A 55004-nucleotide genomic window follows, 5' to 3' on the forward strand; every position below is an offset into this window, starting at 1 on the left:
GGAACAGCGGATCGCCCTCCTTGACCTCGCGACCTTCGTCGAACAGCCGTTCGATCACGATTCCATTGACCTGCGGGCGCACCTCGGCCTCGGCGGCGGCCGTCACACGCCCCGGCAAGGTGGCGGTCAGCGTGACATCCTGGCTTTTCAGCGTGACGACCGTCACCGCGGGCGGCGGCGCCTCGCCGCCGGGCTGTCCCTGCGCATGGACCTGACCCGCGAGCGCCAAGAAGGCGGTGGCGAGTAGCGGTGCGGCCAAGAACCTGACTGCTGATTGCACGGGAACCCCTCCTTGGCGGTGGTGACAGAAAAGTGATGGTCCGCGATCACGCTCGGAGCGTCTTGCACGGGAACATGTGCCGGGTCGCCCCGCCACATGTTCAATTGGTCATGATTTTTGCTTGGAGATCAACCGCCCGCAAGCGGAAAACGGCTAATAGAGCCGCTCGGCATGCCAAAGGACATGTTCACCCATAAAGCTTTGCACGAAAAAATAACTGTGATCATAGCCCGGCTGCATGCGGAACATGCCCGGCTGGCGCCGCGCGACCATCGCCTGAGCAAGCGCCTCGGGCTTCAACAGCTCCAGGAACTGATCGTCGGTGCCCTGATCAATTAGGATCTCGCCCTTGTAACCTTTCTCTCGCATCAAAAGCGTCGAATCATGCGCGGCCCAGGCGCTTTCATCGCCGCCCAGATAGGCGGTAAGCTGTTTGCGGCCCCAATCCGACTGGCTGGGATTCGCAATCGGCGCGAAGGCGGAAACCGAGCGGTAGCGGTCGGGGAAGGTCATGGCGATGGTCAGCGCACCGTGGCCGCCCATCGAATGGCCGGTGATGCCCTGCGCCTCGCGATCAAGCTGGAAATTGTCGAACACCAGTTCCGGAAGTTCGTGGGTGACGTAATGCCACATCTGAAAGTTTTTCTTCCACGGGTCCTGTGTCGCGTCGACATAGAATCCCGCGCCCTGACCCAGATCATAAGCGTCATCGTCGGGCACGCCCTCGCCGCGGGGGCTGGTGTCGGGGAAGATCAGCCCGATACCCGATTCCGCCGCCCATTGCTGGGCGCCGGCCTTGGTCATGGCGTTTTCATGGGTGCAGGTCAGGCCGGACAGATACCACAGCACCGGCACCAGCCCGTCCTCGGCCGCGGGCGGCAGATAGACGGCAAAGGTCATGTCGGTCCCGGTCGCCTGCGACTTGTGCCGATAGACGCCTTGTGTGCCGCCGAAGCTGCGGTTTTCGCTGACGGTTTCCAGACTCATCACGGGTTCCCTTCGTTCAACTGGCAATACATGACCAGCGCATCCACATAGCCGAGCCGGGGGTGGTGAAATGCGCCCGGCAGCCGCCCCACCACGGAGAATCCGGCCTTCTGCCACAGATGCACGGCATCCTCATTCGTGGAAACCACGAAATTGAACTGCATCGCAAGGGCGCCGTTTTCCCGGGCCCATGTTTTTGCGTGATCCGCCAGAGCCCGCCCCACGCCGCGACCGCGGGCGGCGGGTGCGGTGGCGAAGCTGGCGTTGAAGACATGGGCGCCGCCGCCGCGCCGGTTGTGGCCGACGTGGCTGGTCCCCAGCACGCGGCCATCCTTTTCAGCCACGAAGGTGCTGTAGCCCGGATAAAACCAGTCCTGAAGCGCCGCGTCGCGCGAGATATCGGTCGGGATCGCATAGGTTTCGCCCGCGCGATAAACCGGCTCGAGGATTGCCCAGATCGCGTCATCGTCGGCACGGGTGGCGGGGCGGATCGTCACCGCGCCGCCCCCGGCCGCGTCCGCAGCCGTCATTTCAGCTCATCAATACTTTTGATGACCTTGCCCAGAAGACCGTAGTCGATCGCCTCCTGCGTATTCAGCCAAAAGTCGCGCTGGGTGTCCTTGTCGATGCGTTCGACCGGCTGCCCGGTCGCATCGGCGAAGATCTGGTTCAGCCGCTCGCGCATCAGGCGCACCTGCTCGGCCTGGATCATCATGTCCGAGGAGGTGCCGCCGATCCCGCCCGAGGGCTGGTGCAGCAGAAAACGCGTATTGGGCAGGCAAAAGCGGTTCTCCTTGGCCGCGCCGACAAAGATCAGCGCCCCGGCCGAGGCGACCCAGCCCGACCCGATGGTGCGGACGGTCGGACGGATGAACTTGATCACATCATGGATCATGTCGCCCGATTCGACATGGCCGCCGGGCGACGAGATCAGCATGTTGATCGGCTTGTCGCTTTCCTCGCCCAGTGCCAGCAGATGGGCAACGGTGCGTTGCGCCAGCTTGTCATTGATCGGCCCGGCAACGATTACCGTACGGGATTTGAAATACAGTTTGCCGATGTTGTCGCCCTCGGGCAGACCCAGACCTTCGTCCTTCTGGCCTTCGTTCTTGTCGTCATCATCGTCGTCTTCGTCATCAAGAACGAATTTGCGCATGATCGGTCCTTTCATAGCCGCGCGGCAGGTGCAGTCACCTCCGCGCTGCTCAAGCTAGTTACGCCAACCCGATCAGTAAACCACCACCGAGCGGATGGATTCGCCGGAATGCATCAGGTCGAAGCCCTTGTTGATGTCTTCCAGCTTCAGTGTGTGGGTGATCATCGGGTCGATCTCGACCTTGCCCTCCATGTACCAGTCGACCAGCGTCGGCACATCGGTCCGCCCGCGCGCGCCGCCAAACGCGGTGCCCTTCCAGACCCGCCCGGTGACCAGCTGGAACGGACGCGTGCTGATCTCGGCCCCCGCCGGCGCCACCCCGATCACCACCGAGACGCCCCAGCCGCGATGGGTGCATTCCAGCGCATCGCGCATCACCTTGACGTTGCCGGTGCAGTCGAAGCTGTAATCCGCACCGCCGATCTGGTCGAACGGGGTTTTGGTCAGATCGACGATCGCCTGCACGACCGAGCCCTCGATTTCCTTGGGGTTGATGAAATGGGTCATGCCGAAACGCTCGCCCCATTCCTTCTTGTCGTTGTTCAGGTCGACCCCGATGATCATGTCGGCCCCGGCCATCTTCAGCCCCTGAATCACGTTCAGACCGATCCCGCCCAGACCGAAGACCACGGCTTTCGCGCCGATCTCGACCTTGGCGGTGTTGATCACCGCGCCAATGCCGGTGGTGACCCCGCAGCCGATATAGAAGATCTTGTCGAAGGGCGCGTCGTCCCGCACCTTGGCCAGTGCGATTTCCGGCATCACCGTGTGGTTCGCGAAGGTCGAGCAGCCCATGTAGTGATAGATCGGCGTGCCATCCAGCATCGAGAACCGCGTCGTGCCGTCGGGCATCAGCCCCTGCCCCTGCGTCGACCGGATCGCGGTGCAGAGGTTGGTCTTGCGCGACAGGCAGGACGGGCATTGCCGGCATTCGGGGGTATAAAGCGGGATCACGTGATCGCCCGGTTTCAGCGAGGTCACACCCTCGCCGACCTCAATCACCACGCCCGCGCCCTCATGGCCGAGGATCGAGGGGAAGATGCCCTCGGGGTCGGCGCCGGACAGGGTGAATTCATCGGTGTGGCAGATGCCGGTGGCCTTGATCTCGACCAGAACCTCGCCCTTCTTCGGGCCCTCGAGGTTCACTTCCATAACCTGCAAAGGCTTGCCAGCCTCCACGGCAACCGCAGCGCGCGTTCGCATATCGTTTCCTCCTTCGGTGTTCGTGGCCCGGGGCCCGGCACGGCGTGCCCACGGTATCTTTGCATGTCTTTCCAGCAGGCGCCACGCTGCGCCATTCCGTAACCGACCGGACCGGACCCGGCAACGACCCGCCGAGGCCGGACCAACATGCCGGCCTTTTCAGCGGGCGTCCGGCGTTCAGGAGGCGGGGGTGGAGGAAACCCCGACCTTGGCCGGCCGCAGCAGGCGGTCGTGCAGCATGAAGCCCTGACCCATCACCTGAATGATGTCGCCGGCGCGGGTGCCGGGAAGGGCGGCCTCGAACATCGCTTCGTGGGTTTTCGGATCGAACCGGTCGCCGACCTTGGGATCAATCACGGTGATGCCGTGACGGCCAAAGACATTCGACAGTTCGCGCAAGGTCAGCTCGACCCCTTCGATCAGGCCCGGCGCCAAGGCGCGCTGATCCTCGGTCGCGGTTTCAAGCGCGCGGGTCAGCGCCTCATGCACCGGCAAAAGGTCCCGCGCCAGACGGCTGCCACCATATTGTTCGGCCTCGCGCCGGTCGCGTTCGCTGCGCTTGCGGGCATTTTCGGCGTCGGCCAGTGCACGCATGAAACGGTCGCGAAATTCGTCGCGCTCGGCGGTCAGGGCCGCAATCTCGACCTCGGAAGAGGCCGCGGCGGCCTCATCGGCCGCATCCTGGGCTTCGATTTCTTCGGGAAGGGGTTCGATCTTCGGTTCGCTCATTTATCTGCCTTGTCCGGTTGACTGACCGGAAAGGATCCGGCCGACAAGCTGGGCTGTGTAATCGACGATCGGGACGATACGGCCGTAATTTAACCGGGTCGGCCCGATCACGCCCACAGCGCCCACGATTCTATGGTCAGCGTTCATATAGGGTGAAACCACCAGAGAGGAACCCGAAAGTGAAAAAAGCTTGTTTTCAGAGCCGATGAAAATCCGCACGCCCTGTCCCTGTTCGGTCAGTTCGAGAAATTCGGCGATGTCACGCTTGCGTTCCAGATCGTCGAAAAGCGTGCGCACGCGATCCAGGTCGGCGGCTTCGGGTCCGATAAGATTGGCGCGGCCCCGCACGATCAGGCGCGCATCGCTGCTGTCGGGCTGATCCCAAAGCGCAAGCCCCGCCGCCACGAGGTCCGAGGCGAGCGAGTCAAGCTGCTGGCGATCATTGTCGATGTCGGCGGTGATCGCGTCACGCAGTTCGGACAGGGTGCGGCCGGATGCATGAGCATTCAGGTAATTCCCCGCCTCGCGCATCGAACTGGGGGTTTGACCAAGGGGCGGCGAGAACAGCCGGTTCTCGACATGGCCATCGGCATAGACCAGAACCACCAGCGCACGATCGGGGGACAGGCTGACGAATTCGATATGCCGGACCGGTGCCTCGCGCTTGGGCGTCAGGACCAGCGAGGCACCATGCGTGATCAGCGACAGGGCCGCGCCCACCCGGTCCATGAGCCCCTCGACATCGGTCGCACCCTCTCCGACCGTTTCACGAATCCGGGCGCGGTCGGTCGGCGCCACAGGGTCGACCTCCATCAGGCTGTCGACGAACAGGCGCAGGCCGAGCTGGGTCGGGATGCGGCCGGCCGATATATGCGGGCTGTCGAGAATGCCCAGTTTCTCCAGATCCTGCATGGTGTTGCGGATCGTCGCCGCCGATACTTTTTCGTTCAACGTGCGGCTGAGCGTGCGCGAACCGACCGGCTCACCCGTTTCCAGATAGCCCTCGACCACGCGGCGAAACACCTCGCGCGAGCGGTCGTTCAGTTCGGCAAGCAGGTCGGGCGTGGTCAGCATGGGTTCCTTCGGGGTTGCAGTGGGTGCGTATCAGGCGGTAATGGGCAGAAACAGCCCAAAATGTCAGGACAACCGATGCGCCCATCTGGCCGAAACTTAAGCGATATGCGCCCGATTTCAATTGAGACGGGTGTGATGCGCCACGCCGAGGGTTCTTGCCTGATCCGCTGCGGCGGCACCGAGGTCCTGTGCTCGGCCAGCATCGAGGACAAGGCGCCGTCGTTTCTGAAGGGCTCCGGGCTTGGCTGGGTGACGGCGGAATACGGCATGCTGCCGCGCGCCACGAACACCCGCAACCGCCGCGAGGCCGCCGTCGGCAAACAAAGCGGCCGGACCCAGGAAATTCAGCGTCTGATCGGGCGTTCGCTGCGCGCGGGCGTCGACCGTAGGGCGCTGGGCGAGCGCCAGATCGTCGTCGACTGCGACGTCCTTCAGGCCGACGGCGGGACCCGCTGCGCGTCGATCACCGGCGGATGGGTGGCGCTGCGGCTGGCGGTGAACAAGCTGATGGCGGCCGGCATCGTCACCTCGGATCCCATCGTGGAACATGTCGCGGCGGTGAGCTGTGGCATCTATGCCGGCCAGCCGCTTCTGGATCTGGATTATGCCGAGGACAGCGAGGCCGGGACGGACGGAAACTTCGTCATGACCGGCTCGGCCCGGCTGATCGAGGTGCAGATGTCGGCCGAGGGCGCGACCTTTTCGCGCGCCGAGATGGGATCGCTGATGGATCTGGCCGATCGCGGCATCGCCGAACTGGTCGCGGCCCAAAAGGCGGCGCTGGGATGACGGATAAGGTATTGGAAACGCTGGTTATCGCTACGCATAATCGCGGAAAGCTGGAAGAATTCGCGGCACTTCTGGCGCCGCTTGGGATCCGCTGCACCAGTGCGGGTGAACTGGGGTTGGCCGAGCCCGAGGAAACCGAGTCGAGCTTTGTCGGCAATGCCCGGATCAAAGCCGTTGCGGCATCCGCGGCGACCGGCTTGCCGGTTCTGGCGGATGACAGCGGCATTACCGTCGACGGGCTGGACGGGGCGCCGGGCGTCTATACCGCCGACTGGGCGACGACACCGAACGGCCGCGATTTCATGCAGGCGATGACCCGCACTTGGCGCGAGCTGGAAGAGGCCGGTGCGCCCGAGCCGCGTCTGGCGCAGTTCCACTGCACCCTGATCCTGCGGCGGCCCGACGGGCAGGAGCAGATATTCGAGGGTGTCGCCCCGGGGCGCCTTGTGTGGCCTCCGCGTGGGGAACTGGGGCATGGTTATGACCCCATGTTCATTCCCGACGGGCATGATCGCACCTATGCCGAAATGGCCCCGGAGGAGAAGAACGCCATCAGCCACCGCGCCCGCGCATTCGAAAAGCTGGCGGCGGCCCTTGCGTAGGATTTCCAGCGGTTCACCCTTTGAGGCGGCGATGGGCTATAGCCGCGCGGTCGTGAAGGGGCCGTGGTGCTTTGTGTCGGGCACGACCGGCTATGATTATGCGACGATGGAGATGCCCAAAGACGTCGCCGAGCAGGCGGAAAACTGCTTTCAGACCATCGCGGCGGTGCTTGACGAGGCCGGGTTCGAACTGGCCGATGTGGTGCGCGTCCAGTATACGCTGGTCGAACGGAGTGATGTGGCGCGGGTGACGCCGGTTCTGGGAAAGTGGCTGGGCGCGGTAAGGCCAGCTGCAACCATGGTCATCGCGGACCTGATCCGTCCGGAAATGCGGATCGAAATCGAGGTAACCGCGTTTAAAGCGTAACCATGCCTTATGACACCGCAACCGACGACTGGCGAAATGGCGGATTTGGTCTTTACGTCCATTGGCCGTTCTGCGCCTCGAAATGCCCGTATTGCGATTTCAACAGCCATGTCGCGGCGGATGTTGATCATGATCGGTGGCTGAAGGCTTACCGGACCGAGATCGCACGTCTGGGCGCGCAGACCGGCCCCCGGGTGCTGGACAGCATTTTCTTTGGCGGCGGCACGCCCAGCCTGATGCGGCCCGATGTGGTGGCGGCGGTGATTGATGCGGCGCGCGCGGTCTGGCCGTTTTCCAATAGCATCGAGATCACGCTTGAGGCCAATCCGGGCAGCGTTGAAGCCGGGAAGTTTCACGATTTCGGGCAGGCCGGGGTCAACCGGCTGTCGATGGGGGTTCAGGCGCTGAATGACGACGATCTGCGGCGGCTGGGCCGGTTGCACTCGGTCGCCGAGGCGCGGGCGGCTTTCGACATTGCACGCAAGCAGTTCGCCCGGGTCAGCTTTGATCTGATCTATGCCCGCCAAGGACAGGATCGGGCGGCGTGGCGCGCCGAGTTGACCGAAGCACTGGACATGACCGTCGATCACCTGTCGCTGTATCAACTGACCATCGAGGACGGAACAGCCTTTGGCGCCCGGCACGCGGCCGGAAAGTTGCGGGATTTGCCAAGCGACGATCTGGCGGCCGACATGTATCTGGAAACGCAGGATATTTGCGCGGCGGCGGGGATGGGCGGATATGAGACGTCGAACCACGCGCGGCCCGGTGCGGAAAGCCGGCACAATCTGATCTATTGGCGGCAAGGGGACTATGCGGGCGTCGGGCCCGGCGCGCATGGCCGGCTGACGCTGGGGGGGCAACGCCACGCCACCGAGACGATTCGAGCGCCCGAGACGTGGCTCGATGCGGTGGAAACGCAAGGAACTGCCGAGAATCTTCGCGATACCCTGACGCCCGAGGACAGGGCGACAGAGTATCTTTTGATGTCGATGCGGCTGGCCGAAGGTATGCGGGTGTCGCGCTATGCGGCGATGGGCGGGGCGTTCGACCCCGCGAAACTGGCTGATCTCGTCGGGATGGGGCTGGTCGAGGAGGGCGAGGATCTTATCCGGACGACCGTCTCGGGCCGACCGGTCCTGAACGCGATCCTGCGAGAACTGGCACTGTGATGCGCTGGGTTTATCTTGGGCTTGGCTGGATCGCGACCGCGCTTGGGTTTGTCGGCGCTTTTCTTCCGGTCGTGCCGACAGTGCCGTTTCTGATCGTCGCCGTCTGGTGCTTTGACAGGTCGTCGCCGCGTCTGCGTGCGATGATTCTGAAAAGCGAAATACTGGGGCCGCCGTTGCGGAAATGGCTGGCGCGCGGCGCGATCTCGCGCCGGATCAAGATTATCACCACGCTCGCCATGGCCGTCGGGATCGTCGTGGCGACCGTGCTGGCCTTACCGCCGGTCGTCATATTACTACAGGTTGCGGTCTGCAGCGCCGTTCTAGCCTATATATGGACGAGACCGGAGGCCTAAGCCTCACTCGCCAGAAGCTGGCAAAGGCGATCGAGCTGTTCGAGGTCGCGATAGGTCACGACCACCTGGCCGCCGTCCATTCCGCTGTGATTGATGCTGACGCGCATTTTCAGTTGGGCCGACAGATCGGCCTCTAGCGCACGGGTATCGGCATCCTTCTCGTCCGGAATCGGGCGAACTTTCGGGGCTGGATCGGCGTTGCCCCGGGCGAGGTTTTCGGTTTCGCGAACCGACAGGTTCCGGTCGATCACTTTCCGGGCCAGATCCGTCGGGTCCTTCGCGGTGATCACGGCGCGGGCGTGACCGGCGGTCAGTTTGCCATCGCGGACCCAGCCCTGAACCTGCTCGGGCAGGGTCAGAAGCCGCATCAGGTTGGCGATGTGGCTTCGGCTTTTGTTCAGGGCTTCACCCAGCCGTTCCTGCGTGTGCCCGAAACGCTCCATGAGTTGACGATAGGCCATGGCCTCTTCGATGGCATTCAAATCGGCGCGCTGAATGTTTTCGATGATCGCGACCTCCAGAACCTCGGTATCGTTGAGGTCGCGCACGATCACCGGAACCTCGTGCAATTGCGCCATCTGGGCGGCACGCCAGCGCCGCTCTCCAGCGACGATCTGATAAAGGCCCGGATCCTTGGGATGGGGCCGGACGATCAAAGGCTGGAGAACTCCGCGACTGCGCAGCGAATCGGCCAGTTCTTGCAGCAATTCGGGTGCAAAACTGCGTCGCGGCTGTTCGCTGTTTGCGGTGATCTTTTCGATCGGCAGGGTCTGGCGCTGCGCCGGTTTGTCGTTGGGGATGAGATCCGCGTCAGCCATTAGGGCCGACAATCCGCGCCCTAGACCCCGGTTCGGTTTTGCTTCAGGCATCGGCCATCCTTTCGGCTTGGGCGCGGCGCGCCAGATATTCGTCGCAGAGCGCACGATACGCGGTGCTTCCACGGGAGTTCGGATCATAGATCAGCACGGGCAGACCATGCGACGGCGATTCCGAGACCCGGATATTGCGCGGAATGACCGTATCGAAAACAAGCTCACCCAGTGTCGCGCGCGCATCGGCCTCGACCTGCTCCGACAGGTTGAGGCGGCTGTCGGACATGGTCAGCAAGATGCCCTCGATCCGCAGGCTGGGGTTCGCGGTTTGACGAACCTGCCGGACCGTCTGTAGCAGTTGCGACAACCCCTCCAGCGCCAGAAACTCGGCTTGCAGCGGGACGAGTACGCCGTCGGCCGCGACCATCGCATTCAGGGTCAGCAGCCCAAGTGCCGGCGGGCAGTCGAGCAGAACCGTATCAAAATCGGCACTGTCGCGCAGCGCGTTGCGAAGGAGGCTCAGCCGGCCATCGCTTGACGACAGCTCCATATCGGCCGACGTCAGATCCTCGGTCGCTGGGACGAGCGAAACACCGGGAACGGAGGTCGGGACAGTCGATCGCGAAAGGTCGGCGCTGCCGGCGAGCAGATCGTAACTGGTGTACTCGCGCTGTTGTTTGTCGATCCCGAGCCCCGTCGACGCATTTCCTTGCGGGTCGAGGTCGATCAACAGCACCTTTTGGCCCCGTTGCCCCAATGCGGCCGCGAGGTTGATCGCCGTGGTCGTCTTGCCAACGCCGCCTTTTTGGTTGGTGATCGCGACGATATGGGGTGATTCAGGCACGTTGAAGTCCATCCACTTGCAAAATTGTGGTGCCATTGGCGCCGGCATGGGCGATGTGATTGAAATTCCACATCTTTCTTGCTTCGTCGACCTCAGCCTCCCAACGCCGTCCTTTGATCAACCAGGCGGTGCCATTCGGAGAAAGATGACGGTCAACATATGCCAGCAATCGTGGAAGCGGTGCAAGGGCGCGCGCGCTGATGTTACCGGCCATAAGCGGCGAAACGGCCTCGATCCGGTCGTTGACGACCCGGGTTGCGCCCAACCCCAGCTCGCGTATCGCGGTACGCAGGAAGGCGGATTTGCGTCCATCGCTTTCGACCAGCGACAGCGGCCTACCAGGTTGAAATATGGATATTATTATCCCGGGAAATCCGCCTCCACTGCCAAGATCCGCCCAGTTTCCCGGTTGGTCACAGGCAAGTTCGGAAAGCAAGATGCCGTCTGCCAGATGGCGTTGGCGGAAGTCGACAAGCGAATCGGGTGCGACCAGATTGATCTGCGAGTTCCATTTTTGCACGAGCGCTTCGAAATGCGACAGCCGTTCCGCTGTTTCACGTGAAACATCCATCATGCCGTCTGTCGCCGACCACCGATATGGGCGATGATGAGCGTCAGTGCCGCAGGGGTCATACCCTCGATGCGGTTCGCAGCCGCCAGAGTCGCTGGTTTGTGGCGATTAAGCTTTGACCGCAACTCGCCCGAAAGTCCCGGCAGCCGATCATAATCGAGATCGGCAGGAATCGCCGACGCCTCCTCCGCCACCAGCTGTGCGGCATCGCGGCGCTGACGGTCTTCGAATTGCGTATAGAGGGCATTGGCCCTTACCACGTCGCGGATCCCCGGTTCGATCGCGGCTGCGTCCGGCACGAGCGGCAGGACGTCGGTCCAATCATTCTCGCTGACTGCGAGCAGATCCAGAGCGGACCGCATGTTTCCATCCTGCCGAACGTTGAAGCCGCGTTGAGCAAGCACGGTCGGTGAAAAACGCGCTTCGCGCAACAAGGCGTCCGCCTGCGAAATCTTTTCCAGCTTCGCTGCGAACGCATCCCTCCGGCGCTGGCTGACACAGCCCGCCGCAATCCCCAGCGGGGTCAGCCGTAGGTCGGCATTATCCGCCCGCAGCGACAACCTGAACTCCGCCCGAGAGGTGAACATCCGATAGGGCTCGGTAACGCCGCGGGTGACTAGATCGTCGATCATGACGCCGATATAGCTGTTGGTGCGACTGAAAATGACCGGTTCGCGGTCCAGAACCTCAGCCGCCGCGTTCAAACCCGCGACCAGGCCCTGGGCCGCCGCCTCTTCATAGCCCGTCGTCCCGTTGATCTGCCCGGCGAGATAGAGCCCCGGCACGGATTTTACCGAAAGCCGATGGTCCAGCGCCACAGGGTCAACATAATCATACTCGACTGCGTAGCCGGGCTGAATGATCCTGGCGTGCTCCAAGCCATTGATTGTATGGATGTATTGCTCCTGCACTTCGGCGGGAAGCGAGGTCGAAACGCCGTTGGGATATACCGTGTCCGTGGTCAGGCCTTCGGGTTCCAGAAAGATCTGATGCGATTGCTTATCGGCGAACCTGACCACTTTGTCCTCAATCGAAGGACAGTAGCGCGGACCGACGCCGGATATTCCGCCGCCGTACATAGCGGATTTGTCCAGATTTTTCCGGATAATATCGTGGGTACGGCTGTTGGTGCTTGTAATGCCGCAGGACACCTGCCGCGCCGTGACCGAGGTCGACAGGTAAGAAAACAAGCTGGGCTGGTCATCGCCGGGCTGCTCGTCGAGTCCGGCCCAGTCGATCGTTCGCCCATCCAGCCGCGGCGGGGTTCCGGTTTTCAACCGACCGACAGGTAGTCCCAGTCCGTAAATGAATTCCGCCAGCTTGTTGGACGCGGCATCGCCCATCCGGCCGGCCGGTCGCTGCTCGGTCCCGATATGGATAACGCCGCGCAGGAACGTACCGGTCGTTAGAACCACGGCGCTGGCGCCCAGGCTTTGTCCTTGGCAAACGACCCCGGCGACACGGCCAGACCTAACGATCAGTTCGTCGACTTCGGTGAACAGGAGATTTAGGCCCGGAATCGAACTTGCCGCCGAAAACGCCGCCGCGCGATAAAGATCTCGGTCGGCCTGCGCGCGCGGACCCTGCACAGCCGGCCCTTTCCGCCGGTTCAACAGCCGAAACTGGATTCCGGCGACATCGGCCAAACAGCCCATCAACCCGTCCATCGCGTCGATCTCTCGGACAAGGTGCCCCTTTCCAAGACCGCCGATAGCCGGGTTGCAGGACATGGTTCCGATATCCTGCTTGCGCATCGTGATCAGGGCAACCGAAACGCCCAGTCGTGCGGCGGCGGCCGCTGCTTCCAGCCCCGCATGGCCCCCGCCAATGACAATTACATCATAATGTTTCACGTGAAACACCCGCTATTTCCCAATACAGAACGACGAAAACACCACGTCCAGATAATCTTCCGCGCCAACACGCCCGATCAGCTCATCCAGGCTGGCGATTGCGCGGCGGATATGCTCGGCCACGATTTCGCCGTCCTGTTCGCGTCTGATCCGGCTCAGCTCCGCAACCGCTGCTCGCACCGCGGCGGCTTGCCGCTCTCTCGCGATCAGTCCGGCGCCGGCAGTGCGGAAACGCAGCTTCTCATACACCAAATCCAGCAGGTCTTCTATACCGTCACCGGTAAGCGACGAAATCGAGATGCCTTCGCGTGCGTCCAGATCGCTCTTGGTCCGAACCACGATATCCTGACCGTCGAGGATGCTTTGGTCGACCGCGCCGTCTTCCGTCAGATAAATCTTGAGATCTGCCGCCGCCGCCCGCGTTCTAGCGCGTGTCACACCGATCGACTCAACCGGGTCACTGGTCTCCCGCAGCCCGGCGCTGTCTAAAAACGTGACGGAGAGCCCGCGCAAATCCGTACGAAGCTCGATGATATCCCGCGTTGTCCCGGCAATCTCAGAGACAATGGCAATGTCACGCCGCGCGATGCGGTTCAGAAGCGACGATTTTCCGACGTTCGGCGGTCCGATGATCGCCACCTCGAACCCCTGCCGCAAAGCCTCGGCCGCTGGGTAACTGGTGATCTGGTCGCGCAGCGATGTCGTAACTTTGTCTATCAGATCAAAACATTCGTCGGGAATCTCTACCGGCACTTCTTCGTCGGCAAAATCAATGGTCACTTCAACCAGCGCTCCGGCCTGAACCAGATCGCGCCGCCAGTCGCCCACCAGACGACCCAGCGCGCCATCCGCCACGCGCATCGCCTGCTTGCGCTGTGCCTCGGTATCGGCATCCAGCAGATCGGCGAGCGCCTCCGCCTCGACCAGATCAAGCCGTCCGTTCAGAAACGCCCGACGCGTAAACTCGCCGGCACTGGCCGGTCTCAACCCCAGTTCCGTCAATACGGCCCGCGCGCGCGCCACAACGACGGGGGCCCCATGCAGTTGAAGCTCGGCGGATTGTTCGCCGGTAAAGCTGCGCCCCTCATCGAAACACAAAACAAGCGCGCGGTCGATCAGATCGCCCTGCCACGCCAGATCACGCAGCGCAGCAGAACGCGGCGATGGCACCGAACCCGTCAGCACTTCGACACAGCGCCATGCGTCGGGCCCGGATATCCGAATGACCGCTACACCCCCCCGGCCCGGAGGCGTCGCTTCGGCGAAGATCGTGTCCACGGCATCACCCGTCAGGCGTTCATGGAATCGAAGAACTCGGCGTTGTTCTTGGTCTGCTTAAGCTTCGAGATCAGGAATTCGATCGCATCGGTTGTTCCCATCGGGTTCAGAATGCGGCGCAGCAGATAGGTTTTCTGAAGATCCTTTGGATCAACAAGCAATTCTTCCTTCCGCGTCCCAGATTTCAGAATATCCATCGCCGGGAACACGCGCTTGTCGGCGACTTTACGATCAAGAACGATCTCGCTGTTGCCCGTTCCCTTGAATTCCTCGAAGATGACCTCATCCATACGCGAACCGGTGTCTATCAGCGCCGTCGCGATGATGGTCAGCGAGCCGCCTTCTTCAATGTTCCGCGCAGCACCAAAGAACCGCTTCGGCCGCTGCAACGCGTTGGCGTCAACGCCACCGGTCAGAACCTTGCCCGAACTCGGCACCACCGTGTTAAAGGCGCGCCCAAGTCTTGTGATTGAATCCAGAAGGATCACAACATCTCGTTTATGCTCGACCAATCTCTTGGCTTTCTCGATCACCATTTCGCTGACCGCAACGTGGCGGCTGGCCGGCTCGTCAAAGGTCGAGGAAACGACTTCCCCCTTGACCGAACGCTGCATGTCGGTGACTTCTTCGGGCCGCTCATCAATAAGCAGAACGATCAGATAGCACTCCGGATGGTTCTTTTCGATCGAGTGGGCGATATTCTGCAACAGCACCGTCTTACCCGTACGCGGCGGCGCGACGATCAGCGAACGCTGTCCCTTACCGATGGGTGCGACAAGGTCGATGATCCGTGCCGACCTGTCCTTGTTGGTCGGATCCTCGGTCTCCATCTTCAACCGCTCATTCGGATAAAGCGGCGTAAGGTTGTCGAACGCAACCTTGTGCCGGGCCTTTTCGGGGTCTTCAAAGTTGATCTGCTCGACGCGGGTCAGCGCGAAATATTTCTCGCTCTCGCCGGGTTCGCGGATCACACCCGAAACCGTGTCCCCGGTCCGCAGCGAATGCTGCCGGATCATCTCGGGGCTGACATAGATATCATCGGGACCGGGAAGATAGTTCGCCTCGGGCGAGCGCAGGAAACCAAAGCCATCCTGCAAGACCTCCAGCACGCCATCGCCACCGATCTCCCAGCCATCATCCGCATGCTCTTTCAAAAGCGAGAACATCATCTCGCCCTTGCGCATGGTCGAGGCGTTCTCGATCTCCCACTCCTCGGCCATGGACAAAAGATCGGCCGGGCTCTTCGCCTTGAGATCGGATAGGTTAAGGCGTTCTTCGCTCATGTCGTGTCACCGAAAGTCGTGCATTCGGCCGCCGTACGGTGACGGAATGCGAAAATGTCATGGAAAACCCTGTGCCGGACGGCCGGGATCAGCGCCAAATAGGAAACTCTGTCGTCAGAGTCAATGCCGGCGGACCCGAATCAGAACTTCAGGATCACCGACAGCACGATCACCACCATCAACGCCGTCGGCACCTCGTTCATCATGCGATAGGTGCGGGCGCTGACCGTGTTCGTCCCACGCAGAAGATCCTTGCGTCGCAGCCCCAGCCAGTGATGAAACCAGGTCATGCCCAGCACCGCACCGGCCTTCGTCCATGGCCATAGCGAGCCCCAGTCGACAATGCCCGGGGTCAGGACCAACATAAGGCCGGCGATCCAGGTAAGGATCATCGCCGGGTTCATGATCAGCCGTAGCAGCTTCACTTCCATGATCTCGAAGCTCTCGCCGGGCTCTCCGCCATGCTGACCCCGCTCGACATGATAGACGAACAGTCTGGGCAGATAGAACAGACCGGCCATCCAGCTTATCACAGCCATGATGTGAACGGATTTGGTCCAAGGGTAGAGCGTTGAAAGCAGGTCGAACATAAAGAACCTCCGGTCCCCTCCTAATATAATAATAAGAAGAAAAGAATGATGATGATGTTGGGCCTGTGGATAACGGAAAAGCCTGTCTCATCCGCAGAGTTATCTACAGATCAGGCCCTGTGGATAACGTTGTAGATAAACCCGGCCGCTGCTTGCCAGAAGCCATAATATTCATTTATAATCATCATGTTGACAGGAAAAGCTTTAGTGGACAGAATCCGTGTCGGATCCGGATTTCGGCCAAGTCACCAACGGAATCCACATGGGCTAAATTCGATTGCGCACCTGTGGGCGACTGCTTTGACGAGGCGCGATCCGGTCCGGGTGCGCTGAACTGCCGCAGATCGTTTGCGCCTTGACGCCAACAGCATCCAGAAAGGCTTCGCGATTCCTCCGCATACTTATCCACAGATCGTTCTGGCTTCGGGCTCACAGGCGCGCCAGCGGCTTTTATCCGACGCCGGTATCCGCTTCACCGTTGATCCGGCCGACATTGACGAGAGTGCGGCCGCCGCCCCGTTTCAGGACGATCCCGACCGAATGGCCGCCGCGCTGGCCAAGGCCAAGGCTACGCATGTGTGGCGGCGAAACCCGCGCGCGGCGGTTCTGGGCGCCGATCAGGTGCTGGCGGTCGATAGTCGAATTTTATCGAAGCCGCGCTCACCCGCTGAGGCCCGCGAGCACCTTCGTCTGCTTTCCGGCCGCAGCCACCGGCTGATTTCCGCGGCAACCGTCGTGCAGGACGGCAGAACCGCCTGGCACGGCGCCGACAGTGCGGTGCTGACCATGCATGACCTCGATGCGGCCGAGATCGACCGTTATGTCGACGCCTATTGGGACAAGATCCGTCATTGCGTCGGCTGCTACCGGATCGAGGCCGAGGGCGCGCGCCTGTTCAGCGGGGTCGACGGCGACCACTTCACCATCCAAGGCTTTCCGCTTATTGCTTTTTTAAACCATTTGCGCAAAATGCAGTCTCTGGAATGATGGCTGGGCCATGACCGACCCGAACGATACCGCCGCAAGGACGGCATTGCCCCAGCACGCGCCGCTGGCGGGGGTTATCGGCTGGCCGATCGCGCATTCCCGGTCGCCAAATTTGCACGGTCATTGGCTGAAGCGTTACGGAATTCCCGGCCATTATATCCCGATGCCGGTGCATCCGGACGATCTGGCCGAGGTCCTGCGCATCTTGCCGCGCGCCGGTTTTGTCGGCCTCAACGTGACGATCCCGCATAAAGAAGCCGTGCTGGCGCTGGCTGATATCGTCACCGACCGCGCGGCGCTGATCGGGGCGGCGAACACGTTGATCTTTCGACCGGATGGCAAGATTCACGCCGATAACACCGACGGCTACGGCTTCATCGCCAATCTCAGGCAAAGCGCGCCGGATTGGGATCCCTCGGACGGCCCAACGGCCCTGATCGGCGCGGGGGGCGCGGCGCGTGGTGTCGTCGCGGCGCTGCTGGACGCCGGAACGACCGAGCTGCGCATCACCAACCGGACCCGGGTCCGGGCCGAATATATCAGGGCCGAGTTCGGCGCCCGCGTCGTGGTCTATGACTGGGCACAGGCCGGGAACATGCTCGATGGCGCGCGGACCGTGGTCAACGCCACCTCTCAGGGGATGGAGGGTAAGCCGCCCCTGCGCATTCCGCTCGATGCGCTTGATCCCCGTGCGCTTGTCACCGACCTTGTCTATACGCCGCTGATCACCCCGTTTCTGGCCGAGGCGCAGGCGCGCGGAAATCCGACCGTTGACGGGCTCGGGATGCTTATCTATCAGGCCGTCCCGGGGTTCGAGCGTTGGTTCAGTCGCCGGCCGGAAACCGATGAAGCCGCCCGCGCGGCCGCTTTGGGTGAGGGATGACGGATACGTTCAGGCTGGGACTGACCGGCTCGATCGGCATGGGCAAAACCACCACCGCGCAGATGTTCGCGGATCGTGGTCACCCGGTCTGGGACGCCGATGCCGCCGTTCACCGGCTTTATGCCAAGGGTGGCGCGGCGGTTATGCCGGTCGCGCAGGCGTTTCCCTCGGCGCTTATCGACGGGGCCATCGACCGCGCGGCCTTGCGGCGCGAGATTGCGGCCGATCCCACGGCGCTTAAACGGCTGGAGGCGATCGTTCACCCGCTGGTCGCCGCCGATCGCCAGAATTTCATCGCTGATGCCCGGGCTGCCGGCGCACGGATCGTCGTTCTGGACATACCGCTTTTGTTCGAAACCGGCGCCGACCGGGAAATGGACGGAACCGCCACCGTCTCGGCCAGCCTTCAGACCCAACGAAGCCGCGTTCTCGCACGGCCGGGGATGAGCGCCGAGACCCTGGATCTGATCCTTTCGCGGCAAATGCCGGACGCGGAAAAACGGGCCCGCTCGACCTGGGTCATTCCAACCGATACATTGGCCGGCGCCGAGGCGGCGGTCGAGGCCATCTGCGCCGAAATACTGGGAAAACAAGCATGATCCGCGAAATCGTGATGGATACGGAAACCACCGGTCTCGATCCGATGACCGGCGACCGCATCGTCGAAATCGGCGCGGTCGAGCTGATCAACCACCTGCCGACTGACAACACCTTTCACCGCTATCTGAACCCCCAACGCGATATGCCGGCCGAGGCTTTTGCCGTTCATGGCCTCAGCGCGGAATTTCTGGCCGACAAACCGCTGTTTGCCGATGTGGTCGACGAATTCATGGCTTTCGTGGGCAATGACGCGCCGCTGATAATCCATAATGCCAGCTTCGACATGAAATTCCTGAACGCCGAGCTTGCGCGCATAAAGCGGCCGCAGCTTCCCGATGCCCGCGCCCTCGATACGCTTCTGCTCGCCCGCCGCAAATTCCCCGGCGCGCCCTCATCGCTTGATGCGCTGTGCCGGCGCTTCGGCATCGACAACTCGGGCCGCGATCTGCACGGCGCACTTCTGGACAGCCGTCTTTTGGCCGAGGTCTATCTGGAGCTTATTGGCGGCAGGCAGCCGGACCTTGTGCTTGTCCCGGCCGAGACCCGGAAATCGCGCGAAACGACCGGCCCCACCCCCGCGCAGGGGAATGCCGTCCTGCCGCGCGGCAAGCGGCCCGTGCCGCTCGCCCCCCGGCTGACCGAGGCCGAGGCCGAGGCACATCGGGCATTTGTCGAGGGTCTGGGCCCCGATGCGATCTGGCTGAAATACGTCGATCAATCGGGGCAATAATACAACGCCAGCCGACCGGCGCGATCCCGTCCAGCGGTGGCGGTTGCCGTTTTCGCGGTGCGGTTTATCCTGAACCGAACGGGAACGGATGGACGGATGATCGAGCTGCTCCGCGACATTTGGGAATTCATTCAGGCGCTGTTCGAGCGCATGGACAAGATCCACCTGAGCCTGATCGCCGCGGGCGTGGCCTTCTATGCGATGTTCGCCGTCTTTCCCGGCCTTGCGGCGATCATCGCCCTGTGGAGCCTGGTCTACGATCCGGCGACCATCCAGACCTATGTCAATGTCGCCGATGAGTTCATTCCCGCCGACGCGGCCGAGCTTCTTCAGGCCCAGGTCGATGCGCTGACCTCGGGCGGGCGGACCACGCTTGGCTGGACGACGGCACTGTCCTTTCTGATCGCGACGATCGCGGCGCGGGCCGGGGTCGAGGCGCTGGTGCGCGGGTTGAACGCGATCTATGCCGTCCGCTCGCATTCGACGATCTTCGGCTTCGTGCTGGCCTATCTGCTGACACTCGCCATCGTCGGGATCGCGCTTCTGGGGCTTGCGACCATCGTCATCGTGCCGCTGGCGCTGAATTTCCTGACCCTCGGCCCGCTTCGCGGCTGGCTGGTCGCCGGGTTGCCATGGGTCGCGATGTTCCTGATCGTTATGGTCGGGATCGGCGTCCTTTACCGCTATGGCCCGAACGTCAAGACGCCGCGCACCGCGCTGCTGACCTGGGGGTCGCTGGTGGCGGCGCTGGTCTGGGCGGCGGCCTCGGTGGCGTTCTCGGCCTATCTGGGCAGCTTCAACAGCTATAACCGCATCTATGGCTCGATCGGGGCGGTGGTGGCGCTTTTGATGTGGTTCTACCTGGCCGGGTTCTCGGTGCTGCTGGGGGCGCTTGTGAACGTCGAGCTGGCGCGGCGCCGTCGGGTCGCCGCCGCCCGCGCCGCCCGCGCCGAGATCAGGGCCGAGGCGACCGCGAAGGCGGCGAAAAACGGCGATGACCCGGCCAAACCCGGACCGGCCGCCCCGCCATCCTGACCCGCCACCCTGAGCCGGCGCCCAAATCGCCCAATTATCGTGCACCAGGACGGCTTTGATCCGAACAATCATTTGCATCTGGCCCGCGCGCCTCACAAGGTGGGGGAATGCGTAACCGCCGAACCAATGGGTCGACCGTGCAGTATTTTAACGAGATGTATCATCAGGACCGCATCCGCGACGCATATTCGATGCTGGGCGAATGGATGGCGACGATGCCGGTCGAAATCCGCCGCATGAAGCAGGCCGAGGCCGAGGCGCTGTTCCGCCGCATCGGCATCACCTTCGCCGTTTATGGCGAGGGTGGCGATCCCGACCGCCTGATGCCTTTCGACATGATGCCGCGCGTCTTTCTGCAAAGCGAATGGAGGCGGCTGGAACGCGGCGTCAAACAGCGGGCGCGGGCGCTGAACGCGTTTCTGCGCGACGTCTATGGACGCGGCGAAATCGTCCGCGCCGGCCGCATCCCCGCGCGGCTGGTCTATCAGAACGCCGCTTACGAGCGCGCCATGGCCGGGTTCGTGCCGCCGCGCGGGGTATTCTCGCATATCATCGGCATCGACCTTGTCCGCACTGGGCTTGATGAGTTCTACGTGCTCGAGGACAATTGCCGCACACCCTCGGGCGTCAGCTATATGCTGGAGAACCGCGAGATCATGATGCGGATGTTCCCCGAACTGTTCCGCGTCAACCGGATCGAGCCGGTCGAGGGCTATCCCGACCTGCTGCGCCGCACACTCGCCTCGGTTGCGCCGCCGAAATGTCAGGGAGAGCCGAATATCGTCATCCTGACCCCGGGCCATTTCAACAGCGCCTATTACGAGCACAGCTTTCTGGCCGACATGATGGGTGTCGAACTGGTCGAGGGTGTCGATCTGTTCGTCGAGGGCGAGTTCGTCTACATGCGCACGACCGAGGGTCCGCGCCGCGTCGATGTCATCTATCGCCGGATCGACGACAGTTTCCTTGATCCGCTGTGTTTCCGCCGCGATTCCATGCTGGGCGTTCCGGGGCTGATGGACGTCTACCGCTCCGGCGGCGTGACGATCTGCTCGGCGCCGGGGGCCGGGGTGGCCGACGACAAGGCGATCTATACCTTCGTGCCGGAAATGGTGCGTTTCTACCTTGGCGAGGAACCGATCCTGAGAAACGTCCCGACTTGGCAATTGTGGAAGGAGGACGACCGGAAATATGTTCTTGACCACCTGTCAGAACTGGTCGTCAAAGAGGTCCACGGCTCGGGCGGGTACGGTATGCTGGTCGGGCCGAAATCGACCAAGGCCGAAATCGCCGAATTCGCCGAGCGCGTCAGGGCGAACCCGGGGAATTACATCGCCCAGCCCACGCTTGCGCTGTCCACCTGTCCGACCTTCGTCGACGAAGGCATCGCGCCGCGCCATGTCGATCTGCGCCCCTTCTGTCTGGTCGGAGAGCGGGTCGAACTTGTCCCCGGAGGCTTGACCCGCGTCGCCATGCGCGAGGGGTCGCTGGTCGTGAACTCGTCGCAGGGCGGCGGGGTCAAGGACACCTGGGTCCTGTCGGAGTAGATCGTCATGCTCAGCCGTACCGCATCAAACCTGTTCTGGATCGGCCGTTATCTTGAACGCGCCGGGACCACCGCCCGCTTTCTCGAGGTCGGGGCAAGGATCACGCTCTTGCCCAACTCGGCGCAGGGCTACATGAACGAATGGGAATCGCTTCTGAACGCCTCGGGGACCGCGGCAGGCTACACCGAGAAATATGGCGAAACGCGCGAGGGGGACATTGAAAAATATATGTTCTTCGACCGCGACAACCCTTCGTCGGTCGCATCCTGCATCGCCTCGGCGCGCGAAGCCGGGCGCATCGTCCGCACGGCGCTGTCGCGTCAGGTCTGGGACGCGCTGAACGTATCCTATCAGGAACTGCGCGCGCTGGAGGGCAAGGGCAAGGATCTGTCCGAACTGACCGATTGGGCGGTGCGCAGCGTGACCGGCGTACATGGCGCGGCGGCGGCCACGCTTTTGCGCAACGACGGCTGGCATTTCCTGTCGCTCGGCTCGGCGCTTGAACGCGCGGATGCGACGGCGCGCATGCTTGACGTGAAATACTATGTCCTGCTGCCGCGGGTTGAATTTGTCGGCTCGGGGCTCGACAGCTATCAATGGCAGACCCTGCTCAGGGCGATGTCGGCGCAGCGCGCGTTCAACTGGGCCTATGGCGGCGATATCACGGCCGGCAAGGTGGCGCATTTCCTGATCCTGAACCGGGAACAGCCCCGTTCATTGATCAACGCGCTGAGCAAATCCACCCAGCATCTGAACAGCCTTGCCGAGCGTTACGGCACCGGGGTTCCGACCATGGCCCGCGACCGCGCGCAAGAGGTTCTTGAGGATTTGCGCCGGCAAACCATCGACCACATCTTTGAAGAGGGTCTGCACGAATTCCTGACCCGCAACATCAACGAGGTCGCGCATGTGTCCGACCTCGTTCATCAGGATTATCTTGGCGGAGCTGTGTGATGCTTTTGCGCGTGACTCACGAAACCACCTATCATTACGACCACCCGGTCCGGAACGCCGTCCAAAGCCTGCGGCTTCGGCCGTCCGAATTTGCCGGGCAGAAGCTTTTGCAATGGGATGTGACGATCAAGGACGGCATCCGTGGCGCGGCCTTCCGGGACGGCGCCGGCGACCATATCGAGGCATGGAGCGTGCGCGGCCCCGTCGACAGCATCAACGTGCTGGTCACCGGTGAGGTCGAGACGACCGACCTGACCGGCGTTCTGAGGGGCCACCGGGAACAGGTTTCCCCGATCTATTATCTGAATACCACCGATCTGACCCAGCCGGACGAGGCGCTGACGACATTGGCGCAATCCGTATCCGCCAAGGATCCGCTCGACCTTGCCCATGCGCTAAGCGGCGCGGTGTCGGATGCGATCGCCTATGTGACAGGCGTGACGGCGCCCGACACCACTGCCGCACAGGCGCTGTCGCTTGGCAAGGGCGTCTGTCAGGACCACGCCCATGCGCTGATCGCGCTGGCCAATGTCCGCGATATTCCGGCCCGCTATGTCTCGGGCTATCTGCATTCGACCGAAACCGGCGCCCAGCATGACGCCGCCCATGCCTGGGCCGAACTGCATCTTCCCTCGCTCGGCTGGGTGGCCTTTGACCCGGCCAACCGAAGCTGCGCCGATGACCGCTATATCCGGCTGGCCTCGGGGCTTGATGCGCGCGACGCCGCCCCGGTGCGGGGCGTATTTGTGGGCGAGGCGAAGGAAACCATGACCGTACATGTTGCGATCGGCGGAACGCAGCAATAAAAACCAGAAGCAGGTAACGGCAGGCGACCGTCCGTCAGCAAGCTTCGGATGCGGAAATGACTTATTGTGTTGGGCTGAAACTGGACGCGGGTATCGTGATGCTGTCCGATACGCGCACCAATGCCGGCATGGACAATATCGCGATCTACAAAAAGACCTTTCTGTTCGAGAACCCGGGCGAGCGGGTCATCTCGATCATGACTGCCGGCAGCCTGTCGGTGACACAGACCACCATCGCCCGCCTGCGCGAGGCGATCGAGTCGCCCGAAGCGACCGAAACCCAGTCGATCATGCGCGCGCCGACGATGCTGGGCGTGGCCGAAATCGTCGGCGACATGCTGGCCCGCACCCGGCTTGAGATCACCGAAAAACACAAGGCCTTCGACCAGCAGGCATCCGCCTCGATGATCCTTGGCGGCCAGCGGGCCGGCGGCGAGATGCGGCTGTTCCTGATCTATCCCGAGGGGAATTTCATCGAAGCGACGAACGACACGCCGTTCCTGCAGATCGGTGAGCATAAATACGGCAAGCCGATACTCGACCGGGTGGTGCGGCCGACGACCTCGCTTCCCGATGCGCAAAAGGCGGTTCTGTTGTCGATGGATTCAACGCTGCGTTCAAACCTTTCGGTGGGCATGCCGCTTGATCTGACCGTGATCGAACGCGATGCTTGCCGGGTCTCGGCCGTCCGCCGGATCGAGGCCAATGACCCCGGTTTCGCCGCGATGAGCATCGCGTGGTCGGATGCGCTGCGCGACAGCTTCATCCGGATCGAGATCTGACGCCGGTTCGTTCGGCCCGGGCGCCGGGGGGTAGGCTTAATACCCCAGCGCCATCCCATCCTTGCGGCTTTCCGATGCACCCTGCTTGACCCCGGTAACCGGATCAATGCGGATCGCCTGCGCGCCGCCCATCGGCCCGGACAGGACGTTGATCTTGTGCCCCCGCGCCGCCAGATCGTCCCGCGCCGTCGGATCGAGTGTCGGCTCCACATCCAGCCTGCCGTCGATGGCAAAGCTGCGCGGCGCGTCGATGGCCGCCTGCAAATCCAGCCCCAGATCATAGACGCCCGACAGAAAACCCGCGTGTCCGGTCGCCTGATAATGACCGCCCATCACCCCGAACGGCATCACGGCGCCGCCCGGCTCGACCACCATGCCGGGAATGATCGTATGCATGGGGCGCTTGCCCGGGCCGATCGCATTGGGGTGGCCGGGATCAAGCCGGAACGAGGCGCCGCGATTCTGGAACAGAACCCCGCTTGCCGGATCAAGCAAACCCGAACCGAAGGGGTGGAAGATCGAGTTGATCAGCGAGACGGCGTTTCCTTCGCTATCCACGACGCAAAGATAGACCGTATCGCTGTGTTCGGGCTGATCCCACAGCACGGGTTCACCGGCGCGGTCCATGCGGATGCGGCTGCGCATGGCGGCAATCGCCGTATCCGACAAAAGCCGCCCGGCCAAACCTTCCGACTGCGCCGGATCCGCGATCAGCGCGTCGCGGTGGTGATAGGCGATCCGGGTCGCCTCGGCCAGCAGATGGGTGCGATCGGCGACCGATACCTCTGGCCCCAGATCAAAGCCGTCGAGGATCCGAAGAATGATCAGCGCCGCCAGCCCCTGACCGTTCGGCGGACATTCCCAGACCTGATTGCCGCGATACATGGCGCAGATCGGTTCCACCCATTGGGCGGCATCGGCGCCGGCGCGAAAATCCTCTGCTGTATGCAACCCGCCGAGACCAGCCAGATAGGCCGCCATTCCTTGCCCGACCGCCCCGTCATAAAAGGCCACCGGGCCCTGCGCCGCGACCTGTTCCAGCCGTTCGGCCAGCAGGGGCTGGGCAATCATCTCTCCGGCCTGCGGGGCGCGGCCACCGGGAAGAAAGATCGCGGCGGCATGCGGATCTGCCGCCACGGTCTTGGTGTTTTGCGCCCAATCATGGGCGACGCGCGGGGTAACCGGGAACCCGTCCCGGGCATAACGGATGGCGGCCGCAAACAGTCGGGACAGGGGCGATGTGCCGCAATCGGCGTGCAGGCGGCACCATGCCGACACGGCGCCCGGTATGGTGACCGCATGGGGGCTGGTCAGCGGAATTTCGGGCCGCTCCTCCAATAACCCGGCCAATACCCCGGGTTCGGCCGCCGCGACCGCACGGCCCGAGCCGTTCAGCGCCCTGACCGCCTGTCCCGCCGGTTTGATCAGCGCAAAGCAGTCACCACCCAGCCCGGTCATCAGCGGATCGACCACCGATTGCACCGCCACGGCCGTGATTGCCGCGTCAACCGCATTGCCGCCCTGAAACAGCACCTCCAACCCGGCCGAGGTGGCCAGCGGATGCGACGTGGCGATCATCGCACGCGGCGCCAGGACCGTTCCGCGCCGCCCCGACAGGAAATCGAACGGGGCGACGGGTGAGTGAGGGTTTCGCGTCATCGGTTGGGGTTAACGGTTGTAATTCGCCTTGGGCCCCGCGAACCACCAGATCAGCAGCCCGATAACCGGCAGGACGGCGACAAGCAGAATCCAGATGATTTTGGTGCTGGTTTTCTCATTCGTGTTGATGATCGAGGCGATGGCCCAGACATCAAGGCAGAAGATGACAAGCCCGAACAGGCCCGAGAACAGATTGAATTGCATAGGCGTGATCCTGCGTGACGAATATAACCCTCAACCGTCCGGGCGCGGGATGGTTCCGGAATTGCCGCCGAACCGCCCCGGTTAATCGGACCGCGCCCTTAGGAACAGCGCATAGAACGCATAGGCCGCCGCCGCGGCAAAGGCGGCCGCCCACATGGTGGCGCCGTTATAAAGCTCGAACCCCGCCCAGGCGGCTGGGGCGGCGACGGTCAGAATCCGCACCCAAAGCGGGCGGAAAAACGGGTGGTTTGGGTCGATCGCCATGTCGCTGTCTGCCTGTTTCTGCGGGTTATCCGTGCTTAGCACGGTTTCTAGTCGCGCCAGTTCAAAAAGCGTCTTTCAAGCAGGCCGATGACGCTGCCGACGAGGACGCCAAGGACCGACAGCATCGTCACACCGGCAAACAGCCGCTCCAGATCGTAAAGCGATCCGGCCTGAAGGATATAGGCGCCGATGCCGAATTCAGCGCCCAGCATCTCGGCCGCGACCAGAAGGATGATTCCGATGGCCAGCGATACGCGCAGCCCCGACAGAATCCCCGGAAGCGCGCCGGGCAGCACGATCTTGCGGACGATCGACCACCACGACAGCCCGAAACTTTGCCCCATGCGGATCAGGTTGCGGTCCACGTTATCGACGGCGCCGAAGGTGGAAACGACCGTCGGGGTGAACGTGCCAAAGGCGATCAGCGCGTATTTCGACGACTCGCCGATGCCGAACCAGATCACGAACAGCGGCAGAAGCGCGATTTTCGGGATCGGAAACAGCGCCGAGACCAGCGGCAGCAGACCCGCCCGGGCAAGGCTGAACAACCCGATCATGGTGCCCACGGCGATGCCCGTCGTTATCCCCAATGCCGAGCCGACGATCAGCCGCTGAAGCGAGGGGATCAGATGCTGCCAAAGCACGCCGGTCTTTACCAGATTGACCAGCGTCATCAGGACATCGGACGGGCGTGGCAGGGTCAGGTTGGAAATCCATCCCGTGCGCGTGCCCCATTCGACAAGCAGAAGCAGCGCCACGAAAACAATCGGCGCCACCCAGCGGCGCGGCACGACCTCGAACCCGCCACCACGGAAAGGCACCGGACGGGCGCTCCCGGCACCCATGGTTTCGGGCGTGGTCTCGGCGGTCCGGCCAGCCGGCTGTGCGGCGCTGTGATCAACCATCCAGCAACTCCCGGTCGGCGGCACGGGCTTCGTCGCGCATAAGATCCCAAAGCTCGGCCTGCCGGGATTCCAGCGCCGGATCGCCGGCATGGCGTTGGTCAAGCGGCAGGTCGATGTCGAGAATCCGGTGAATGCGCCCGGGCCGGCGGGACAAAAGCACGATGCGATGGCCCAGACGCACCGCTTCGGCCAGATTATGGGTCACATAGACGGCGGTAAACGGCTGGCGGGTCCATAACCCGACCAGATCGTCCATCAGCAATTCGCGGGTCTGGGCGTCCAGGGCCGACAGCGGTTCATCCATCAGCATGATGGCGGGGCGGACGGCAAGGGCGCGGGCGATGGCAACGCGCTGCTTCATGCCGCCGGAAAGCTGGCGCGGCAGGGCGTCGGCGAATTCGCTGAGGCGGGTGCGGGCAAGGACGTCATCGACGATCGCCGCCATCTCGGCGCGCGCCACGCGATGATCTTCCAGCACCAGCCGGACGTTACCCGCGACCGTGCGCCACGGCAGCAGCGCGAAATGCTGGAAAATATAGGTCAGCGGGTTCAGCGAATCCGGCGGCGGATCGCCCAGTTGCAGCACCCGGCCCCGGGTCGGCCGCTCCAGCCCGCCGATCAGCCGCAGCAAGGTCGATTTGCCGCAGCCCGAGGGGCCGACCAGACAAACGATCTGTCCGGTCGGAACGGTAAGGTTGATGTCGCGCAGAACCTCGACCGGCCCGTAATGATGGCCGACGCCCTCGATCTGCAATTCCATCGCCCGACCCCGCAGCTGATCCCGTTACGTCGTGGTCACGTAGGACGGGTCGACCAGCATGTCCACCGTAATGGCTTTATCCACAAGCCCGTTGTCCTGCAGGAACTTCAACTGCCGCTCCAGCGATTTGACCGACAGGTTCAGCCCCTTGCTTATCCGCTGCGAGCCTTCGGTCATCGACGGCGTGAACTTGTCCAGCGGCACGTCGGGGCTGACCTGCACGCGCACGATCTCGACCAGTTCGGCCACCTGTTCGGGGGTGGCGGTCTTATCGATGAAGGCGGCGTTGTAATCATCCGCACCCTTCGCCAGCGCGCGCAGATAAGCCTCGGTCTGGTCGCGCTTGTTGGTCGCGACATCGGTTGAGGTGAACACTGCCGTGACCTGATAGTCGGGGTCGTATTTGTTGTAATCGCCGATCTTTTTGGCCGCGTTATCGGCCAGAAGTTTCAGCCCGACGCTTGGCTGGATGACCCAGGCGTCGATCTGGCCCGAGCTCAGCGCACCGACGACCGCCGGCAGCTTCTGGAGCGGCTTCAGCGTCACCTCGGTCATCGGAATGTTTTCCGCCGCAAGGATCTGGCTCAGCATATAGTCGAACGACGAGCCGGCGGTGGTGATGCCAAAGGTATGGCCGCCCAGTTTGGCGGGCTCGGTCAGGCCGGCGTCAAAGGCCGCGTTCGACGCAAGAATCATCGCGCCCGGGACGTTCGGATCCTCGGACAACGCGCCGGCGATCACCTTGACGGCGCCTTTCTGCGCTAGGTTGAACAGACTGCCGGTGATGGCGGTCATGCCATAGGCCACATCGCCACCGGCGACACCCACCGACAGCGCCGCGGCGGATTCAAAAAAGCTCAGCGTCACGTCAAGGCCCTCGTCCTTGAAGTAACCGCGCGCCGCCGCGATGAAGGTGGGCGCATGGCTGGTCAGGCGCAGCACGCCGACGTTGATGGCGGTGTTCTGGGCGCGGGCGGCCAGCGGCAGCGCGGTCAGCGCGCTTGTCGCAGCCAGCACACCCAAGGCGGTTCGGCGGGTCAGGTTCATGGGTTCCTCCACTGGTTTCGGGCGACCTTCTGCCTGTTGGGCGGGTTTGGCAACCGTAGCTAAGCGGGAATGCAAAGGATTGCTTTTGCCGTCAATACCGGGATTTCTATGTTGCGAACACAAAAGGTGCATCATCCATGGCCAGCAGCAACGACGAATCCCCGCAACGATACCGGATCGCCGGGCTGACGAAGCCGGCAAGCCTGCGGCTGGATCCGTGGGGTGTCCCGCATATCCGGGCGGGATCGACGCATGACCTGTTTCTGGCGCAGGGGTTCAATGCGGCCCGCGACCGGCTGTGGCAGATCGACCTGTGGCGCAAACGCGGGCTTGGCCTGCTGGCGGGCGATTTCGGCCCGGGCTATCTGATGCAGGACCGCGCCGCGCGGCTGTTTCTGTATCGCGGCGACATGGCGGCGGAATGGGCCAACTATGGCCCGGACGCGCAGGAAATCTGCGCGGCCTTTGTTGAAGGGATCAACGCCGCCGTCGCGCTGATCGAGGCGGGTGAGCTGCCGCTTCCGCCGGAATTCACGCATTTCGGCACGTTTCCGGCGCGCTGGCGCACCGAGGATGTGGTTCGCATCCGGTCGCACGCCCTGTCCCGCAATGCCGATTCCGAGGTGAAACGCCTGCGCCTGCTGCGCCTGACCGACGCCATTGTCGATGAGCTGCGCGTGCCGCTTGCGCCACCGCTCACGCTTGAGGAATGGGGGCCGATACCCGATGTCGACCTGCCCCCCGACGTTCTGGATGTGTACCATCTTGCCACCGCGCCGGTCACGTTTTCGGCCGAACGGCTGGCCGCCGGTCTGGATGACGCGCCGCGCTGGAACCATGTCGACGACAGCCGCGCGGTCGTTCAAAGCGAAGGGTCGAACAACTGGATCGTCTCGGGTTCGCGCACCGCAAGCGGCCTGCCGATCATGGCCAGCGATCCGCACCGGGCGCTGGGATGCCCGTCGCTGCGTTATCTGGTCCATCTGACCGCGCCGGGTCTTGACCTGATCGGCGCGGGTGAGCCCTCATCGCCCGGGATCATGGCCGGCCACAACGGCCATTCCGCCTTCAGCCTGACGATTTTCCCAGCCGATCAAGAGGACGTGCAGATCCATCGGCTTGATCACAACGGTCGCTATGCCGATGGCGGTGGCTGGGCCGAGGTCAGGGTGATCCGCGAGATGGTGCCGGTCAGGGGCCAGCGCGACCAGCCGGTCGATTTGCCGTTCATCCGCGAAAATCCAGTGGTCTGGCAAGGAGATGGCGTGGCCGTCAGTATCCGCACCGTCGCGACAGACCCCGGGACCGCGCCCTATATGGCCTGTCTCGCCTCGATGCGGGCGAAAACCTGGGATCAGTTCCGCGCCGCGCTTGCCGGTTGGGGGGCGCCCTCGACCAATCAGATCTATGCCGATGTCACCGGCACGGTCGGCTGGACGCCCGCCGGGTTCATCCCGCGGCGCAGCGGCTGGCGCGGCATGGTTCCGGTGACCGGCGACGGGGGATTTGCATGGGACGGCTTTATCCCGCAGGCCGAGCTGCCGCAGATCCTCAACCCCGACGCCGGCTATGTTCAGACCGCGAATGAAATGAACCTGCCGTCCGATTGGGATCACGCCGAACGCCCGGTGTCGCATGAATGGCTGAACGATGGCCGGGCCGAGCGGATCAAGTCGGTGCTGGGCGGCACGCGCGGCCATACCGTCGGTGACAGCCTGAAGCTGCAAACCGACACGCTGTCGCCGATTGCCGAGGTCATCGTTCCGGCGATCATCGGGTCCTCTGAACCGGCGCAATTCCTGCGCCACTGGGATTTGTTCGTCGCCGCCGACAGCGCGCCCGCCGCCCTGTTCGAGCTGTGGTTGACCCGGCATCTTGGCCCCGCGCTGGTGAAGCTGGCCGCCCCCGACGCCGAACTGGCCGGTCTGCTTGGCAATGCAAACCCCGAGATGGTGGCCGCGTTGATGGCCGGGCGCTGCCAGCATGTCGCCGATGCGATCGGTCTGCGCGACCGTCATGCCCTGATGCAGCAAACCCTTGATGCCGCTTGGGCCGAGGCGCATGCGGTGATGGGCAACGATCCTTTCGGCTGGCGCTGGGGTGACCTGCATCAGGCCCGCTTTGCGCCCGCGACCGCCGCGGTGGACCCTGGGCCGATGGTCGGGCCGCTGCCGGTGGGCGGCAGCAGCAACACCGTGATGCTGACCGAATACGACCCGCCGGGGTTCCGGCCGCTTGTCGGGGCATCGGTCCGCATGGTCGTCGATCTGGCGGATTGGGACGCCAGCCGCTGGATCAATGCGCCGGGCCAGTCGGGCGACCCCGAATCGGCCCATTACGGCGATCTCGCCCCGCTTTGGGCCGAGGGCGAGTATGTCCCGATGAGCTATTCGGAACCTGCCGTGCAAAGGGTCACCGTCCGAACCATCGAACTGATCCCCCAGCAGGGCGATTAGGTCGCCATCGGTCGCGCGTTCCGGCTATTCCACCAGCTTGAAGCTGACCTGCATCGGCTTGCCGCCAAGCGTATAATCGGCCTCGATGGTTTCGCCGGGTTTGGCGGGATTAAGCTGGCTGAGCGAGCCAAGCGAGATCATCGTCCCCGGCGGCAGGTCATAGCCGCCCTGATTGACCAGCCACAGCACCACGTCCAGGGGATGCCCCAGCAGCATGTCGCCTTTGCCGGTGCTGACCGTGGCGCCGTTGGCCTTCAGGTCGACGCTCAGCGTGGCCAGATCGGCCTCGGGGTCGGCCAGATCGGAGATCGGCACCGGATCGCCCACCACGCCGCGCCATGGCATCACGCCATAAGCCGTCATCAGCGCCCCGGTTGGCTTGACCCCTTCGGCCAGCGCCACGTCGGGCAGTTCGACGAAGGGCCGCACATCCTTCAGCGCCTTCACCACATCGGCGCGGGTCTTGGCCTGCATGATCGCGGCGTCGCCGACGGTCACGATCAGATCGGCTTCGTAAAAGGGGCTGCGGCTACCCTTGAGCGATACGTCCTTGCCGTTCTCAAGGATCATCGGCGCGAAAAGCGCGCCGGCCGCAGGGGCCGTCACGCCGAATTTTTCCTGCGCGGGTTTCGAGGTGAAGCCGACCTTGACGCCCACCGGCTTGCCAAGCGCATCTTCCAGCGCGGGCAGATAGGCCGCATAGGCGCAGGCGCCATCCTCGACCGATTGCAATCCCGGATCGGGCAGCCTCTCGCCGTTCAGCCAGCCGTTCGCGGCCTTTTCCATCTCGGCCACCGGCGGACAGGCGGCAACGGCGGTGCCAGTCGAAAGCACAAGCGCAACAAGGGCATATTTCATGACGGTTCCTCCCTGAGCGGAAGGGTGCGCCATGACGGCGGGGTTCGCAACCATGGCCCCCGAAAAGTGATCCCGGCGTGAACCCCGCGCCGCCACCCGTGCCGCGGCCGGGATCGTAAGTCCGGGCTGCAAGCCCCGGCCGCAAGTTCGTGCCGCAAGTTCGCGTCCTTGCTGTCACCCTTCCTTGATTCCGCCGGCGGTCTGATTAACAAAGGCCGGACCCCGACAGGCAAGGGCCGTTATGACCGATCAGCCGACCCCGATGATGGCGCAATATCTTGCGATCCGCGAGGCGAACCCGGGTGCGCTGCTGTTCTATCGCATGGGCGACTTCTATGAGATGTTCTTCGAGGACGCGATCGCCGCCTCGGCCGCGCTGGACATCGCGCTGACCAAGCGCGGCACCCATCTGGGGGCGCCCATTCCGATGTGCGGCGTGCCGGTTCATGCGGCGGAATCTTATCTGCTGACCCTGATCCGCAAGGGTTTTCGGGTGGCGATCGCCGAGCAGATGGAAGACCCCGCCGAAGCCAAGAAGCGCGGCAGCAAATCGGTGGTGGCGCGCGACGTGGTGCGTCTTGTGACGCCGGGCACCCTGACCGAGGAATCGCTGCTTGAGGCCCGGCGCCACAATTTTCTGGCGGCATGGGCGCAGGTCCGGGACGAATCCGCCCTGGCCTGGGCCGATATCTCGACCGGCGAATTGCGGGTGATGCCCTGCCCACGCCCGCGCCTTGCGCCCGAGCTTGCCCGCCTTGCGCCGCGCGAATTGCTGGTGGCCGAGGGCGTGGACCTGCGCGAACTTGCCCGGGACGCGGGCGCCGCGGCCACCGAACGCCCGCCGTCCAGCTTTGACAGCGTGGCGGCGGTCCGGCGGCTTGGCGCGCTGTTCCGGGTCGATACGCTGGACGGGTTCGGCAGCTTTTCGCGGGCCGAACTCGCGGCGCTCGGCGCCATCGCCGATTATCTCGACCTGACCCAGCGTGGGCAATTGCCGCTGCTGCGCCCCCCGGTGCGAGAGGCGGCAGGCGGCGCCATGCAGATCGACGCCGCGACGCGCCGCAATCTGGAACTGACGCAGGCGCTTTCGGGGGGCCGCGATGGTTCGCTGATCGCCGCCATCGACCGGACCGTCACCGCCGCGGGCGCGCGCCTGCTGGAACGGCGGATCGCGGCCCCGTCGCGCGATCTGGACCTGATCCACGGGCGGCAAGCGGCGGTTCAGCATCTGCTGGACGATGCGCGGCTGACGGCCGATCTGCGCGACGCCCTGTCCCGCGTCCCCGACATCGACCGGGCGCTGTCCCGTCTGGCGCTGGATCGCGGCGGTCCGCGCGATCTGGGCGCGATCCGCGCCGGGATGACGCAGGCCGTGGCGATCGCGGCGATGCTGGGTGACGACCGGGCGCCGGTGCTGGCCGAGGCGGCCCGTGACCTGACCGGCCATGACGCGCTGATCGACCTTCTGGATGATGCGCTGGTGGCCGAGCCGCCGCTGCTTGCGCGCGATGGCGGCTTTGTTGCCGCCGGCTATGACACCGATCTGGACGAAACCCGGGCGCTGCGGGACGAGGGCCGGGGCGTCATCGCGCGAATGCAGGCCGATTACATCGCCCAGACCGGCGTCCAGAGCCTGAAGATCAAGCATAACAACGTGCTGGGCTATTTCATCGAAACCACGGCAACCCACGCCGAAAAGATGCTCGCCCCGCCGCTGAATGCGAGTTTCATCCACCGCCAGACCACGGCGAACCAGATCCGCTTCACCACGGTCCAGCTTTCCGAGCTGGAAACCCGTATCCTCAACGCCCGTGACCGCGCGCTGGAAATCGAGCGCGGCGTTTTCGATCGTCTCGTCGCGGCTGTTCTGGAGCGCGCGGGGCCGGTGGGTCAGGCGGCGCGGGCGCTGGCCGAGGTCGATCTGGCGGCGGGTTTCGCCGATCTGGCCGCGTCCGAAGGCTGGACCCGGCCCGAAGTCGACGACAGCCGCGCCTTTCAGATCGAAGGCGGACGCCATCCGGTGGTCGAGCGGGCGTTGAAACGGCAAGGCGCGCCTTTCGTGGCCAATGACTGCGATCTGACGGCGGGCGATGTGCCGGCGATCTGGCTGCTGACCGGGCCCAACATGGCGGGGAAATCGACGTTTCTGCGCCAGAACGCGATCATCGCCATTCTGGCCCAGGCCGGCGGGTTTGTGCCCGCCAGCCGCGCCCATGTCGGGCTGGTCAGCCAGTTGTTCAGCCGCGTCGGGGCGGCGGATGATCTGGCGCGCGGACGCTCGACCTTCATGGTCGAGATGGTCGAAACCGCCGCGATCCTGAATCAGGCCGACAGTGCGGCATTGGTCATTCTGGACGAGATCGGGCGTGGCACCGCGACATGGGACGGGCTGTCCATCGCCTGGGCGGTGATGGAACATCTGAACGCCGTCAACCGCTGCCGCGCGCTGTTCGCCACGCATTACCATGAAATGACCGCGCTTTCCGCGCGTCTGGACGGCGTAGAGAACGCCACGGTCGCGGTCCGCGAATGGGAAGGCGAGGTGATCTTTCTGCACGAGGTCCGCAAGGGCGCCGCCGACCGCAGCTATGGGGTGCAGGTGGCCCGGCTTGCGGGATTGCCGCCGGCGGTCGTGGACCGCGCCCGCGAAATCCTGACCGCGCTGGAAAGCGGCGAACGTGAACATGGCGTGGGCGGCACCGCCCGCCCGGTCGCGCTGATCGACGATCTGCCGCTGTTCCGCGCCGCCCCGCCGGTGCCCGCCGCGCCGGCCGCGAAACCGACCCAAAGCGAGGTCGAGGCGCGGCTGCGCGCCCTCAACCCCGACAGCCTGACCCCGCGTGAGGCGCTGGAGGCGCTTTACGATCTGCGCGACCTGCTGGACTGATCCCCGGCATGTCTTACTCGGCCGGTTGCGCGGCCTCGGCGCCCGGACGGCGCAGCCCGATCAGGCGGCGAACCCCGACATAGAAGGTCGGCACCATCAGGATGGCGATGAAGGTCGAGGTGACCATGCCGCCCAGCACGCCGATGCCGATGGCGTTTTGCGCCGCTGCACCGGCGCCGGTCGCAACCGCCAGCGGCAGGACCCCCAGCATGAAGGTGAAGGTCGTCATCAGGATCGGCCGCAGCCGCAGCCGCGCGGCGGTGATCGTGGCCTTGGTCAGGGGCATACCCTCTTCGTGCAGCTTTTCGGCGAATTCGACGATGAGGATGGCGTTTCGGGCGGCCAGACCGATCGTGGTCAGGATACCGACCTTGAAATAAACGTCGTCCGACTGCCCGGTCAGCCACGCCGCCGCCAGCGCGCCGAGCACCCCGACCGGCACCGCCAGCATCACCGCGAAGGGCACCGACCAGCTTTCATAAAGCGCCGCCAGCGCCAGAAACACGATCAGCATCGACAGGCCGTAAAGCACCGGGGCCTGTGCGCCGGACTGTTGTTCCTGATAGCTGATCCCGGTCCACGCGACCCCGTAGCCGCCGGACATTCTGGTGGTCAGTTCCTCCATCGCCTGCATCGCCTGACCCGAGCTGTAGCCCGTCGCAGGGGTGCCGGTGATTTCCAGCGCCGGCGAGCCGTCAAAGCGCGACAGCGCCGGCGCCACCGGCTCCCAGCTCGTCGTCATGAAGGACGGGAACGGCACCATTTCGCCCTGCGAATTGCGGGCATACCAGTCGTTGATGTTGTCGGGCTGCATCCGATAGGGCGCGTCGCCCTGAACGATCACTGGACGCAGATCGGTCCCGAGCACGAAATCGTTGACCTCGGACCCCGAAAAGATCGTCGACAGCATCGAGTTCACGTTGCCCAGCGTCAGGCCGAAGCTTTCCGCCTTCTGCTGGTCGATGTTGATTCTCAGCGCCGGTTCGTCCTCGTCCCGGCCATTGTCGACGTCGGAAAGCCGGGGGTCCTGATTGGCGGCCTCGACCAGCGCGTTCGAGGCGGATTTCAGCGCCTCGCGGCCTGAGTTGGCATAGTCGACCAGATACATGTTGAACCCGGCCGAGTTGCCAAGGTTGCGCACCGTGGGGGGCTGCTGGAACGTCACCCGGCCGGCGCGGTTTCCGGCAAATGCTGCATTGGCGCGCCGGGCGATGGCCGCGGCGGACAGGTTCGCGTCGGTCCGGTCGGCATAGTCGCGCAGTTTGACGAAAAGCTGCGCGCTGTTCTGCCCCGATCCGCCAAAACCCCAACCCAGCGCCGCGAACACCGACTCGACCCCCTCGGGTTCCTTGGTCAGCAGGTAATCCTCGACGTTTTTCACGATCTGAAGCGTTTGCTGGCTGGTCGATCCTTCGGTCAGCGAGATGCGGGCCATCAACACGCCCTGATCCTCGTTCGGCAGGAATGAGGAATTCAGTTGCCGATAGACTTGCCAGGCGGCGAGGCTGATCGCGATCAGCAGCAGGACCATCAGGATCGGCGCGGGCAATACGCGTGCGACGACGCCGCCGTAGCCTTCGCGCAACCGTTCAAGGCCATAGTTGAACCAGCGCGCCGGGGCGAAACCGACCTCGCCCCGGCGCGACCGCAAAAGCGATGCGCAAAGGGCTGGCGTCAGGATGACCGCGACCAGCAGCGACAGCACCATCGCGGTGATGATGGTCAGCGAGAATTGCCGATAGATCACCCCGGCGGCGCCCGGAAAGAACGCCATGGGCAGAAACACCGCCGAAACCACCACCACGATGCCGATCAGCGCGCCGGTGATCTCGCCCATGCTGCGGCGCGTGGCCTCGAACGGGGAAAGTTTCTCCTCGGTCATCAGCCGCTCGACGTTTTCGACTACGACGATGGCGTCATCGACCAGAAGCCCGATCGCCAGCACAAGCGCGAACAACGTCAGCGTGTTGATGGAAAAACCGGCGGCGAACAGAACCGCGATGGTGCCCAGCAGAACCACCGGCACCGCGATGATCGGGATGATCGTCGCACGCCACGTCTGCAGAAACACCAGCAATACCAGCACGACCAGAACCATGGCTTCCATCAGGGTGTCATAGACGCGGTCGATCGACAGCTCGACAAAGGGCGAGGTATCATAGGCGACGCGGAACTCGACCCCGTCGGGCAGCGCCGGCGCGATCTGATTGAGCGTGGCCAGCACCGCCGCCGAGGTGTCGACGGCATTGGCGCCGATGGCAAGGCTGATCCCGAAACCGGCTGCGGGCTGGCCGTTGAAGCGTGACCCGCCGCCATAGCTTTCCTGCCCGATCTCGATCCGCGCGACATCGCCCAGATAGACCGCGCCGCCGTTCTCGTCGGTCTTGAGCAGGATCTGCTCGAAATCCTCGACGCTGGTCAGCTGGCTTTGCGCGGTGATCGTGGCGGTGAACTGCTGGCCAGTGACGGTCGGCTGGTTGCCGAGCGAGCCGACCGAGACGGTGGTGTTCTGCGCCTCGACCGCGCTGACCACATCATCGGGGGTCAGTTGAAAACGCACCAGCGTAAGCGGATCCAGCCAGATCCGCATCGCATAGCCCGAGCCAAAGACGTTGACGCTGCCCACGCCCTGCGTGCGCTGAACCGGGCCTTCAACGCTCGCCTCAAGGATATCGCCAAGTTGCAGTGTAGTGTATTTGTCGGAATTCGAGACCAGCGCCGCGACCATCAGGATCGAACTGGTGGATCGGGTGACGTTCACCCCTTGGGTGCGGACCGCGTTCGGCAATTGCCGCTCGATCTGGCCGATCTGGGTCTGCACCTCGTTCTGGGCGTCCATCGGGTCGATGTTGCCGGCAAATGTCATGGTGATGCTGGCCCGGCCCTGACGCGAGCTCGACTCCATGTACAAAAGCCCGTCGATCCCCGTCAGCCCGTCCTCGATCACCTGGGTGACCGAGCTTTGCACGGCCTCGGCCGTGGCGCCGGGATAGCTGGCGCTGATGCGGATCGTCGGCGGCGCGATGTCGGGGTATTGCGACACCGGCATCGACAAAAGCGCCCATGTCCCCGCCATCATCGTGACGATGGCCAGCACCCATGCAAAGACGGGGCGAGAGATAAAGAACGTGCCCATGTGTCAGCCGCCCGTGGTCGGGGTCGAGGGGCGCTGTGCCGGCCGGGCCGTTCCGCCGGGCACGGATGCGGCCTCGGTCGTTGCGGGCGGCCTCTGCGGCTGCGTGGCGGTGGCGGCCGGCGCGGGGGCGTCAGGTGCCGTGCCGTCGGGCTGGGCACGGGTCGGCGCAGTCCCGCCCGCATCGGCGTTTTCGGGCGCGGTTCCGGTGGCGGCGTTGGTATCCGGCGCGCCTGCGCCGTCACCCGCGTTGCCGGTCTGATCGACGACGACGCCCTCGTCCGAAATCGTCACCGGCACGGTTTCGACATCGGCCCCGTCACGCAGCCCGTCCAGCCCGTCGACGATGACCTGATCACCGGCCACGGCGCCCTGACTGACGATCCAGGCGTTGTTATAGGAGCCCTGTTCGGTCAGGGTGACCTGCGTGGCCTTGCCGTCGCGGGCCAGAAAGGCGGTCAGCGTGCCGTCCGCCGCCCGGCTGGTCGCCCGCTGCGGCACCAGAACCCCGCGTGTGCTGCCCAGCGTCATCGCCACCCGCAGGAATTGCCCCGGCATGATGACCCGGTCGGGGTTGGGGAACTGGATCCGGATCTGGGTGGTCCCGGTCGTCGTCGATACTTGCCGGCTGGGGCTGACGATCTCGCCCCGCGCGTCATAGGCCGAGCCGTCCTCGAGCGTCAGGGAAATATCCACATTGGCAGCGCGTGACATCGCGCCGGTGCGCATGCGGTCGCGGTTCCGCAGGATGCGGGTGCTCGATTCGGCCACATCGACATAGATCGGGTCAAGCTGGGTGACGGTGGTCAGGGCGTCGGACTGGTTGCCGGTGACGATGGCGCCGATCGACACCGCCGACACGGACGAAGCGCCGTCGATCGGGCTGCGAACCCGGGTATAGTCCAGATCGAGCTTGGCCAGTTGCCGCTGCGCCTCGGCCTCGCTCAGCGCGGCCTCTGCCTGCGCCAGCGTAAGCTGCGCGGCCTCGACCGACGCGCGGGTCGAGCCGACCCCGACCAGCGACTGCGCCCGGGCCAAAGCGGCCTCGGCCGTCGATACGCTGGTTTCGGCCTGTTTCACCACCGCATCGGCCGCCTGCAGGGCGGCGGTGAAGGTGTCGTCCTCGATCTGGAACATTTCCTCGCCGGCGGTGACGTTGCGGCCCTGCTGATAGGTGATTCTCTCGATGACGCCGCTGACCCGGGGGCGGATCTCGGCGGTCTGAAAGGCCACGGCGCGGCCCGGAAGCGTGACGATATAGGGGACCTGCTGATCCGCAAGCGTCACGACCCCGACCTTGACCGGACCCGACGGGCCGGACCGGCCACCGCCACCGCCGGGCGCCTGTGCATAAGCGGTCACGGCCGCGCAGATGGCAAAGGCCGCCATCACGATGGCCCGAAGCTTCTTCATTGACATGCGCTGAATTGCCATGCGCTGATCAGATCCCAAGGTTGTGGCGCGGCGCCGGCCGCAGCGAATGTTATCACAGGACACTTGCCCTTCGGCAGAGGCCGGGCAATCGTTCGTCCGTCTGGCACAGCCTTGCCAAACCAAACCTCAACCGCGAGGATCTGCATGGACGCGTTTTCTGCCGAAGGTTCCTTCTGGCGCGGCAATCTGCACACCCATTCCAACCGTTCCGACGGGGCTTTGACCCCTGATGAGGTTTGCCGACGTTATGCCGCCGAAGGGTATGATTTTATCGCGCTGACCGATCACTTTCTTGGCATCTACGGCTATCCGGTCGTGGATACGCGCGCCATGCGCAAGGACGGTTTCACCACGCTGCTGGGGGCGGAACTTCATTCGGGGGCGATGCAGAACGGTGAGCTCTGGCACATTCTCGCGGTCGGGCTGCCGCTGGACTTTACCCCGCCGAACGCCCCGCATTTTGTGCCGGTCGACGATCAGGAAACCGGGCCGCAGATCGCCGAACGCGCAGCGCAAGCCGGGGCCTTCGTGTCCATCGCGCATCCGCAATGGTCGGCGATGACGCTTGACGATGCGCGCAGCATTTCGGCTGCGCACGCGGCCGAGGTCTATAACCACGGCTGCTTTGCGGGCGCCGACCGCGCCGATGGTTTCGCCACCGCCGATCTTTTGCTGGCCGAGGGGCGCCGGCTGTCGCTGATCGCCACCGACGACGCCCATTTCACCGAGCCTGACCATTTCGGCGGCTGGGTCATGGTGCGCAGCCCCGAAAACCACCCCGACGCCTTGTTGCAGGCCCTCAAGGATGGCCTGTTCTATTCCTCGCAAGGGCCGGAGATTCGCGGGATTCACCTCGACGGTGACTTGGTGGACGTCGAATGTTCCGCCGCAGCTTCGGTCATCGTTCAGGGTCAGGGCTCGGCCACGGCGGCGATGCATGGGCATTCGATGACCCGCGCGAAGATCAAGATCGGCCGGCTTGCGAACTCGCCTTGGCTGCGCGTCACGGTGATCGACGCGGCCGGGCGACGGGCGTGGTCGAACCCCTATTGGCGTTAAACGTAACGGTTGCCGCCGCGCCCGTCACAGGGCAAAAGGCGCGGATGATCGAACGCAGCCATCTAAAGGGCGATGCGCATTCCGTGGCCGTCTATTCGGATTGCCTTGCCTATCGCTATGACCTGACCCGGATCTGGCAGCCTAAGGGGCGGCGGGTGCTTTTCGTGATGCTGAACCCGTCGACCGCGACCGAGGTCCAGAACGACCCCACGGTCGAGCGGTGCGAGCGTCGCGCCCGCGCCCTCGGCTATGGCGGGTTCCGGGTGGTGAATATCTTCGCCTGGCGCGCCACCGATCCAAAGGTGATGCGCGCCGTCGCCGATCCGGTCGGGCCGGAAAACAACCGGGCGATCAGGGACGGCGCCGACTGGGCCGATACGATCGTGTGCGCCTGGGGCACGCATGGCCAGCATCTGGATCGCGGCAGGCAGGTGGAATCGCTGCTGCGCGCCACGGGCAAGCACCTGCACCATCTGGGGCTGACCCAGGGCGGCGCCCCGCGCCACCCGCTGTATGTCGGCTATGCCCACCAGCCCCAGATATGGTAGCCGGGGCGCGCGTTAACGCTTTCTTAACAATTCTCTGGGCCAGAACCGCGATTTCGCGTAAATAAGTGCTGTGGTAACGATAGGTTGCGGGTGTTGCGATGTTCCTGTTCGCCGGACTGATGGGACTGCTTCTGGCCGGTGCGGCGATAGATGTCGCCGCCGCCACCGGGCGGCCCGGCGATGATGACGACGACGACGATCTTGCCCCGCCTGACGATCAGGAACCGGACGGCGACGACCCGGTCGTCACGCCGATCGACCCCGGTAAGCTTGAACAGGGCACCGCCGGCGATGACCGGCTTTATGCCGGCGACGGCGACGATACGCTGATCGGCGGTGATGGCCGCGACCAGATGATGGGCTATGGCGGCGCCGACCAGCTCGACGGTGGCGCGGGCGACGACGACATGATGGGCGGCGAGGGCGATGATCGCCTTCTCGGCCGGGCCGGCGATGACCGCATCGACGGCGACGGCGATCGTCATGGCGCCGACGATGCCGACGGCAACGACACCATTTCCGGCGGCGCGGGCAACGATACATTGGCCGGGCAAGGCGGGGACGACAGTTTCTGGGGTGATGAAGGCGACGACGGCCTGTTCGGCGGCGAGGGCGGCGACTGGATGCACGGCGGCGCGGGCAACGATACGCTGGACGGCGCGGCCGGCAGTGACACGATCGTCACCGGCACCGGTCAGGACGATGCCAGCGGCGGCGACGGCGATGACCTGATCATCGCCAATCATGCCGACAAGGTGGCGGGTGACCGCAGCTTCCTTCGCGGCGACGACGGTAACGACACTCTCGTTGCGGGCTCCAGCGACTGGGCCGAGGGCGGCGCCGGCAGCGACAGCATCTATGTCGCCGGTGCCGGTGTGACCGAGGCGGCTGCGGCCAAGGGCGCCGAGGTGCCGGTGCTGGGTGATTTCGACGCCAGTCAGGACCGGCTGCTGATCATGAGCGACGACCCCAATGCGGTGATCACCATCGACCACGGTTCTGACGGCTCGGCGACGGTGATGTTGAACGGGGTTTCCGTGGCCAAGGTGCTTTACGCGCGGGGTTTCAACGCCGGCCATGTCGAACTGACCAGCATTGACCCGACGACCGGGCACATGAAAGCCAGATAGGGCTTTTCAAACCGCCGCTTTTCCCCTATAGGCGCCCATCCCCCGCCGCTATGGCGGGCGGCTCCATGGGCCTGTGCTGGACGACATCCCGGCCTGCGCCATAACCCGAACCGCTAGCATAGGAGACCCCGATGTCGATCACTGTTGAAGAAAAAGGCCGCGTCATGACCGAATTCGCCACCAAGAAAGGCGATACCGGCTCGCCCGAGGTGCAGGTGGCGATTCTGTCCTCGCGCATTGCGACGCTGACCGAGCATTTCAAGCTGCACAAGAAAGACAACCATTCGCGTCGTGGCCTGCTGAAGCTGGTCGCGCAGCGCCGCAAGCTGCTGGACTATCTGAAAGGCAAGGACGAATCGCGCTATACCGCGCTGATCGCCAAGCTGGGCCTGCGCCGCTAAGCGCGCCCCGAACCGGAATTGATGACGCCCGTGGCTCCTGCCGCGGGCGTTTTTCGTTGGCTGGCATGTCCGTCACGGCGGTCAAGCCGCATCGCCGGGGGGGGCCTGTTGGTAACCCTTGCAGGCACGGATTCCGGCCCGGGCGGAAGATTTGTCAAAGGATCGGCCTTTCCTCCGCCGAAGATCAGCGGCTCGCGCCGATCACCGATTCGGTGCATGTCCGGGTCCGGTCAACGACCCGGTTCGGTCGGTCGGATTGCCGGCTCCACCGGTCAAAGGCGCGCCTTTCGCTATCCGTGCGCCATTTTCCAACGCGTCCTGCGACGAGGATCAGAACAGCGTTACGCCGTCACCATGATCTGCGAATGGCCCTTATAGGCCCAGCATCTCGGTCACGCGGCGCGGAAAATGTGGCACGACCACGGGATGGGTCAGAAAGCGATGCAGCGGCATCATCCGCCACGCCTGCCCCTCGTCGCCAAAGCGGATTGCGGCGATGTCGTCCTGTGTCAGGGTGCCGCGAAACATCCATGACCGGGTGCCGGGCGGGTGAACGGCCTCGAATTCGCGGCCGTCCGCAAGTCGTTCGGGTTGCAGGCGCAGGCCGAATTCCTCGGCCAGTTCACGCAATCCGCATTCGCGCGGCGTCTCGCCGGGTTCGGCGCCGCCGCCCGGCAGGTCCCAATGGGCGGGATAGGGGATATGCGCAAAATCGTCGCGCAGCAGGGTCAGGATCGCGTCGCCGCAGGTCAGAACCAGTTTCGTGCCGCTAAAGCCTGCCATGGGGGCGCGCTTAGTTGTCGTTGATGTCGCGGTGCCAGATGCGGACCTGACCCTTGCGCACCCCGACCCAGCGGCGCAGGGCGAACCACGCCACGCCCGAAAGGATCGCGCAGACCACCAGCGAGACGGGGATCGAGGCGGTCCATGCACCCAGCACCATCAGCAAGCCGATGATTCCTGTGCCGATGGCGATGCCCAGAAACAGAAATCCCGGCACGACGATTTCCAGCAACGCCAGAACCAGCGCGGCGATCAGCCAAAGCCAGCCGTCATGCCAGCTCATTTGACGCCCCTGAGCAGGGTGAAGGCGTTGGCGAAGGCATCCAGCGCGGAGGCCGGCACGATCACCGTCTGCTTGCCGTCGCCCTTGCCCACGGCGGTCAGCGCCTCGACCTGCTTGAGCGCAACCTGATATTGCGCGGCCTCGAGCCCGTTGTCCTTGATCGCCTGCGCGATGGCGGCGGTCGAAAACGCCTCGGCCTCGGCCAGAATGCGCTTGGCCTTGGCCTGCTGTTCAGCGGCATAAAGCTCACCATCGGCGGCAAGCTCGACGGCGCGGCGCTTGCCCTCGGCCTCGGTGACCTGGGCGCGGCGGGCGCGCTCGGCGTTAAGCTGTTGCAGCATGGCGGCGCGGGTCTGGGCGTCAAGGTTCACGTCCAGAATCTCGGCGCGGGTGACCTCGATCCCCCAGTCATCGACCACACTGGCCAGCGAGGTGCGGATGCGTTCGATCAGTTGCGCGCGGTTCGATTGCACATGGTCCAGATCCATGGTGCCGATTTCGGACCGCACGATCCCGGCCACGGTGGTGGCGATGGCGGCATCGACGTCGCGGATCCGATAAACCGTCTTTTCCGGTTCCAGAATGCGGTAGAATACGCTGGTCTGCACCTGAACCAGAACGTTATCGGCGGTGATGGCGTCCTGTTCATGGGTCGGCAACTGCCGTTCCAGAACCGAAATCTTGTGTGCCACGCGGTCCAGAAACGGCACGATGAAGTTGATCCCCGGCCCAAGCACGGCGCGCAGCCGGCCAAAGCGTTCGACCACGTATTTCTCGGACTGCGGGACGATTTTGACGGCGGCGAGGACGGCGACGAAGATCAGCACCGCCAGAATGATCAGCGTGGCATTGCTACCCAGAAACTCGGAAAATTGATACGGCACGGAACGGTCCTTTTACTCAGCGGCGATGGGCAGAGTATTGCCAGCATTTCCCAGCCGAGCCAAGCGCCCGATGACGGCGCCGATGCGGGCGGCGAAGGCATCGAACCCCGGAAGTGGCTGAATCCCCTGTTCGTCCATGTAAAGCGAGCGGTCGATCTCGACCTGAATCGCGTGCACCCGGTTCGAGGGGCGACCGTAATGCGAGGCGATATAGGCGCCCGCGAACGGGGTATTGCGGGCGACCTGAAACCCCTCGGCGGTAAAGGCGTCGGCCACGGCGGTGGTGATCTGATGCGCCGCCGAACTGCCGTGACGGTCGCCCAGCACCACCTCGGGGTGGGGGCGCGGCAGGTCGGAAAGGCTTTCGCGCGGCATCGAATGCATGTCGATCAGGATGGCGGCGCCGAAATGCGCTCGCGCCCGGGCGATGACCTGGGCCAGGGCGGCGTGATAGGGGTGCCACAGCTCTTGGATGCGCCGGTCGGCCTCGGCCCGGGTCAGGGGGGCACGGTGAATGGCGCGGCCACCCGCCACCACACGCGGCAAAACCCCCAGGCCGGCCAGAATACGCGGCCCCGGAACGGTCGAGCGGACGCCCTGCACAAGAACCGGATCAAGCTCATCCGCGGCGCGGTTCAGGTCGACGACGGCGCGGGGAACCCGGGCGGTCAGCAACGCGGCCCCGGCGTCCGGCGCGCTGGCGACCAGCCTGTCGACAAAGGCATCCTCGGACGAGCGCAGCAGCCGTTCATCCAGATTGCTTTCGGCCAGAAACCAGTCGGGGTATTCGCATCCGCTGTGCGGCGATGCCAGAATCACCCCCGAGGTCCAGTTGGCCGGATAGGTCAGATCATAGGTCCGCTTTGGTGGCTGATGCCGCATCCGATTTCCACCCTCCAATCCGGCCTCCGATCCGCATGGCGTGGCCCGTCCGCAGGCTCAACTATATACCGTCCCGGTCGGATCCAATAGCACTTGCATTTCCCCTGCGAGTGACTTTATAGACAGCCGACCGAAGCGGTTCTGACCGGTTTTTCTGCGTTTATGCGCGGGAATCGACAGAATCACCAGGACACGGGCGGTTAGCTCAGCGGTAGAGCACTACGTTGACATCGTAGTGGCCACTGGTTCGATCCCAGTACCGCCCACCATTTTTCGCCGCCCCCGGCCGGTCCGGGGGCTTTCAGTTTTCATGGCGCCGTCGAGCGCGCCGCGAATGAGGAGAAGACCTATGAAGGTTCGCAACTCGCTCCGCTCGCTCAAGGAGCGTCACCGGGATTGCCAGATCGTGCGTCGTAAGGGCCGCATCTACGTCATCAACAAGACGCAGAAGCGCTTCAAGGCCCGTCAGGGCTGATCGGCCCAACGACCGGACGATACGCATCATGAAAAGGCCCGCCGGGATCCCGGCGGGCCTTTTTTCATGTCGGAAAACACCCGCCGGTCAGCGCAGGGCTTGCGCCAGCAACTGGACCACGGTGGCCTGATCCATGTAACCGGTCGCCGGCAGGTTACGGGCGCGCTGGAACACCCGGATCGCGTTGCGGGTTTGGCCGTCGAACTTTCCGTCGACCTTGCCCGGGTTCACCCCGGCCGCGGCCAGACGCCCCTCGATCAACTGCCGGGTCGCGTCGGTCAGGCCCAGCGCCGCTTCGGCCTTGGCGGCGTCCGTGGTCGCCGGGTTGGGCCGTTTCGCCGGGTCGGGCTGTTGTTTCTCCAGCCGGTTCAGTGCAGCCCGGGCCTGCTTGGCATAGACCCCGTTCGGATAGGCGTTCAGGTAATCCCGATAGCGCCGGGCCGAAGGATCGTCCTGCGTGCGGCGCCACATCTCGGCCTCGCGCGGGCCGGCGCCGGTGGAAGTGCCCCCGCCGCCGCCGCCAAGCTCGGCCAGTTTCTGGCGGGCCTGCTTGGCATAGATCCCGTTCGGGTAACGCGACAGATAGGCCCGCAGACCCTGGGCGCCGCCGACGGATCCGACATCGGCCCAATAGCGGCGGTCGGCCGCCTCGATCCGGGCGGCCTCGTCCTTGCGGTTCTGGTCGCGCAGGTCGGCGGCCTTGCGGCTTTGTTCGGACAACAGCACGATCTGCTGGCGCTCGGTCAGATATCCGGTCTGGCTGAGGTTGTTGCGCGCCTGCCAATCGCGGATCGCCCGGCGGGTCGCGCTGCCGAAAATACCGTCGGCGCCGCGGGTATCATATCCCAGAAGGGTCAGGTTGCGTTGCACCTGCCGGCGCTGATCGCGGTTCAGAAGGTCGTTCTCGCGCACCGCGTTGCGGTCCACGTCGTCATTGCGGCCGAGCGCGAAGATACGCTCGCGCGCGGCGTCGGCGTGGCTGCCGTTGGGATAGGCGCGCAGATAGGCGCGGTATTGTTCGATCGAATCGTTCTTGCGCGCCAGATTCCATGCGTCGGCCTCGGAGCTGTTGCCGGGATTGCCCGTGTTGCCGCCGCCGGATGGCCCGGGTCTGTTACCGCCCAGCACCGCACCGGGGGCGCGATAGCCCATCACGCGCACCGACCGGCCCGCATTGCCAAGCTGATCAAAGCGCCGCCCGTCGGTCACCATCATCTGGGTGGCGCGGACCATGTCCGCCGGGGTGCCGGTGACCACGGTCACCCCCTCGGGGATGCGCAGATCGCCCAGCCCGCTTGCAATGCCAAGCCCGGTTTTCATCGGCCCGTCGCCGCCGTTGCCCAGCAGGATCACCGACTGACCCGGACGCCGCCCCAGCGCGTCCATCAGCACCGACAGGGACACCCCTTGCGTGTCGGCGTTGGAAAGCGACGGCCGGTCGGCACCCTGACTGATGAACCAGCTGTCATTGGCCGAACGCACAAACCGACCCGCCAGAAGGATGATGCGGGGACCGGCGTTGTTATCGGGCGCGATAAAAGCCTCGATATCCTCGCGCAGGCCGTTGGTTCTGACGTTGTCGCCGCCGATGACCCGAAAGCCGGCGTCGTTCAGCGCCTTGCGGGCTGGCGCCATGCCTTCGGCGCCCGGCACATCGGGGGCGTTGTCGTAATTGCTGTTGCCGATGACGATGGCACGGCTTTCGGCATGCGCGGCCATGGCGCCGGCGCAGGTCAGCATCAGGGCGGCGATCAGGCTGCGGCGCGAACGGGCGGCGAAGGTCGGGGCGGCAGAGGTCTTGGCGGCAGAAATCGGGGCGGCAGGGGTTAGTGCGGCGGGGGGCATGGCGGGCGGCCTTTCAGGGTTCGTTTCAGGATGGTCGGCACAAGGCCGTGCCGAACCATAACCTTCGGGCCGGCAATCGGTTGCCGCCAACCGCCCGGATGCACGCAGATTTCATCCCCTGCGCGTCAGCCGTGAGCGCGCGGTTGCGGTCAGTAGCTGCGCCGGTCCTCGATCACCTTGCCGTCGTTCGGAAGCGATCCGGGGGCCACGATCTCGACCCGGCCGCGCAGTTTCAGCAGGTCCTGGACCGATTGTTCCAGTGACCGGGCGTCGCCCGAGGCGGCGCTGGTTTCGACCTGGACGGTAATGACGTCCCTGTCGCCGTCGCGGTCCGCGATCACACGGGCGCGGGCGATCTCGGGGTGCCGGGCGACAAGGGCCGCGACCTGTTCGGGGCGGACGAACATGCCCTTGATCTTGGTGGTCTGGTCGGCGCGCCCCATCCAGCCGCGAATCCGCATATTGGTGCGCCCGCACGGGCTTTGACCCGGCATGACCGCCGACAGATCGCCGGTGGCAAAGCGTATCAGCGGGTAATCGACGTTCATCGTCGTCACCAGAACCTCGCCCACCTCGCCCTCGGGTACGGGATCGCCGGTGCCGGGGCGGACGATTTCAACGATCACGCCTTCATCCACGATCAGCCCGTCGCGGGCGTCGGATTCGTAAGCGATCAGCCCCAGATCGGCGGTCGCATAGCACTGAAAGGTGGCGATGCCGCGATCCTGATAGGACTGGCGCATCGCCGGGAACAACGCCCCGCCCGAGACGCAGGCGCGGCTGATCGCCAGTGCCTCGCCCATCTGGTCGGCTTTCTCAAGAATGACCTGCAGAAAATCGGGGGTGCCGGCGTATACCGTGCTGCCGATATCCACGGCCGCCCGCACCTGCTGTTCGGTCTGGCCGGTGCCGGCGGGCAGAACCGCCGCGTCGACCGCGCGGGCGGCCGAGTCGAACATCATTCCCGCCGGGGTCAGGTGATAGCTGAAGCAGTTCTGCACGATATCGCCGACGCCGACGCCGGCCGCATGCAGAAACCGGCCCAGCCGCCACCAGTCGCCGGTGCGGCGACCGGGTTCATAGATCGGGCCGGGGCTTTGAAAGATGTGATCGAACTCGGTCGCGGGGCGGGTCGTGAAGCCGCCAAAGGGGGGCGATTTCCTTTGCGCCTCGGACAGTTCGGATTTGCGGATCACCGGAAGCTGGGCAAGTGCGGCGACATCGCGGATGGCTTCGGGGTCGATGTCGCGCAACAGCCGGGCCATGGCCGGGGCAAGGCGCGCGCGGCTGATGGCGCGCGGCAGATCGGTTTCCAGCGCCTCGGCGCGCTGTTCCGCGTCGCGCGTTTCCAGATCGTCGTAAAAATCGGCCATGCCGCTGTCCTTTCCCTGTTCGCGCCCCCGACGGCTGCTTTTCCTGCCCGCTGCCTAGGCCAGCCAGCGCTTGCGCCTGCGATAGCTACGTACATCGCGAAAGGATTTGCGCCCCTGATCGCCGACGCCCAGATAGAATTCCTTCACATCCGGATTCTCGCGCAGCGCATCGGCGGGGCCGTCCATGACCACGCGCCCGCTTTCCAGAATATAGCCGTAATGCGCAAAGCGCAGCGCGACATTGGTGTTCTGCTCGGCCAGCAGGAAGGTCACGCCCTCGCCCTCGTTCACCGCCCTGACGATGGCGAAGATCTGCTCGACCAGTTGCGGCGCAAGGCCCATGCTGGGCTCGTCCAGCAGAATCGTCTCGGGCCGGCTCATCAGCGCGCGGCCCATGGCGCACATCTGCTGTTCCCCGCCCGACGTATAGCCCGCCTGACTTTTGCGCCGCTCGGCCAGTCGGGGAAAATAGCCATAGACCATGTCGAGGTCGCGGCGGATCGCGGCCGCGCCGTCCGTGCGGGTATAGGCGCCGGTCAGCAGGTTTTCCTCGACCGTCAGATGCTCGAAGCAGTGCCGCCCCTCCATTACCTGAATGACGCCGCGCCGCACCAGTTCGGCCGGGTCCAGATCCTGCACCCGTTGCCCGCGATAACGGATGCTGCCCTTGGTCACCGCCCCGCGTTCCGAAGCAAGCAGGTTCGAGATCGCCTTCAGCGTCGTGGTCTTGCCCGCGCCGTTGCCGCCCAGCAATGCGGTGATGCCGCCCCGCGGCACCGACAGGCTGACGCCCTTCAGCACCAGAATGACGTGGTTATAGATCACCTCGATGTTGTTGACCTCAAGCAGCGGTTCGGACGGCTGTTCGGCCTGTTGGGTGGCGTCAAGCATGGCGGTTCCCGGCTTATGGCCCGATCGGGCCGTTTGGATCGGCCCCGGCGCGCGTGTAGCCGGGGCCGGTTCACCCGTTACTGGCAGGTGCGCGGCGTGACGCCGGCTTCCTTGGCATAGGCTTCGCTGTCTTCGGCGATCAGCGGGGTCAGAACCTCTTCATCGGGCTGGATGAAGTCCGAAATCAGGTTCCATTTCTTCGCCGCCGCATCCCATTGCTGCAACCTCACCATGCCGGCGCCGCCGTGGTTGGCGCAGTCCAGCTTGATGGTCTGGCCAAAGCCCGGCAGACCAAGCTCGGTCATCCGTTCCTCGGTGATGTCCAGCGCCTCGAACCCGGCGCGAAGCTGTTCGGGGTTGATCTCGGCCGTGCCGGCCAGTTCCTGCGCCTTCTTGATCGCCTCGGCGATGACAAGGGCCGCGTACATCCCGCGCGAATAGACCGCCGAGCCGACATATTGGCCGCCCTGACTGGCCTTGCCGGGATCGACGACGAATTTCTTCAGGTCCTCGTAATAGGGATAATCGCTGCCGACACCGTTGAAGGTCAGCGCCTTGTAGCCGTTGGCGCCGTCACCCGCGGGGGTCACGTCCAGCTCGGACCCCGACCACCAGATGCCGATCAGGTTTTCCATCGGAAAGCGGATGTTCGCGGCCTCTTGAATGGCGACCTGGTTCATCACGCCCCAGCCCCACAGCAGCACGAAATCGGGTTTGTCGCGACGGATTTGCAGCCATTGCGATTTCTGTTCCTGACCGGGCGCGTCAACGGGTATTTCGGTCAGGGTATAGCCGTGCTTCTTGGCCAGTTCCTGCAGGGTGCGGATCGGCTCCTTCCCATAGGCCGAGTTGTGATAGACCAGCGCGATCTTCTTGCCCTCAAGGCTGCCGCCGTTCTGATCAAGCAGGTATTTGATCGCGACGGACGCGCCGTCCCAATAATTGGCCGGGGCGTTGAAGATCCACTCGAATACCTTGCCGTTCTTGGCCGAGGTGCGGCCATAACCCGGCGTGTACAGCACTTTCTTGTCGACGCTGACCTTGGGGATAAGCTGATAGGTGATCCCGGTCGACAGCGGGTTATAGACCAAAGCGCCCGAGCCCTTGGTCGCCTCATAGCACTCGACCCCTTTTTCGGTGTTATAGGCGGTCTCGCATTCGGGGGTCTGGATCTTCTGGCCGCCAATACCGCCGTCGCGTTCGTTCAGCAGCGTGAAATAATCGTTGAAGCCGTCGGCGTATTGGGTGCCGTTCGCGCCGTAAGGGCCGGTGCGATAGCTGAGGTTCGGCACCACCAGATCGGCGAATGCCGGTGTTGCGGCAACGAAGGCCGCGGCGGCGATTGCTGCAAGTTTCGTTTTCATCATTTCCCCTCCCAGAGATATTTTTGATGGCGATTTCTTGATGCCTGTTAATGCGGGAACGGCCACAGCCGCAGTTTTTCCTTCGTCAACCGCCAAAGCTGCGCCAGACCGTGCGGCTCGACGATCAGGAAGAATATGATCAGCGCACCCACGACCATCAGCTCGACATGGGCGGCCAGATCGCTGGGCCAGCCAAAGCCCGAGGCAAGGATGTTTTTCAGAAGAACCGGCAGCAGGACCAGAAAGGCGGCGCCGGCGAAGCTGCCGAAGATCGAGCCGAGGCCGCCGATGATGACCATGAACAGGACCAGAAAGGATTTGTTGATCCCGAACGCCTCTCCCACCTCGGCGGCGCCAAGATAGACGGCGAAGAACAGCGCCCCCGCCACCCCGACAAAGAAGGACGATACGGCAAAGGCCGACAGTTTCGCGGCCAGCGGATTCACCCCGATGATTTCGGCGGCGATGTCCATGTCGCGCGTCGCCATCCAGCTTCGGCCCAGTGCGCCGCGCGTCAGGTTCCGGGCGATCCATGCCAGCACCACCGCAAAGACCAGACAGACCAGATATTTCGCCGGGGCCGAGGTCTGCGGGCCGGTGATGAAATAGCCCATGAAGGTGCGTTCGGGCACTGTGATCTGACCCGAGGCGGAATAGTTATAGAACCACGGCACCTTGTTGAATAGCCAGACCAGAAAGAACTGCGCCGCCAGCGTCGCGACGGCCAGATAAAAGCCCTTGATCCGCAAGCTGGGCAGGCCAAAGGCCATGCCGACAAGCGCGGTAATGCCACCGGCCAGCAGAACGTGGATCAGGATCGAGACATCGGGAAAGGCCGTCGACAGCTTGTAGACCGAATAGGCGCCCACGGCCATGAACCCGCCGGTGCCAAGACTGACCTGCCCGGCATAGCCGGTCAGGATGTTCAGCCCCAGCGCGGCGATCGCGTAGATCAGGAAGGGCACAAGGATCGCGTTAGCCCAATAGGGGTTGATCCACAGCGGGATGATCAGAAAGGCGACGGCAAGGATGACGTAATAGCCCCAGCGGTCCAGCCGGATCGGAAAGGTCTGGCCGTCCTTGCGATAGCTGGTCTTGAAATCGCCCGCTTCACGGTAAAACATCGCCTGTCAGCCCCTTTTGCCCCAATGACCGTCGCGCAGATAGGCGGCGATCGCGGCCACGCCCAGAATCATGGCCGGCTGAAAAATGACCGTGGCGAGGATGCCGAGGGTCTGAAAGAACGCCATGCCGCCGCCCTGCCGCGCGACCATGAAGGTCGAGGTCAGGCCCAGCAGAAGCTGGGCGATCAGGCTGGCGGCGGCCGCGATCACAAGGATCTCGGGCGCGTTCTGGATCAGCTTTCTGACGGTCTCGTTCAGGTTCATGTCCTTCGTCACACCCTTTCGATGATCCGCTCGCCGAACAGGCCCTGCGGACGGAACACCAGAAACACCAGCGCCAGCACATAGGCGAACCAGTTCTCGGTCGCGCCGCCCACCATCGGGCCGACCCAGTATTCGAAAAGCTTCTCGCCCACGCCGATGATCAGCCCGCCGACGATGGCCCCGGGGATCGAGGTGAAGCCGCCCAGCATCAGGACCGGCAGCGCCTTCAGTGCGATCAGCGACAGACTGAACTGCACGCCCGATTTGGTGCCCCACATGATACCGGCGACCAGCGCCACGAAACCGGCGATGGACCAGACCATGATCCAGATGAATTGCAGGCTGATCCCCACCGACAGCGCCGCCTGATGGTCGTCGGCGACGGCGCGCATGGCGCGGCCCTGTTTGGTGTATTGCGAAAACGCGACCAGTGCCGCGACCAGCAGCGCCGCGATGATCGTCGCCCAGATATCCAGCCGGTCGATGAAGAACCCATAGCCGAACCAGCGGTCGGTCAGCCCCTCGACCGTGTCCGAGATGCCTTGCGGCACGCCGACCTCCAGCGTCTTGATATCGGCGCCCCACATCAGATCGCCCAGACCTTCCAGAAAATAGGCCAGACCGATGGTCGCCATGAACAGGATGATCGGTTCCTGCCCGACCAGATGCTGCAGGACCAGCTTTTCGATCAGCCACGCCAACAGCACCATGACCAGCGCGGTCAGCGCGATGGCCAGAACCGAGGGCACGGTCCAGCCGAATTCCTCGACATTGGTGCCGAAGGTCGCGTTGATGACATGGGCGAAGGGCACCTGTCCCTGCTGGATCCCGACCAGCGTCAGCGCCGCGAACAGCGCCATCACCCCTTGGGCATAGTTGAACACGCCCGAGGCCTTGAAGATCAGCACGAAGCCAAGCGCGACAAGCGCATACATGACCCCGGTCATCAGCCCGTTCAGCAGGACCTCGGCCGAATAGATCAACTGATCCGTCATGGTGTCCCCCCTTCGCGGCGCATTCCCCCAAGGATCGCGGCGATGCCGAGGTGCGACAGGCCGAAACCGAAGGCGCAGAGCGCAAGGATGATCTGGATGTCGGACTGGATTACGCCCAGCGTAAGCGCCGCCGCGATCAGTTCGACAAGGCCCGCGGCGATCAGCAGGGTTCTAATCATGGGCCACCCCCAGATAGGCGTCGATCACTTCCTGATTGTTGCGGACCTCGTCGGGCGTGCCATCGCCGATCTTGCGGCCGTAATCCATCACCACCACCCGGTCGGACAGGTCCATGACCACGCCCATGTCATGTTCGATCAGCGCGATGGTGGTGCCGAATTCGTCGTTCACGTCGAGGACGAAACGGCTCATGTCCTCTTTCTCCTCGACATTCATGCCGGCCATCGGCTCGTCCAGCAGCAGAAGCTGCGGCTCGGCGGCCAGCGCCCGGGCCAGCTCGACCCGCTTTTTCAGCCCGTAAGGCAGCCGTCCGACCGGCGTCTTGCGGATGTTCTGGATCTCCAGAAAGTCGATGATCCTTTCGACCTTTTCGCGGTTCTCGATCTCTTCCCGCTCGGCGGGGCCCAGCCATATGGCCTGCGCCAGCATCCCCGCCCGCATATGCGTCAGGCGGCCGGTCATGATGTTGTCCAGAACGCTCATCCCGTCGAACAGGGCGATGTTCTGGAACGTGCGCGCGACACCCTGCCTTGCGACCTGATAGGGCTTTATCGGGCCGCGCTTTTCGCCCCGGAACCAGACCTCGCCCTGCTGCGGGACGTAAAAGCCCGAGATCACGTTCAGCATGCTGGACTTGCCGGCGCCGTTC

Annotated in this window: 57 protein-coding genes and 1 tRNA gene (2 of these 58 cut by a window edge); 22 read left to right on the forward strand and 36 right to left on the reverse strand. The window is 64.1% G+C overall.

Annotated features, from left to right (window positions below; all coding sequences use genetic code 11):
- The 7 genes from ACFSCT_RS02165 to hrcA form a co-directional block, all read right to left on the reverse strand.
- Window positions 1-280: the 5' end (the start) of an efflux RND transporter periplasmic adaptor subunit gene (locus tag ACFSCT_RS02165; RefSeq protein WP_379139762.1), read on the reverse strand. Its footprint begins 1145 nt before the window's first position; only the first 280 of its 1425 coding nucleotides appear in the window; its start codon is at window positions 278-280; the stop codon falls past the left edge of the window.
- A gap of 153 nt (window positions 281-433) precedes the next feature.
- Window positions 434-1267 carry an S-formylglutathione hydrolase gene (gene fghA, locus ACFSCT_RS02170; RefSeq protein WP_379139764.1) on the reverse strand — a complete coding sequence of 278 codons (834 nt, stop codon included), beginning with the start codon at window positions 1265-1267 and terminating at the stop codon, window positions 434-436.
- Window positions 1267-1797, reverse strand: coding sequence for a GNAT family N-acetyltransferase (locus tag ACFSCT_RS02175; protein WP_379139766.1), 531 nt, complete (start codon window positions 1795-1797; stop codon window positions 1267-1269). The genes fghA and ACFSCT_RS02175 overlap by 1 nt, the downstream gene beginning before the upstream one ends.
- Window positions 1794-2423, reverse strand: coding sequence for an ATP-dependent Clp protease proteolytic subunit (locus tag ACFSCT_RS02180; RefSeq protein WP_379139767.1), 630 nt, complete (start codon window positions 2421-2423; stop codon window positions 1794-1796). Before ACFSCT_RS02180 ends, ACFSCT_RS02175 begins: the two co-directional genes overlap by 4 nt.
- 72 nt (window positions 2424-2495) lie before the next feature.
- Complete coding sequence (locus ACFSCT_RS02185; RefSeq protein ID WP_379139769.1) at window positions 2496-3626, reverse strand: S-(hydroxymethyl)glutathione dehydrogenase/class III alcohol dehydrogenase; 1131 nt, start codon at window positions 3624-3626, stop codon at window positions 2496-2498.
- A 177-nt stretch (window positions 3627-3803) separates the two neighbouring features.
- Complete coding sequence (locus ACFSCT_RS02190; protein ID WP_379139771.1) at window positions 3804-4355, reverse strand: nucleotide exchange factor GrpE; 552 nt, start codon at window positions 4353-4355, stop codon at window positions 3804-3806.
- Window positions 4356-5429: a heat-inducible transcriptional repressor HrcA gene (hrcA, locus tag ACFSCT_RS02195; protein WP_379139773.1), complete on the reverse strand. Its 1074-nt coding sequence runs from the start codon at window positions 5427-5429 to the stop codon at window positions 4356-4358.
- Window positions 5430-5504: 75 nt separating this feature from the next.
- Here hrcA and rph point away from each other — a divergent pair, with 75 nt between their 5' ends.
- Genes rph through ACFSCT_RS02220 form a run of 5 tightly spaced genes read left to right on the forward strand, consistent with a single transcriptional unit; the run spans window position 5505 to window position 8712 of the window.
- Window positions 5505-6218: a ribonuclease PH gene (gene rph / locus ACFSCT_RS02200; RefSeq protein ID WP_379139775.1), complete on the forward strand. Its 714-nt coding sequence runs from the start codon at window positions 5505-5507 to the stop codon at window positions 6216-6218.
- Window positions 6215-6820 carry an RdgB/HAM1 family non-canonical purine NTP pyrophosphatase gene (gene rdgB, locus ACFSCT_RS02205; RefSeq protein ID WP_379139776.1) on the forward strand — a complete coding sequence of 202 codons (606 nt, stop codon included), beginning with the start codon at window positions 6215-6217 and terminating at the stop codon, window positions 6818-6820. The genes rph and rdgB overlap by 4 nt, the downstream gene beginning before the upstream one ends.
- Window positions 6813-7187: a RidA family protein gene (locus ACFSCT_RS02210; protein ID WP_379139778.1), complete on the forward strand. Its 375-nt coding sequence runs from the start codon at window positions 6813-6815 to the stop codon at window positions 7185-7187. Before rdgB ends, ACFSCT_RS02210 begins: the two co-directional genes overlap by 8 nt.
- Before the next feature lie 2 nt (window positions 7188-7189).
- Complete coding sequence (hemW, locus tag ACFSCT_RS02215) at window positions 7190-8359, forward strand: radical SAM family heme chaperone HemW (protein WP_379139780.1); 1170 nt, start codon at window positions 7190-7192, stop codon at window positions 8357-8359.
- Window positions 8359-8712: a YbaN family protein gene (locus tag ACFSCT_RS02220; RefSeq protein ID WP_379139781.1), complete on the forward strand. Its 354-nt coding sequence runs from the start codon at window positions 8359-8361 to the stop codon at window positions 8710-8712. The genes hemW and ACFSCT_RS02220 overlap by 1 nt, the downstream gene beginning before the upstream one ends.
- On the opposite strand, the gene ACFSCT_RS02225 is transcribed toward ACFSCT_RS02220, so the two are convergent.
- The 7 genes from ACFSCT_RS02225 to hemJ all read right to left on the reverse strand — a co-directional run bounded on the left by ACFSCT_RS02225 (window position 8709) and on the right by hemJ (window position 15943).
- Window positions 8709-9581 carry a ParB/RepB/Spo0J family partition protein gene (locus ACFSCT_RS02225; protein WP_379139783.1) on the reverse strand — a complete coding sequence of 291 codons (873 nt, stop codon included), beginning with the start codon at window positions 9579-9581 and terminating at the stop codon, window positions 8709-8711. The two genes, ACFSCT_RS02220 and ACFSCT_RS02225, sit on opposite strands and share 4 nt — an antisense overlap.
- Window positions 9574-10380: a ParA family protein gene (locus tag ACFSCT_RS02230; protein WP_379139785.1), complete on the reverse strand. Its 807-nt coding sequence runs from the start codon at window positions 10378-10380 to the stop codon at window positions 9574-9576. Before ACFSCT_RS02230 ends, ACFSCT_RS02225 begins: the two co-directional genes overlap by 8 nt.
- Window positions 10361-10942, reverse strand: a complete 582-nt coding sequence (rsmG, locus tag ACFSCT_RS02235; RefSeq protein ID WP_379139786.1) for a 16S rRNA (guanine(527)-N(7))-methyltransferase RsmG — start codon at window positions 10940-10942, stop codon at window positions 10361-10363. The genes ACFSCT_RS02230 and rsmG overlap by 20 nt, the downstream gene beginning before the upstream one ends.
- Window positions 10939-12801, reverse strand: coding sequence for a tRNA uridine-5-carboxymethylaminomethyl(34) synthesis enzyme MnmG (gene mnmG, locus ACFSCT_RS02240; protein ID WP_379139788.1), 1863 nt, complete (start codon window positions 12799-12801; stop codon window positions 10939-10941). The genes rsmG and mnmG overlap by 4 nt, the downstream gene beginning before the upstream one ends.
- A 3-nt stretch (window positions 12802-12804) precedes the next feature.
- Complete coding sequence (mnmE, locus tag ACFSCT_RS02245; protein WP_379139790.1) at window positions 12805-14070, reverse strand: tRNA uridine-5-carboxymethylaminomethyl(34) synthesis GTPase MnmE; 1266 nt, start codon at window positions 14068-14070, stop codon at window positions 12805-12807.
- 11 nt (window positions 14071-14081) lie between these two features.
- Window positions 14082-15353 (reverse strand): transcription termination factor Rho, encoded by a 1272-nt coding sequence (rho, locus tag ACFSCT_RS02250; RefSeq protein WP_379139792.1) that lies wholly within the window; start codon window positions 15351-15353, stop codon window positions 14082-14084.
- 140 nt (window positions 15354-15493) lie between these two features.
- A complete protein-coding gene (hemJ, locus tag ACFSCT_RS02255) occupies window positions 15494-15943 on the reverse strand; it encodes a protoporphyrinogen oxidase HemJ (protein ID WP_379139794.1) in 450 nt (149 codons plus the stop codon).
- Between the two features lie 348 nt (window positions 15944-16291).
- Here hemJ and ACFSCT_RS02260 point away from each other — a divergent pair, with 348 nt between their 5' ends.
- From ACFSCT_RS02260 to ACFSCT_RS02300, 9 genes are all read left to right on the forward strand, one after another.
- Window positions 16292-16930: a Maf family protein gene (locus ACFSCT_RS02260; RefSeq protein WP_379139796.1), complete on the forward strand. Its 639-nt coding sequence runs from the start codon at window positions 16292-16294 to the stop codon at window positions 16928-16930.
- A 10-nt stretch (window positions 16931-16940) separates the two neighbouring features.
- Window positions 16941-17813 carry a shikimate dehydrogenase gene (locus ACFSCT_RS02265; RefSeq protein ID WP_379139798.1) on the forward strand — a complete coding sequence of 291 codons (873 nt, stop codon included), beginning with the start codon at window positions 16941-16943 and terminating at the stop codon, window positions 17811-17813.
- Window positions 17810-18412, forward strand: coding sequence for a dephospho-CoA kinase (gene coaE, locus ACFSCT_RS02270; protein WP_379139800.1), 603 nt, complete (start codon window positions 17810-17812; stop codon window positions 18410-18412). The genes ACFSCT_RS02265 and coaE overlap by 4 nt, the downstream gene beginning before the upstream one ends.
- Window positions 18412-19143 (forward strand): DNA polymerase III subunit epsilon, encoded by a 732-nt coding sequence (gene dnaQ, locus ACFSCT_RS02275; RefSeq protein WP_379140048.1) that lies wholly within the window; start codon window positions 18412-18414, stop codon window positions 19141-19143. Before coaE ends, dnaQ begins: the two co-directional genes overlap by 1 nt.
- 96 nt (window positions 19144-19239) lie before the next feature.
- Window positions 19240-20178 carry a YihY/virulence factor BrkB family protein gene (locus ACFSCT_RS02280; protein ID WP_379139802.1) on the forward strand — a complete coding sequence of 313 codons (939 nt, stop codon included), beginning with the start codon at window positions 19240-19242 and terminating at the stop codon, window positions 20176-20178.
- 107 nt (window positions 20179-20285) lie between these two features.
- A complete protein-coding gene (locus ACFSCT_RS02285; protein WP_379139804.1) occupies window positions 20286-21725 on the forward strand; it encodes a circularly permuted type 2 ATP-grasp protein in 1440 nt (479 codons plus the stop codon).
- Between the two features lie 6 nt (window positions 21726-21731).
- Window positions 21732-22679, forward strand: a complete 948-nt coding sequence (locus ACFSCT_RS02290) for an alpha-E domain-containing protein (protein WP_379139806.1) — start codon at window positions 21732-21734, stop codon at window positions 22677-22679.
- Window positions 22679-23485: a transglutaminase family protein gene (locus ACFSCT_RS02295; protein ID WP_379139808.1), complete on the forward strand. Its 807-nt coding sequence runs from the start codon at window positions 22679-22681 to the stop codon at window positions 23483-23485. Before ACFSCT_RS02290 ends, ACFSCT_RS02295 begins: the two co-directional genes overlap by 1 nt.
- A gap of 56 nt (window positions 23486-23541) precedes the next feature.
- Complete coding sequence (locus ACFSCT_RS02300) at window positions 23542-24267, forward strand: proteasome-type protease (RefSeq protein WP_379139810.1); 726 nt, start codon at window positions 23542-23544, stop codon at window positions 24265-24267.
- 36 nt (window positions 24268-24303) lie between these two features.
- Here ACFSCT_RS02300 and ACFSCT_RS02305 read toward each other — a convergent pair whose 3' ends face one another.
- The 6 genes from ACFSCT_RS02305 to ACFSCT_RS02330 all read right to left on the reverse strand — a co-directional run bounded on the left by ACFSCT_RS02305 (window position 24304) and on the right by ACFSCT_RS02330 (window position 29106).
- Entirely contained in the window at window positions 24304-25926 is a 1623-nt protein-coding gene (locus tag ACFSCT_RS02305; RefSeq protein ID WP_379139812.1) for a gamma-glutamyltransferase family protein, read from the reverse strand.
- Between the two features lie 9 nt (window positions 25927-25935).
- Complete coding sequence (locus ACFSCT_RS02310) at window positions 25936-26130, reverse strand: PLD nuclease N-terminal domain-containing protein (protein ID WP_379139814.1); 195 nt, start codon at window positions 26128-26130, stop codon at window positions 25936-25938.
- Window positions 26131-26211: 81 nt separating this feature from the next.
- Window positions 26212-26394: a hypothetical protein gene (locus tag ACFSCT_RS02315; protein WP_379139816.1), complete on the reverse strand. Its 183-nt coding sequence runs from the start codon at window positions 26392-26394 to the stop codon at window positions 26212-26214.
- A 47-nt stretch (window positions 26395-26441) separates the two neighbouring features.
- The gene (locus ACFSCT_RS02320; protein WP_379140049.1) at window positions 26442-27239 is read right to left on the reverse strand and encodes an ABC transporter permease; all 798 of its coding nucleotides are present in this window, start codon (window positions 27237-27239) and stop codon (window positions 26442-26444) included.
- A gap of 52 nt (window positions 27240-27291) precedes the next feature.
- The gene (locus ACFSCT_RS02325; RefSeq protein ID WP_379139818.1) at window positions 27292-28059 is read right to left on the reverse strand and encodes an ABC transporter ATP-binding protein; all 768 of its coding nucleotides are present in this window, start codon (window positions 28057-28059) and stop codon (window positions 27292-27294) included.
- A gap of 24 nt (window positions 28060-28083) precedes the next feature.
- The gene (locus tag ACFSCT_RS02330) at window positions 28084-29106 is read right to left on the reverse strand and encodes an ABC transporter substrate-binding protein (RefSeq protein WP_379139819.1); all 1023 of its coding nucleotides are present in this window, start codon (window positions 29104-29106) and stop codon (window positions 28084-28086) included.
- 137 nt (window positions 29107-29243) lie between these two features.
- Here ACFSCT_RS02330 and ACFSCT_RS02335 point away from each other — a divergent pair, with 137 nt between their 5' ends.
- Window positions 29244-31562, forward strand: coding sequence for a penicillin acylase family protein (locus ACFSCT_RS02335; protein WP_379139821.1), 2319 nt, complete (start codon window positions 29244-29246; stop codon window positions 31560-31562).
- A 24-nt stretch (window positions 31563-31586) separates the two neighbouring features.
- Here the strand turns inward: ACFSCT_RS02335 and ACFSCT_RS02340 are convergent, their stop codons facing one another.
- Window positions 31587-32420, reverse strand: a complete 834-nt coding sequence (locus ACFSCT_RS02340) for a 2-keto-4-pentenoate hydratase (protein ID WP_379139823.1) — start codon at window positions 32418-32420, stop codon at window positions 31587-31589.
- Between the two features lie 241 nt (window positions 32421-32661).
- Between ACFSCT_RS02340 and mutS the strand changes: the two genes are divergently transcribed.
- The gene (gene mutS, locus ACFSCT_RS02345; RefSeq protein WP_379139824.1) at window positions 32662-35307 is read left to right on the forward strand and encodes a DNA mismatch repair protein MutS; all 2646 of its coding nucleotides are present in this window, start codon (window positions 32662-32664) and stop codon (window positions 35305-35307) included.
- 13 nt (window positions 35308-35320) lie between these two features.
- Here the strand turns inward: mutS and ACFSCT_RS02350 are convergent, their stop codons facing one another.
- Complete coding sequence (locus ACFSCT_RS02350) at window positions 35321-38443, reverse strand: efflux RND transporter permease subunit (RefSeq protein ID WP_379139826.1); 3123 nt, start codon at window positions 38441-38443, stop codon at window positions 35321-35323.
- A 3-nt stretch (window positions 38444-38446) separates the two neighbouring features.
- The gene (locus ACFSCT_RS02355; protein ID WP_379139827.1) at window positions 38447-39853 is read right to left on the reverse strand and encodes an efflux RND transporter periplasmic adaptor subunit; all 1407 of its coding nucleotides are present in this window, start codon (window positions 39851-39853) and stop codon (window positions 38447-38449) included.
- A 159-nt stretch (window positions 39854-40012) separates the two neighbouring features.
- On the opposite strand from ACFSCT_RS02355, the gene ACFSCT_RS02360 reads away from it, so the two are divergent.
- The 4 genes from ACFSCT_RS02360 to rpsO all read left to right on the forward strand — a co-directional run bounded on the left by ACFSCT_RS02360 (window position 40013) and on the right by rpsO (window position 43012).
- Window positions 40013-40933, forward strand: coding sequence for a PHP domain-containing protein (locus ACFSCT_RS02360; protein ID WP_379140051.1), 921 nt, complete (start codon window positions 40013-40015; stop codon window positions 40931-40933).
- Window positions 40934-40977: 44 nt separating this feature from the next.
- Window positions 40978-41481, forward strand: coding sequence for a DUF1643 domain-containing protein (locus ACFSCT_RS02365; protein ID WP_379139829.1), 504 nt, complete (start codon window positions 40978-40980; stop codon window positions 41479-41481).
- A 98-nt stretch (window positions 41482-41579) separates the two neighbouring features.
- Window positions 41580-42611, forward strand: coding sequence for a calcium-binding protein (locus ACFSCT_RS02370; RefSeq protein WP_379139831.1), 1032 nt, complete (start codon window positions 41580-41582; stop codon window positions 42609-42611).
- 131 nt (window positions 42612-42742) lie between these two features.
- Window positions 42743-43012 carry a 30S ribosomal protein S15 gene (gene rpsO / locus ACFSCT_RS02375; RefSeq protein ID WP_379139833.1) on the forward strand — a complete coding sequence of 90 codons (270 nt, stop codon included), beginning with the start codon at window positions 42743-42745 and terminating at the stop codon, window positions 43010-43012.
- A 372-nt stretch (window positions 43013-43384) separates the two neighbouring features.
- Here the strand turns inward: rpsO and ACFSCT_RS02380 are convergent, their stop codons facing one another.
- Genes ACFSCT_RS02380 through ACFSCT_RS02395 form a run of 4 tightly spaced genes read right to left on the reverse strand, consistent with a single transcriptional unit; the run spans window position 43385 to window position 45844 of the window.
- Window positions 43385-43795 (reverse strand): NUDIX hydrolase, encoded by a 411-nt coding sequence (locus ACFSCT_RS02380; protein ID WP_379139834.1) that lies wholly within the window; start codon window positions 43793-43795, stop codon window positions 43385-43387.
- A 10-nt stretch (window positions 43796-43805) separates the two neighbouring features.
- On the reverse strand, window positions 43806-44078 hold the full coding sequence (locus ACFSCT_RS02385) for a hypothetical protein (protein ID WP_379139835.1): 273 nt from the start codon (window positions 44076-44078) through the stop codon (window positions 43806-43808).
- The gene (locus ACFSCT_RS02390) at window positions 44075-44962 is read right to left on the reverse strand and encodes an SPFH domain-containing protein (protein WP_379139837.1); all 888 of its coding nucleotides are present in this window, start codon (window positions 44960-44962) and stop codon (window positions 44075-44077) included. Before ACFSCT_RS02390 ends, ACFSCT_RS02385 begins: the two co-directional genes overlap by 4 nt.
- Before the next feature lie 12 nt (window positions 44963-44974).
- Entirely contained in the window at window positions 44975-45844 is an 870-nt protein-coding gene (locus ACFSCT_RS02395; protein WP_379139839.1) for an N-formylglutamate amidohydrolase, read from the reverse strand.
- A 194-nt stretch (window positions 45845-46038) separates the two neighbouring features.
- Between ACFSCT_RS02395 and ACFSCT_RS02400 the strand changes: the two genes are divergently transcribed.
- Both ACFSCT_RS02400 and ykgO read left to right on the forward strand, forming a co-directional pair.
- A tRNA-Val gene (locus ACFSCT_RS02400) sits at window positions 46039-46113 on the forward strand.
- 80 nt (window positions 46114-46193) lie between these two features.
- Window positions 46194-46319: a type B 50S ribosomal protein L36 gene (ykgO, locus tag ACFSCT_RS02405; protein WP_379139841.1), complete on the forward strand. Its 126-nt coding sequence runs from the start codon at window positions 46194-46196 to the stop codon at window positions 46317-46319.
- 87 nt (window positions 46320-46406) lie between these two features.
- Here the strand turns inward: ykgO and ACFSCT_RS02410 are convergent, their stop codons facing one another.
- From ACFSCT_RS02410 to ACFSCT_RS02450, 9 genes are all read right to left on the reverse strand, one after another.
- Window positions 46407-48164 (reverse strand): peptidoglycan-binding domain-containing protein, encoded by a 1758-nt coding sequence (locus ACFSCT_RS02410; protein WP_379139843.1) that lies wholly within the window; start codon window positions 48162-48164, stop codon window positions 46407-46409.
- 149 nt (window positions 48165-48313) lie between these two features.
- Window positions 48314-49537 carry a phenylacetate--CoA ligase family protein gene (locus ACFSCT_RS02415; RefSeq protein WP_379139845.1) on the reverse strand — a complete coding sequence of 408 codons (1224 nt, stop codon included), beginning with the start codon at window positions 49535-49537 and terminating at the stop codon, window positions 48314-48316.
- Between the two features lie 54 nt (window positions 49538-49591).
- Window positions 49592-50428, reverse strand: coding sequence for an ABC transporter ATP-binding protein (locus ACFSCT_RS02420; protein WP_379139847.1), 837 nt, complete (start codon window positions 50426-50428; stop codon window positions 49592-49594).
- Between the two features lie 77 nt (window positions 50429-50505).
- Window positions 50506-51792 (reverse strand): ABC transporter substrate-binding protein, encoded by a 1287-nt coding sequence (locus ACFSCT_RS02425; protein WP_379139848.1) that lies wholly within the window; start codon window positions 51790-51792, stop codon window positions 50506-50508.
- A gap of 47 nt (window positions 51793-51839) precedes the next feature.
- A complete protein-coding gene (locus ACFSCT_RS02430) occupies window positions 51840-52916 on the reverse strand; it encodes a branched-chain amino acid ABC transporter permease (protein WP_379139850.1) in 1077 nt (358 codons plus the stop codon).
- 6 nt (window positions 52917-52922) lie between these two features.
- Complete coding sequence (locus ACFSCT_RS02435) at window positions 52923-53180, reverse strand: hypothetical protein (protein ID WP_379139851.1); 258 nt, start codon at window positions 53178-53180, stop codon at window positions 52923-52925.
- An 8-nt stretch (window positions 53181-53188) separates the two neighbouring features.
- Window positions 53189-54175 (reverse strand): branched-chain amino acid ABC transporter permease, encoded by a 987-nt coding sequence (locus ACFSCT_RS02440; protein WP_379139853.1) that lies wholly within the window; start codon window positions 54173-54175, stop codon window positions 53189-53191.
- A complete protein-coding gene (locus ACFSCT_RS02445; protein WP_379139855.1) occupies window positions 54172-54354 on the reverse strand; it encodes a hypothetical protein in 183 nt (60 codons plus the stop codon). Before ACFSCT_RS02445 ends, ACFSCT_RS02440 begins: the two co-directional genes overlap by 4 nt.
- Window positions 54347-55004, reverse strand: the 3' portion of a protein-coding gene (locus ACFSCT_RS02450; RefSeq protein ID WP_379139857.1) for an ABC transporter ATP-binding protein. It continues 161 nt past the right edge of the window; 658 of the gene's 819 nt are visible here — the last part of the coding sequence; its start codon lies off the right edge, out of view; the stop codon is at window positions 54347-54349. Before ACFSCT_RS02450 ends, ACFSCT_RS02445 begins: the two co-directional genes overlap by 8 nt.

The sequence above is a fragment of the Paracoccus pacificus genome, assembly GCF_042680785.1.
In the GTDB taxonomy this organism is placed as follows: domain Bacteria; phylum Pseudomonadota; class Alphaproteobacteria; order Rhodobacterales; family Rhodobacteraceae; genus Paracoccus; species Paracoccus pacificus.

What these genes read in the sequence shown, in the direction of transcription:
- fghA (WP_379139764.1), bottom strand. Translation starts at nt 1,267, where the DNA reads ATGAGTCTGGAAACCGTCAGCGAAAACCGCAGCTTCGGCGGCACACAA.
- ACFSCT_RS02175 (WP_379139766.1), bottom strand. Translation starts at nt 1,797, where the DNA reads ATGACGGCTGCGGACGCGGCCGGGGGCGGCGCGGTGACGATCCGCCCC.
- ACFSCT_RS02180 (WP_379139767.1), bottom strand. Translation starts at nt 2,423, where the DNA reads ATGCGCAAATTCGTTCTTGATGACGAAGACGACGATGATGACGACAAG.
- ACFSCT_RS02185 (WP_379139769.1), bottom strand. Translation starts at nt 3,626, where the DNA reads ATGCGAACGCGCGCTGCGGTTGCCGTGGAGGCTGGCAAGCCTTTGCAG.
- ACFSCT_RS02190 (WP_379139771.1), bottom strand. Translation starts at nt 4,355, where the DNA reads ATGAGCGAACCGAAGATCGAACCCCTTCCCGAAGAAATCGAAGCCCAG.
- hrcA (WP_379139773.1), bottom strand. Translation starts at nt 5,429, where the DNA reads ATGCTGACCACGCCCGACCTGCTTGCCGAACTGAACGACCGCTCGCGC.
- rph (WP_379139775.1), top strand. Translation starts at nt 5,505, where the DNA reads ATGCGCCCATCTGGCCGAAACTTAAGCGATATGCGCCCGATTTCAATT.
- rdgB (WP_379139776.1), top strand. Translation starts at nt 6,215, where the DNA reads ATGACGGATAAGGTATTGGAAACGCTGGTTATCGCTACGCATAATCGC.
- hemW (WP_379139780.1), top strand. Translation starts at nt 7,190, where the DNA reads ATGCCTTATGACACCGCAACCGACGACTGGCGAAATGGCGGATTTGGT.
- ACFSCT_RS02220 (WP_379139781.1), top strand. Translation starts at nt 8,359, where the DNA reads ATGCGCTGGGTTTATCTTGGGCTTGGCTGGATCGCGACCGCGCTTGGG.
- ACFSCT_RS02225 (WP_379139783.1), bottom strand. Translation starts at nt 9,581, where the DNA reads ATGCCTGAAGCAAAACCGAACCGGGGTCTAGGGCGCGGATTGTCGGCC.
- ACFSCT_RS02230 (WP_379139785.1), bottom strand. Translation starts at nt 10,380, where the DNA reads ATGGACTTCAACGTGCCTGAATCACCCCATATCGTCGCGATCACCAAC.
- rsmG (WP_379139786.1), bottom strand. Translation starts at nt 10,942, where the DNA reads ATGATGGATGTTTCACGTGAAACAGCGGAACGGCTGTCGCATTTCGAA.
- rho (WP_379139792.1), bottom strand. Translation starts at nt 15,353, where the DNA reads ATGAGCGAAGAACGCCTTAACCTATCCGATCTCAAGGCGAAGAGCCCG.
- hemJ (WP_379139794.1), bottom strand. Translation starts at nt 15,943, where the DNA reads ATGTTCGACCTGCTTTCAACGCTCTACCCTTGGACCAAATCCGTTCAC.
- ACFSCT_RS02265 (WP_379139798.1), top strand. Translation starts at nt 16,941, where the DNA reads ATGACCGACCCGAACGATACCGCCGCAAGGACGGCATTGCCCCAGCAC.
- coaE (WP_379139800.1), top strand. Translation starts at nt 17,810, where the DNA reads ATGACGGATACGTTCAGGCTGGGACTGACCGGCTCGATCGGCATGGGC.
- ACFSCT_RS02280 (WP_379139802.1), top strand. Translation starts at nt 19,240, where the DNA reads ATGATCGAGCTGCTCCGCGACATTTGGGAATTCATTCAGGCGCTGTTC.
- ACFSCT_RS02285 (WP_379139804.1), top strand. Translation starts at nt 20,286, where the DNA reads ATGCGTAACCGCCGAACCAATGGGTCGACCGTGCAGTATTTTAACGAG.
- ACFSCT_RS02290 (WP_379139806.1), top strand. Translation starts at nt 21,732, where the DNA reads ATGCTCAGCCGTACCGCATCAAACCTGTTCTGGATCGGCCGTTATCTT.
- ACFSCT_RS02295 (WP_379139808.1), top strand. Translation starts at nt 22,679, where the DNA reads ATGCTTTTGCGCGTGACTCACGAAACCACCTATCATTACGACCACCCG.
- ACFSCT_RS02300 (WP_379139810.1), top strand. Translation starts at nt 23,542, where the DNA reads ATGACTTATTGTGTTGGGCTGAAACTGGACGCGGGTATCGTGATGCTG.
- ACFSCT_RS02305 (WP_379139812.1), bottom strand. Translation starts at nt 25,926, where the DNA reads ATGACGCGAAACCCTCACTCACCCGTCGCCCCGTTCGATTTCCTGTCG.
- ACFSCT_RS02310 (WP_379139814.1), bottom strand. Translation starts at nt 26,130, where the DNA reads ATGCAATTCAATCTGTTCTCGGGCCTGTTCGGGCTTGTCATCTTCTGC.
- ACFSCT_RS02315 (WP_379139816.1), bottom strand. Translation starts at nt 26,394, where the DNA reads ATGGCGATCGACCCAAACCACCCGTTTTTCCGCCCGCTTTGGGTGCGG.
- ACFSCT_RS02320 (WP_379140049.1), bottom strand. Translation starts at nt 27,239, where the DNA reads ATGGGTGCCGGGAGCGCCCGTCCGGTGCCTTTCCGTGGTGGCGGGTTC.
- ACFSCT_RS02325 (WP_379139818.1), bottom strand. Translation starts at nt 28,059, where the DNA reads ATGGAATTGCAGATCGAGGGCGTCGGCCATCATTACGGGCCGGTCGAG.
- ACFSCT_RS02330 (WP_379139819.1), bottom strand. Translation starts at nt 29,106, where the DNA reads ATGAACCTGACCCGCCGAACCGCCTTGGGTGTGCTGGCTGCGACAAGC.
- ACFSCT_RS02335 (WP_379139821.1), top strand. Translation starts at nt 29,244, where the DNA reads ATGGCCAGCAGCAACGACGAATCCCCGCAACGATACCGGATCGCCGGG.
- ACFSCT_RS02340 (WP_379139823.1), bottom strand. Translation starts at nt 32,420, where the DNA reads ATGAAATATGCCCTTGTTGCGCTTGTGCTTTCGACTGGCACCGCCGTT.
- mutS (WP_379139824.1), top strand. Translation starts at nt 32,662, where the DNA reads ATGACCGATCAGCCGACCCCGATGATGGCGCAATATCTTGCGATCCGC.
- ACFSCT_RS02350 (WP_379139826.1), bottom strand. Translation starts at nt 38,443, where the DNA reads ATGGGCACGTTCTTTATCTCTCGCCCCGTCTTTGCATGGGTGCTGGCC.
- ACFSCT_RS02355 (WP_379139827.1), bottom strand. Translation starts at nt 39,853, where the DNA reads ATGAAGAAGCTTCGGGCCATCGTGATGGCGGCCTTTGCCATCTGCGCG.
- ACFSCT_RS02365 (WP_379139829.1), top strand. Translation starts at nt 40,978, where the DNA reads ATGATCGAACGCAGCCATCTAAAGGGCGATGCGCATTCCGTGGCCGTC.
- ACFSCT_RS02370 (WP_379139831.1), top strand. Translation starts at nt 41,580, where the DNA reads ATGTTCCTGTTCGCCGGACTGATGGGACTGCTTCTGGCCGGTGCGGCG.
- rpsO (WP_379139833.1), top strand. Translation starts at nt 42,743, where the DNA reads ATGTCGATCACTGTTGAAGAAAAAGGCCGCGTCATGACCGAATTCGCC.
- ACFSCT_RS02380 (WP_379139834.1), bottom strand. Translation starts at nt 43,795, where the DNA reads ATGGCAGGCTTTAGCGGCACGAAACTGGTTCTGACCTGCGGCGACGCG.
- ACFSCT_RS02385 (WP_379139835.1), bottom strand. Translation starts at nt 44,078, where the DNA reads ATGAGCTGGCATGACGGCTGGCTTTGGCTGATCGCCGCGCTGGTTCTG.
- ACFSCT_RS02395 (WP_379139839.1), bottom strand. Translation starts at nt 45,844, where the DNA reads ATGCGGCATCAGCCACCAAAGCGGACCTATGATCTGACCTATCCGGCC.
- ykgO (WP_379139841.1), top strand. Translation starts at nt 46,194, where the DNA reads ATGAAGGTTCGCAACTCGCTCCGCTCGCTCAAGGAGCGTCACCGGGAT.
- ACFSCT_RS02410 (WP_379139843.1), bottom strand. Translation starts at nt 48,164, where the DNA reads ATGCCCCCCGCCGCACTAACCCCTGCCGCCCCGATTTCTGCCGCCAAG.
- ACFSCT_RS02415 (WP_379139845.1), bottom strand. Translation starts at nt 49,537, where the DNA reads ATGGCCGATTTTTACGACGATCTGGAAACGCGCGACGCGGAACAGCGC.
- ACFSCT_RS02420 (WP_379139847.1), bottom strand. Translation starts at nt 50,428, where the DNA reads ATGCTTGACGCCACCCAACAGGCCGAACAGCCGTCCGAACCGCTGCTT.
- ACFSCT_RS02425 (WP_379139848.1), bottom strand. Translation starts at nt 51,792, where the DNA reads ATGAAAACGAAACTTGCAGCAATCGCCGCCGCGGCCTTCGTTGCCGCA.
- ACFSCT_RS02430 (WP_379139850.1), bottom strand. Translation starts at nt 52,916, where the DNA reads ATGTTTTACCGTGAAGCGGGCGATTTCAAGACCAGCTATCGCAAGGAC.
- ACFSCT_RS02435 (WP_379139851.1), bottom strand. Translation starts at nt 53,180, where the DNA reads ATGAACCTGAACGAGACCGTCAGAAAGCTGATCCAGAACGCGCCCGAG.
- ACFSCT_RS02440 (WP_379139853.1), bottom strand. Translation starts at nt 54,175, where the DNA reads ATGACGGATCAGTTGATCTATTCGGCCGAGGTCCTGCTGAACGGGCTG.
- ACFSCT_RS02445 (WP_379139855.1), bottom strand. Translation starts at nt 54,354, where the DNA reads ATGATTAGAACCCTGCTGATCGCCGCGGGCCTTGTCGAACTGATCGCG.